Below are 54616 nucleotides of genomic sequence, written 5' to 3' on the forward strand. Positions count from 1 at the left end.
GTTTTTCCCGCTTCGGTAGGAATAACTGGTATAGCACATTGTGAACAAAAACAGCGCAATGCAAACATTTATTAACAAATAGCACGCATTCACCGCAGAGAAGCGCACTCTCATATATCCCATGCCTGCCGCGTATAACCCGCTGCTTCCGGCATCATGGAGTTCGTTTTTATACAGTATAAAAACGTACAAACCCGCACGCAGGCGGGTTTGTTATAATTCTGACCACATATCAGAATTGCGCTAAATATGGCTTAATTTGTTCGGTTTTGCAATACCTAGCTGATAGCGTCGTCAAAAGCCTTATCCTGTTTGAGATACAAAACTGAATCCAACGCACTACAATCCAGGTTGGTAACAGCAGACTTTAAAGCACGCCAGTGCGGGGCATATATTTCACACCAGGTAGAGCGAGAGACTCCTAAATGCCCGGCGAGGGCGGCGCCAGCATATTGCTTGTATGTTTCATTAAGGTTCATTGTGGCCACTTCCTGCACCGCCAGCCATACCAGTGCTATCAATCGCTTTTTTGTTTTTCTCATCAATCCTTCGGGAAGATGTTTTTGGTGTTCATTCCAGATAGCCTCACAAATCAAAGTCTGGTACCGGAAATTCAGGTCGAAGCCATAGCAATATTTCAACCAAGCCTGTTCGTGTTCAGGGAGCATATTAACCGCCCGTCGCCACGGCGCTGCTGAAAAACCGCAATCATTTATCGGCGGCAGAGGTCTGCGGCGACTTCGCGTTTCCAGCACATAAACAGCACTGTTTTCAGCTTTTACGCACTGGACTCCTCCCCTGCCGTTGTCCAACTCGACGACATGAATCGGCTTGCGTGGGCTACGGTCTTTATCCGCAGGAGGGTGCTCACAAAACGCCTGCAGCTGCCCTTTCGTTTTACCTGAGTGATCCATCAGTGCACGGGTAAGCTCAATCCGGGCGTATTCGAGTAATTGAGGTGTCATTTCGCAATCACCTCATTCTGCCAGAGGGGTAATGGCTCTTTAAACCCTGTCCGGCGGATCCTTGACTTCGCGTTGCGCTCAATCTGGATAAGTTTTTCGATATTCTGGCGCCGCTGTTTTTCTTCACGGCGGAGATAATCAACGGTGTCTGCCAGTTGCACCTCTCGCAGAGCAATAGACAGCAGATAATCGAACGGGTCCAGAACGGCATCGCATCGGCGGCAACGAACCCGTCGCTCGGACTCATTAACAAAGACGCCGGGGTGAAAGCACCGGACTTTTTCACCCTCAGGCAAAAATTGCAGATCAATTTTTTCCATCCCTTCTTTCGCCGGGAATGCCACGACGTTCAGGAGTTCGGTTTCTGTTTCAGTGCTCATAACTTACCTTCACTTCTGAGAATTGATTGCGTGCGGAAAACAGCTTCGGCGTGAAATAAGCGAAGCTCATCGCGGGAGTAAGGTGTTTTTATGCGTCCATCGACGGCTGCATGACAGGCATCGCAGCCCCACGCGCCCTGTGCATCATCAGGTTTGCACCCGGTGCCACACGTTCCAGCTAGCCGATAATGAGCAAGTACCGTAGTTTCCGGATAGAAATTACAGATACCAGGGATCCTCATCTGGCATTCGCGGCCACGCGCTTCTTTTCGGAGATTAACGGAACGCCTCATGCAGCCACCCCGACTAACTTCATCGCTGCACGCCGGATTTGAGTCAGGAACATGTGACCTGTGGTTTCAAGTTCTTCGCGGCTGATGTAGCTTACCGCCCGGCCAGTCCATTGTTTATCGAACACGGCAATAGCCATACCGAAGCCTGCTGAAGACTCGGAAGGCTCCCCCTCGGCGGGGATGTACCAATCGGGGAGATCATAGCTGATACGCCCGCGAACGAAGGCGATGTGATCGGCATTCTCCGGCCACCAGCTTTCACTTGTCGCAGACTTAATGAAGAAAACATACCGCCCACCTCGCTCCCGCATGGCGAACGTATGCTCCATGATCGGAACCATGCCGGTGATGTACTGGCCTTCGAATTGAGTAGCGCGGCTGTATGGCGGGTTGGCGTATGCTGCACCGCCGAGATCACTCAGGCGGGAAGCCCAGTTCTGTGTTAATGCATTGCTTTCTGCCGTGTAATAAGCATCACATTTGGCGTTGTGGTCGTCGGCAAACAAGTCAAGAGAGAACGGACCAAACCTGGCGTTGATGCCCCACCAGATTGCATCCGGAGTACACCACTGATCCCCCACTTCTCTAAGCTTGTGGACGTCACGATTTCGAAGTTCTTCGAGTGCCTGACAATATGGGTTAAGCATCACGCTGCATACTCCAGCAGCTGCGCGGCCACATTTTCAACTTCGATAGGTGATGAGAATTTACGGAACAGGATGAAATTCCATAAAACATTCAGGGTGGATTTATAGAACTGCTGGAATTCGATCTCGTCCATTTTGGCAAATGAAATGGACTTTGCACGGCGGTTGCGGCTACCGTCCGGGTAAACGTGCTCGGTGTAATATCCGGCCTGAATGGTCACCCATTCGCGGTATGCTTCGAAGGATTTAAGGAGGGCAATATCGCGCGTACGGGTATGTGCTTCATCGGCAAGATACTGCTCGGCGGCATCGAAAAGCGCAACACTATGCTGCTGACCAGCCTGTCGGCAGAGAAAATCAACGAAGCCGTTAACCAGCTTTTGCTCTTCAGGAAGAATCGTTCCGCCGGTGGGCGTCCAGTACTCAAACCCAAGCTGAAGAAGTTTAAAAAAGCGCTTATGGAACTGGTAATTACGGACACGCTTAAAATCGGCGTGAATCCACTCACCGATTTTAATGCGCTGCAAAAAATCGCTGGCCTCGGGCGTCGCCGGGGTCAGGATTACAGAGCTAATTTTTTGTAGTTGAATCTGTGCCATCGGTTTTCTCCGGTGACACAGTGGTTTCTCAGCAGGTTGTTCAGACCTGTCTAAAGATTATAGTGGATTATCAGCATCATCAACAGCAGGTAATCCTGCCGTTTTTCGCGCTTGCGCCATCTGTTGCAGGCTGGTTACAAATTCTCCTGGTTTCAGCACAAAACCAAAGATAACATCGCCGAATTCGTTCCTGTAAAGCACAACGGGTCTTGTACTGTTCTTCAGGCCACGAATTAAGTGGTCAGGTATGATCATCACTTCGCTCCAGCATGTTCTTGGGGATCCGTTAATTTCCTTCGCGCGTCCCGATTGTTAAGCCGATGCATACGCTTGTCTCAACCAACCTTTCAGGGCTATGTGAGATAAGTGGCATTAATTTACTGTATATAAAACCAGTATAGACCTCCAGTAATCATTGGCTTTTTTTTGACCATATCGATATAAATCAATTATTTGTGTATTTTATGAACAGTAATTTAGCGAAGCGCTGAATTAGCGAATGACATGATGGGATTCAAAATATCTTGAGAGGGGAATGGGTGCCTGAGAACGCCTCAGCTAAGCACGGCGGTGGCGGGGATTACTCCCCGCCGGTTGCCCTTACTGGTTGGATTCGTAAGCCATTACAGCCGCAACCTCCCTGCTACCGTCCCGTATTCGCAGTTCGTAAAGCGAATGGCGGGTTAACAGTGTAAATACCAGTATCGTCAGGCAGACGATAACCAGACACCAGATAACAGAATCTTGCGGCTTCATGGTTGCTTCTCCTTGACCTTGCGGTCTGTAAGAGGCTAACCTGTACGTGACTAGCATACGAGGGGCCTCGGGATGATTGAAAAATCACTCGGGGCTTTTCTCTTTCTGCCGTTTGCAAATGCTTAAGGCAGAAAGCCTCAAGCACCCACAGCGATTATATCTCACTTTATTACTGAAGACACTGCGTTACGACTCCCCGCCAAGTGCTTCAAAGATTTCCTCTGCCAGCTCTTCACCATCTGCATAATCAACATGGCAGTGAGCGATAAACTGATCCCAGTTTTCTTCCAGGAACTGGCGCACTGTCAGCGCCTGAAAATCATCCAGTTCGGACATAGGCTTCCCTCAGTTTTTAATATGACGCATCATAAAGAATGCGAAGACTACAACTACTACAAGAAAAGATAAAACTACGATCCCACGTATCATATCGATACCTCCACGTACTGTGTGATAGGGTCAGATTGCAATTATTCAATACTGAAATAGCCCCGGATATCAGGTTCATTTAAGAGATCACACTCTGTCCATGAAATACTCTACCGCCGCTTTTTTGCGGCTAATCTGACGTGCGATGTTTTCTATCTGTGACAACCAGCGCATTTCGTTTCTGAGTTCGCGGCGGCGTTGGCGCACCCAGGCCATGGTCGGGAATTCCTGTATATCTTCCTGAGCGGACCAGACAACCTTCAAAGGCGTCTGGTTTGCTGTCGGGGCGGCACTGGTACTTTCTGGCTCAGAACTGGTGCTTTCCGGTGCAACACTGGTGCATTCTGGTGTCGCTGTTACTGAAACTGGTAAATTTTCTGGCTTAACTGGTAATATTTCCGGCATAAGTGGTAAAAATTGCGGCATATCTGGTAATGACCCCGGCTCCGCTGGCAGGCACCAGTGCGCACCATCCCTGTTAACAACGCCCTCCTCCTGCAGCTCCCGAAGCATATTCAGGGCATCAGCGGCATCAATTTTCATTATGGCTGTAAGCTCACGCGCAGTGGCTTTGCCGGTTCTTGCCAGAACATCAGTCAGTTTTTCCATGAGATATTTTCCTTCAGATCAGTGTGATCGAGCTGCACGGAGCAGACGGTCGAATTCATAATAACGCGTGATATAAGCCATTTCGGCTTCGCTGAAGCGGGTCGGCAGTCGTGATTTACCCCCGCCGCTGCGGCCGGTTTCCGCCGCCGAACGCTCATAAAATCTCTCGCTGACGCTGCGCCGATGATAGGCACGATGCTTTCCACGCAGTGACGTTTCCAGCCGACAGTTTGGCGAACCCTTCAGAACCTTAAGCGCCACCCACAGGCTTTCAGGGTCATAGCCCGGTTTTACCTCACGTAGCAGTGCGTGCATTTCCGGTACCGTCAGCGTTTTGCCCAGCATGAGTTTTGCTAGGTCCGCGCCGGTGATTTTTGTCGGTCTTCCCACTGTGAAACCTCCTAGTTCTTCAAAATTTATTGCCGATAAGGCTGGCTGTTCCGCACCTGAGATCTGAAACTACCCCAGGTGAAATTTACCCAAATGCCTTTGTCCATCTTCAGACGGTCCACGACGCGTTCGCCCAGCGTGGCGGCCAGCTCGTCATAATTCAGGTTGGTAAGCACACCAACAGGCTTCATCGCGGCCAGGCGGCGATCCACAATCTGATTCAGCAACACTTTCTCGTGCTGAGAACCCTTCTGGATCCCGACTTCATCCAGCACCAGCAGGTCAACACGATCCAACTCGTCGAGTAGAGCAGACTCAGATTGGCCGCCGTCATAACAAGCCCGTACACGCAACATCAGGTCGGCTACAGTGACGATAAGCACCGAGCGATTTTGGGCCAGCAGGTAATTACCTATCGCCGCCGCGAGGTGGTTTTTCCCGGTACCGGGACTACCACTGAATACAAAGCTCGTGAAACCGTTGCCAAAGTTCATCGCATAGCTCTTAGCCAGGCTGAGAGCATGGCGCTGGCCATCGCCTTTCACTTCGTAATTTTTAAAAGTGCAATTCCGGTGCAAATTCTGAATCCCCGATCGACCGAATATTTTTTCTGCCCGAACCTTGTTGTTCAGTTTCTCCACTTCGACAGAACGTTTGCGCCCCTCTTCCTGCTGCCAGGCTAATAATTCTTCAGCAGTTGTGAATCGCGGTTGAACACCGGCAGGCATAAGCCGCTGGAGTCGTCTCAACAAGTCGGATGTATTTTTCATGCCTACCCCCTGAAACCGTCAGGTATTTTGTTCTCAGGTGACGAAATTGTGTTCACGTCTCTGCCTCCAGTCGCCCGGCTACCTTGCCAACCTCGCGGTTTGTCCTGACTGTTCTGCAACCAGGTGGTGATGAAACGTTTAATTCCTCGCGGGGTCTTGCGTTTGGCAGGGTTACTATCCAACCAGCCGCGCATGTTTCGAAGTTCCTGCTCGATATTTACGCCAGGATATAACCCCATCTGCTCACGTAGATAACTTTCGGTCACATCGAAATTACTTTTCCCATCGGTTAACGGGAGAGAAATAAAAACTGGTCCATTGGTCTGGTGCTGAACCTGTTCAGTGCCAGACATAATGTTTTTAGATCTTTTATCTTTTAGATCTTTATTCTTATTAAGATCTTTATTCGTTGAGTTCTCGTTATCGTTATGTTCAAACGGGATTTCAACGCCCGTTGAACGGTCGTTGCTTTCTCGTTCCTCTTCTGTTGATTTATTTGCCTTCCGCTTAGCTGCCGACGCCCTTCCAGCCGCAGACTTCTGCTCAATTGATGCTCTGACTATTTCAAGGTCACGCTCAATGCGAGCATGAACCCATTCAGAACCAATTTCGTTAAAGAACTCCTTCAACGACTCTTCAACGGAAATCCAACGGTCGTTACTCATCCGTGCAATTTTTGCTAATCGGCTTTTTGGTATTGGCTTTCCTGTCTGCCAATAATTGAACATCAGCAGCAAATAAGCCCCATGCTCTTCTGTAGACAGATGCATGGTATCTGCCAGATAATCAGCTATGTACAATTGCATGTAAGGCAATGCAGCCATAAAACACCTTCAGACTATGGAGTCATAATGAACAAATTTATTGCAACACCGCACAGGCCTGAAATTTCCGTCAGATACGATGAGCATGACAATTCGCTTACAATTTCTATCAACCACTGCCCCGGAGTCGACTCGGAAGAGTTGGATATATGCCGAGAAATTGAGATGCACGTCGGAGAAGTTCCTCGCCTGATCGACGCCCTTACTAAGGCATATGAATGTGCTTCTGGAGAGAAGCCATAATCCACATGCTAAGTTATGCATAATTGCCCCGATATATCTCACGAGCTTCACGATGCAGAACCAGTTCAATAGCTGTTCTGGTTGCAATAAACGCCGCGATAGCCTGGTTTATCTCCCTCAATGCAGAGGCTGGTGCAGCACCTAGATTTACAGCGTTGACCGCCTCTATACCTTCTTTTGCTGCCAGTGCCGCCAACAAAATCGGATCGCCAGGTGATTCAATCCGGGCGCGGCGTTCTGTTGGAAGAACCGCCAGAGCTGCTGCTTTCAGACCTTCAGCCTGCGGTGCGTATCTCGGGCCATCAAATCCCCTGAAAATCCGCTTTACCCGCTGAACCGCATTTCGAAGGCCATCACCTGTATCGACTGCTGGGAGGATGTCGCCCCCACCATCGGCATGATATTGATCCGCTATGGCCATCCCGACCGCTTTCCAGCCATCTTCAAGCGCCCAAGCTTCCAGTTCGGATGCAACGACATTAATCGTAGGACTGATTTTCATGATTCAGTTCCCCTTCCCTTTTTGCTTTAGCATGACTGTCGTAGCATCTTGGGTCATAAACTAACGATCCATCGGAAGCTGTCTGAAGGCGCATTGCTCTACCTTCCGGAACAAGTTCACCCCATTTGTAAATTGATGGAAGTTTTACTCCTGCTGCTGATGCCAGCTTACTTTTACTTCCAAAAAACTTGAGCGCATCCCTTGTGTACATACTCCAACCTCATAAATTAGCCATAGCTAATAAGATATACACAAGCCATAACTTGATCAAGGGATATTAGTATTAGCTAACTATGACAATACAAGATATGACTATTGGAGAGCGTATTCGCTCTCGCCGCAAAAGCCTTGGTCTAACACAAAAATCCCTCGCAAAAGCCTTAAAGATCTCCGACGTTTCGGTATCTCAGTGGGAAAGGGATACCAGTGAACCGACAGGGAAAAATCTGCACGCGTTATGCAAAGTGCTAAGGTGCCCTGCTGCTTGGATTCTTTTTGGTGATGAAAGTAAAACCCCAGAGGAACCGAGTGACCAACTAGTCCAACTGGACGAACGCCAGCAGGAGTTGCTTGATCTGTTCAATGCGATAACTGATACAGAGCAAGATGAATTTCTTAACGAGCTTCGAGCCAGAGTCGTAAACAACCAAAATCTACTTGAAGAACTCTTAAAGGCGAAGAAACGCAGCCAAAAAAAATAACGCAATAATTTTCAATGCGTTATGTGTCTTTTTGCCAATTTTTCAAGTTATAACTTAATTTTATGTTGATCTAATTCTTAGCAATGGCTAATCTCATCCCATCGAAACCACACAGTGATTTCTCAGATAACACGTTCCGCCAGCCTGGCGACAAGGGCACAACACTGGAGATGCAGCAATGCAAAAGTATACCAATGCGGAAATGTATGTGGACCGATTCACAGGAAAGCAATACTTGGTGCAGAAAGGTTACAGCGGAAAAGTTCAACAATTCGCTCCGGGCGTAACCGTCTACTTTGACGGATCATGTTGTAAAGGCGGAAAAACCGGCCAGCAGGTTTTTAAAAACCGCAAAGATTTAAATTCCTGGCTCCGCATGATGGGATTTAAAAAATAATTTAGCTGGCTGTGCAGACAGAGAACCGATGCTCTCAGAGTGACCATCCATGATTACTGCTCACGGCCAGCTAAACCAAAAGCGATTTTACATGCCCTCACCAGGGGAACGGTTCTCATTGAGAACGCCGGAAACGTAACCGGCATATTAATTTAAGGAGATTACGATGTACGGCACAGCATTTATGCCACGTCATGCCGTAGTTCCGGGCATGATGATTAAACATAGAGGTAAATATTGGCGTGCCTCTGCAAATCTGAAAAAAGGGTTATATGCATTGACCCCTTCAGAAGTAACCAGAATTAACAGCGATGTTATTGAAGTAATGCTAAATCAACGCGGATTACCGCTCATTAACTAATTTCACATTCAACAGGGAAAACTATGCCGTTAATCCGGCAGGGAATTCCACAATTTTTTCAGGAGCTAATATGAAAACCATCAGCATTATTAATTTTCAATTATGTGCTATCAACAGCGAACTGGCATCGTTCAATTGTGAAGGTTCAATAACCGGCGTAATTCATACTACCCCATCAAACACAACAGTTGTTCTTGATGGTGGCTACGTTCTCGGACGGTACGGTTGTGTTCACAAGGCAGTTGATGAACTGACAGATATACATATGCAGCTACACGACGCCGAGAAAGAAAACGGCACTTATACAGAATATAAGAAAAACATGGTAGGCACCGTATTTCATTAAGGCTCACCCGCCCCGTTAATGCGGGGCATTTATCAGCATAAGCATTTGTTAAGTGCTTAATCTGATAAATGAGGAGTCATAAATTGGATATTACTCTCGCGTTCAAAAAACTATCACTGACGAACGGTGATGAAATCACATTAAGCATTGCTCCAAGTGCAATGCAAAAAATGATTATTGAGTTAATCGCTCAGGGTTATCTCACCACAGAGGAAATGGCGACATACGTAACGAGCCAATTAAAGATTTGCGATAAACGGAACCTTCCATACGTATTACCTGAAAACGTATTGAAAAAATTAAATGAAACTTATCAGACCGTAAATAACGGGGGTGGAAATGTCTAAATATGTTGGCTGTTGGTTTGGCCTTGAGGAAGCCGCTGAAGAAAATGGCGAAATGCGAATCGCCCATGCTTTTGAGGCTGTTAATGATAAACAGGCAAAAGCGAGAGCTGCACTCCTTTTCATGGAAGCTTTCCCTGACGCTGATGATTCTCAATTCGACTTACGGATTTATGCCGCAGCTGAGGGTATTCCCATCCCTGCGGAAGAATGGGACGAAACTTTTTTATTCGATCACGAATGGGACGACGAGCTGGGCCACCCTGTGGCCAACGTCCAGTCCAACCCTGTTGATTTTTACAAGCTACAACCATCAATGCGCGTCGCAGTACTGGTGAAATACAGCACGACTGAAATCACCAGTGACCAGCTCGGTGCAGCTATTGAATTGCAGCAGCGTGAAACGTCGACGTTCGAGAGCCATATCGTAGAGGCTATTACCAAAATGCCATCAATTACGGCTATGTACCCTGAACGTATACTGGAAGCCATCGATTACATTCGTGAAACCTGCGCTCATATTAAAAAGTGGCCGGAAATTAAAGCTGTACTGGCAGGCTGGCTGAAAAATCATGAGCTTAAACGCAAAGATGGAGAAATTAGTGAAGTTAATGCGGTAATTCCCCGCCCCTACGAACACACACATAAAACGCTCGATCTTGAGATAGCAGTTGCTCTATGGGCTGGCGATGTTGACCCAAACGCTCCCCTCGCTTCAGTAACACGCTGGGCAAACAGTATCATCAAGGATGATCGCGAAGACTGGAAACGCTGGTCAATGCAAATGCGAACCCAGCCAAATATTCTCAAATATGACCGCCCATCAATATTTGGCGTCGTCCGTGATGCACCTTCGTCAGATATTTATAAGTCACCGGAATTACACGGTCGTTACATCGCAGAGTACCTGGCCGAACACGGAAAAACAGAGGGACAATCAGATGAAACCGAACAGAACACGGCGGCATCAACTCGCTTACTGGAACATGAACCGTCAGAAATTGCTCCAGTGGAACCGCAACATTCTGATAATGAGTCAGCTGCGGGGACGGTGGAAACTGCGCCATCTGTAGATGATGGCGGCCCGTTCTACTTCCTCATGGCTGACGGTAAAAAAGTCGGACGAGCAAACAAGCCTTCCGGGCTGAAAAAAGCACTCGCTGATGGCGGTACCGAAATCAGCCAGGAAGAATATCAGGCGCGTAAAAATGGTACGTACAAAGCGCCGCAGGAAGTTATCCCACAACCTGCCGGGCAAACTGAGGTTAACAAAATCGCTGACGGTGTTTTCTCGATCGATAACCTTATGGGGAATCAGCAGCCAGCCAGCCCCTCAGACGAAGGCGAAAAAGCGGAAGTCTTACCTCCGGCGGCCACTGCCTCTGGTGCCTTCGTGCTCCGGGCAGACGAACTTGAAAAAGAACTCGGTGACAGCGAGAACCTTTCACTCTGGAAAAGCGTTATGCGCACCAATCCTCGTTACACGAAGGATATGGGTGATCTTGGGTTCGGTGGTACTTCAATCAATGCCGAATATATGGTTATGCGAGCCACAGAGTCATTTGGTCCTGCCGGCACCGGTTGGGGATGGACGATCCTCGAAGACAAAATGGTTGAAGGCGCACCACTCACAGAAAAAATCTTTGAGGGCACCAAATTTGTTGGGAAACGCATTCTTCGTGATAACGACGGCACCCTGCTTTTCGAACTGAACCACTATCTGCGTATCGCGCTTTGGTACATAAAAGACGGCGTAAGGGGAACGGTCGAAAACTTTGGTTCAACACCTTACCGCCAGACAACTAAAAACGGTATTTACTGCGACAGCGAAGTGCATAAAAAGTCGCTCACCGACGCAATAAAGAAATGCCTTTCCATGCTCGGGTTCTCCGCTGATGTATGGCTCGGCCTTTACGACGACGCTGCATATAAAGCTGAAAGTGTCCTTGAATTCGGCATTAAGGATGCTGCGGAAAAAGCAGATGACTCAACCAGGATCCGTGAAGAACTGGATGAACGTTTTAAACAGAACGTCGAAACGATGCGAAAAGCAGTTTCCCAGAATGAAGTTTCAAAAATTGCCAGCAGCCTGACTCGCACAGTTGGTATTCACCTGAAATCAGCCAAAGAAATTAACGATCAGGAATACGTCAAATATCTTGAGGGTCGTTTGCGTCGACTCGAAGAGGTTAAGTCCGAATGCCTCGCCAGATTGCAGGAGAAAGCAGCATGAGCAACCGTACTATCGACCTCGCTTTAGAGATTAATAAACTTGAATCCCTCGCCGCCGAAGGCGGGGATCTCACCCCGGAAATGATTGCCGACACGCTGGAAGGCATTGAGGGAATGCTGGAAGACAAGTTCGACGCCACCATGAGTGTTATCCGCGATTTTGATGCAAAAGCAGAAGCCTGCAAAAAAGAAGCGGCGCGAGTAAGCGAGCGGAAAAAACACTGGGAGCGCCAGTCTTATGCGCTCAAAAGTTACCTGCTGCAATGCCTGCAAGCCAGCAAACGCACCACCTTCAAAACCACGCTCAACACCTTCACGGCCCGCAAAGGTAGCGTAAGCCTGAAGATCGATAACGTGGATTTACTGCCGGATGAGTTTGTCGAGTCTCATACAGAGGTGGTTACCACCACAAAGAACGACGAACTAAAAAAAGCATTGCTGGAGCTGGCTACCAAAATCGAAGCGGCCCGCGCTGCCGGCGAAGAACCAGACCCGGAATTGCTCAGGACTATTCCCGGTGCCCACCTCGAAACGGGATCACCAACTTTACAGGTTCGTTAATCAGCTGCGGCCCGCGTTGCCGCTTACAGGTAATCATTATGACTGTACAACGATTTAATACAGTTGCCGCTGCAGCGATGTTGCCAGCAGCTCAGGGGAAATATGTTCTCGCGTCGGACTATGACGACGTTCTCCAGCAGAACGACCGGATGCGTGAGGCCATAGAGTTTGCCATCGCGCCAGATCTATGGATGTTGATTTGTGCCGATGAGGGCGCATGGCGTTATAAACGCGGCACGCCGAAATACCAGGACGTGCTCCGCCGCGCCCTTGAATCCGATATCGAGGCGACGGGACTGAAGGGGAGGAGCAAATCATGTTCACTGACGAAAGCGTAAAAATGAACACCATTATCATGATTGAGCCCAATGAATGGGTTACGGAACAGTTGCTGATCGCGGTGACCGGGCTTAAGCCGGGAACCATCACCCGCGCCCGTAAAAAGTCATGGCTACTTGGCCGGGAATATAAACACATGTCACCCGAAGGCGATCCAAAGCCCACCAGCGAATGCGTCTACAACCGGAAAGCGGTCGATGCATGGATCGCATCGCAGAAACAACCAATCGGATGACCGTAAGAAATGAACGCGATAAGCTTATCAGGCTCCTGGGCGTCAGGAGGGAATAATGAGTAAAGCATCGTACCCGACAGGCGTCGAGAACCATGGCGGATCACTGCGCATATGGTTTCTGTATCAGGGTCAGCGCGTCAGGGAAAATCTTGGCGTGCCTGACACTGCAAAAAACCGCAAGGTAGCCGGAGAGCTTCGCGCTTCGGTCTGCTTTGCAATAAAGATGGGTAGTTTTAACTATGCGGTCCAGTTCCCGGCTTCGTCTAATCTGAAGCGCTTCGGGCTGGAGAAAAAGGACATTTCTGTCGGCGAACTAGCGGAGAAGTGGCTGGATTTGAAGAAAATGGAAATCAGCGCGAATGCTCACCACCGTTATTGCTCAGTGGTGAAAAACATGATCCCCCGAATCGGTGCCCGGCGAATGGTGTCTTCGGTGACAAAAGAAGAGATGCTGTTTCTCAGGAAAGAGTTATTGACAGGCTATCAGGTGCTGGAAAGGGGCCGAAAAGTACCGGTTAAAGGGCGAACGGTGCCAACCGTCAATTACTACATGGCCACCATTGCCGGCATGTTCCGGTTTGCTGCCGATCACGGCTATCTGAGTAAGAGCCCGCTTAGCAGCATATCGCCGCTGAAAAAAGCCAGAGCTATACCTGACCCGCTCAGCAGGGATGAATTTACCCGATTCGCGCTTGCGTGCCGTAACAGGCAGGCCCGGAATTTATGGACACTGGCGGTCTATACGGGCGTGCGACATGGCGAACTGGTCTCACTGGCATGGGAGGATGTGGATCTGAAAGCGGGCACGCTGACGGTCAGGCGAAATCTCACTACATTGGGTGAGTTTACGTTACCAAAGACCGATGCGGGCACCGACCGGGTGATCCACCTGCTGGAACCGGCACGAGAAGCACTAAGGGATCAGGCAGAGCTTACCCGAATGGGCAAGCAATACCTGATGGAAGTAAAGTTGCGGGAGTATGGCCGGACAAGCTCTCACCCCTGCACTTTTTTATTCACCCCACAGCTTACCCGTTATGGTGTAAAGAGTGGTCACCACTATGCAGTCGGGGCACTGAGTACCATGTGGACATCAATAATGAAACGGGCGGGAATACGATACCGTAAAGCGTACCAAACCCGCCATACTTATGCGTGCTGGATGCTGAGCGCCGGGGCCAACCCATCATTCATTGCAACACAGATGGGTCATTCCAGCGCGCAGATGGTTTACAGTGTTTATGGGAGCTGGATGCCCGAAAGCAGCGCCGGGCAGGTGGCCATGCTAAACGAGAAGTTGACAGGCTGTGTCCCACCCATGCCCCACAGCCTTAGCGTAATTAGATAAAAACTCTACAAATCATGTTGTTATGTGTTTAATATAAGCATAACAACCCGGTGTTTATTATGTTGACGTCATGTTACAGCACCCTATTTATATTAAAGGTAAACAGGCTGTTGAGTTACTTAAACAGACGAGATTTACCGACACATTTCTTGATTAGAATCAATTTCAGCCTGCGAGAATAATTAACTAAAAAATTTACACTTCATTTATGAGGTGATATTTTTTACTTTAAAGACAACTCTTATTAACGGTTGATATTTACTGACCCCAGAATGAGAACAAATTGCTGAATGGTCAGTAAAGCAACGCAGGAATAATCATGTTGAATGAGCGTTGATCAGGGTCTGACGCTTCGATCTCAGTGCGGATATATCCTGGCGCGGGTCAGTCCTCACCCTAAAGCCGATCATGATCCATTGGCGTGCGAAAAGCGTGACGTGCGGCAACCATCAACTGACTGGCTGTCACCGTGGTGGGAAGTCGAAGCAGAATTTTACTCGCCTGCCAGTAACAGAGCACCATGACCTCATCCTCCTCTTTTTCAGCCAGCTCATGCAGCCGGGCGCGCAGTGATAACACGTCAATACTCTGCTGATCATCCAGCATGTCAGAGATTGTCTTGTTAATGACGCGATGGAGAATTTTCCAGGTAAGATCAGTATGCAAAATTAACCTCTTCTAACGCTTATCGGCCCCAGGCAGACGATCAGCAGGCAAACAGCAGAAATGGCTTCATCATTCGGGCGAGCAAATTCTGCAGATAACTATAGCTGCTTGCAGTGGACGATGCAGATCCAGCTGTTGAGCATGCCAAGGCCGATAATTCTAACGATTAATGGCTCTGGCTGTCGCCTGTTACGCACGTCTCAGCTGCTGACTGCTGTTTTTTGTAACAATTACGGCTGATTCTCAACTGGCTGATGTGATGAGGATTTGCCAGGGTAATGACACTTCCCGTTCCGTTTATCGTTAAGGAGTTTTTGATGAGTCAGCATGCTGATATCCTGATCTGGGGCCACGGTCCCGCAATCTTTGAAGTCTTTCTGGAACCTACCTGCCCTTTTTCGGTTCGCGCGTTCAATAAATTCGACGCCTTACTGGCGCATGTGGGTGAAGAGAAGATGACCCTGAAGATTCGTCTGCAATCACAGCCGTGGCACCTCTATTCCGGCGTGATTGTGCGTTACATCCTTGCCGCCGCCAGCGACAGTAAAGAGGCGGCAAAGAAGGTAATGCAGGCAGTCGCCGATCATCGCGAAGAGTTTGAGTTCACCGATCACTGTACCGGCCCGAATCGCGATGCAACGCCGAACCAGATTCTGGCCCGCCTCAGAGAGTACAGCGGCGTAGATGCCAGCGCCGCGTTTGATCAGCCCGATCTGCAGAACGCGATTAAATGGCACTGCAAATATGCCCGCCAGAATGGTATTCATGTTTCACCGACCTTTATGGTGAATGGTCTGGTGCAGCCCGATATCAGTAGCGGTGACGACATTGAACACTGGGCGAGCTTTCTGAGGCGTTAGTTTTTGCGCGCGGCTGTGGCTGGCCGCGCCAGAGTATGCCTCTCCTTTGCGATCCAGCAAACACCCAAACCCAATATCCTGATAATTGAGCCTGTTTTCCCATGAGCAGGCCGGGTAAGCTGTAACGCTCCTGGCAGCATGTCAACCGCTGCTGCTTTATCTTAACGGCGACGCTGACCTGCATTTATCCCGGTCAGGCGCTTATTTCATTAAGGATTTGCGGATGTCGATGACGCAGGAACAACTGCAGGACAAATATCCGGGTGCATCCACAGATGCATTCGGTGATTCCCCGGAATTAGCTAACGAACTGGCAACGCTGATTATTGCCGGCAAGAAAGTCGCCTCCTGCGGTTCGTTACAGAGCTGGCAGGATCAGGAAGTCCTGCCTCAGCCGGGCGGCTACACCCTTGTTCTGAACGGCGAAAAACGGCCCGTCTGCGTGATTCGCACCACCGGACTGTTCCTGACGCGCTTTGACCGCGTCACGCCTGAGATGGCGATGCTGGAGGGTGAAGGCGATCTCAGCCTCGACCACTGGCGGCAGGAACATCAGCGTTACTTTGAACGTGAAGGCTATTTCCATAAGGAAATGGAGCTGATTTTCGAGACGTTCCAGCTGGTCGAAATTGTGTAAACCGGCAGGCTACAGCGTGTTTGCCGCCATCAGCGCCATCCGCGTGATCCCCCGTGCGGCAAGGTTCTCTGCCGCCTGAGCTGCACGCATTCCACTGGCACACACCAGCACCACGCGCCGATCGGACGGCGGCTGCCAGGCCGCTATCTGCTGCGGCAGAATGCGTAGCACCCGTTCGGCCACACTGACCGGCGCTTCTTCGGGACTGCGCAGTTCCACAATGCAATCGTCCTCACTGAGCATCAGCTTATCGATAAACGGGATGCCCGGCGCGTCGGGTTCAGGCGCGTCATCAAAGCGGAATTGCCTGATGTGCCAGTCCGCAAAGTCGCAGTGGATCATGCAGCCGAGCGGCGACGGCGTCAGTTTCAGCAATACGCTCAGCACCATCTGCGCCTGCATCGCGCCCAGCGTTGCTACCGCAGGCCCCATTACGCCAGCCGTGTTGCAGTTACCCGACGCCTTCGGTAACTGAGGAAACAGCGCACGATAGCCAGGCGCACCGCCGCAGAATCCACCGACGTAACCTTTACGACCCAGCACCGAGGCGCAGATCAGCGGCAGATCACGCGGAGAGCAGGCGTCGGAGAGTTGATAGGTGATGGCGAAGTTATCCGCCGCATCCACCACCAGATCGATCCCCTCCAGCGCCTGCGGCAGCTGACTGGCGCTCAACATCTGGGGATGTGCCTCAACGTGGCAGTCAGGATTTCGCTGCGCCAGCGCGCGCTGCGCGCAGATTGCTTTTGGCTGGCCCACATCTCCGACGCCAAACAGCGTCTGCCGGTGGAGGTTGTTCAGCTCAATCCGATCGCCATCGTAAAGCCGAATAAACCCCACGCCCGCGCCAGCCAGTAACGGCAGCAGCGTCGCGCTGAGTCCACCCGCGCCCACCACCAGCACCCTTGTCCCGCTCAGGCGTTGTTGCCCCGCTTCACCAATCTCCGGCAACATGGTCTGTCGCTGATAACGCGTCATCGTTGTTCCTTAACTGAACTTTGCCAGACCAAAAATGGGGGTTGAGGCTGACGCCATGTCGCGCTGCTCCATCAATCCTGCCTGAAACGCCTCATGCCCGCCGTGGATCGCGGCAGCAAAGGCACCCGCCATCCGCACCGGATCGCGCGCTTTTGCCACCGCCGTGTTTAGCAGCACGCCATCAAAACCCATCTCCATCGCCTGCGCCGCCTGGCCCGGCGCACCGATGCCCGCATCAATAATCAGCGGCACATCTTTAAACCACGCCCGCATGGCACGCAGCCCTTCGATATTGCGCAACCCCTGACCGGAACCAATTGGTGCGCCCCAGGGCATCAGCACTTCACAACCCGCTTCCAGCAGTTTCTCGCCAACAATCAGATCTTCGGTGGTGTAGGGAAACACCTGGAAGCCGTCAGCGCAGAGGATCCGCGCGGCTTCCACCAGCGCAAAGGGATCGGGTTGCAGCGTATCGGCATGACCAATCACTTCCAGCTTAATCCACGGCGTGTCGAAAAGTTCACGCGCCATCTGCGCCGTCGTTACCGCCTCTTTCACCGTATGGCAGCCTGCGGTATTCGGCAGAATCCGTTTGTTGAGCTGCTGCAACAGCGTGCGAAACGCACCGCCTTCGCTGCCTTCACGACGAAGGCTGACGGTAATGATCTCCGCACCTGATGCGTCAATAGCCTGATGCAGAACGTCTGGTGACGGATATCCGGCGGTGCCGAGCAGAAAGCGTGATTGCGGGGCAAATTGATAGAACATGGTTAACCTCCCTGCATCGGTGACAGGATTTCCAGCTGGTTGCCCGCCTCAAGCTGCTGGCTGGCATAACGGCTGCGAGGCACAAACTCACCGTTCAGCGCCGTGGCGACGGTACGCGGGTCGATCTGCTGCTCCGCCATAAGTTCAGCCAGCGTCATTGCGCTGGTTTCAATCGTGCGTCCATTAAGTTGAACTCGCATGAGTCATCTCCTGAGTGAGTTGCAGCATGAGTTTTTCAGCCATAATCGGGGCCAGTAAAAAGCCGTGGCGGTAGAGCCCGTTTAACGAGAAACGGCCATTTTCATAGCGGACCTCCGGCAGATTCTGGCAGTAGGCGGGACGCAGACCGGTGCCACTCTCCACGATGCGCGCTTCCGCCAGCGCCGGATGCAGACTGTAAGCCGCGCTCAGCAGCTCCATCATCGCCCTGGCGCTGATCGGGCTGCTGTCGTGACTTTCGACCATGGTGGCTCCGAGCATGAAGTGGTCTCCGGCACGCGGCACCAGATAGCAGGGAAAGCGCGGATGCAGCAGACGGACCGGACGGGAGAGCTGAACGTCATGCGTGTGCAGGATCAGCATTTCGCCCCGCACGGCGCGCAGAGCGGGCTGCTTATCAAGAGCATGGATGCCGCGGCAGTCGATGATTTTGCCGCCAGGTTTACCGCTGTGAAAGGGTACGCCAGCCTCCTGCAGTGTGACGCGCAGTTGCTGCAGTGCGCGGCGCGGATCAAGATGCGCCTCTGCGGCAAAGAACAGGCCGCGGGCAAAGCGATTTTCCAGCGCCGGTTCGATGTCACCGGGCGCGACCCACCGATGCTGCTCCGTCATGCTGGCGAAGCGGGTCAGTTCGCGACTGTCTCGCGGCGGTGCAACCACCAGTGTGCCCTGCTGCTCCACGCCATCAACGCGTTTCGCCCACCAGCTCGCCGCATGCTGGCCCCATTCGATCACCTGTGGCGGCGCGCTTTCTGCTTCGCACCAGGGCGCAAGCATGCCCCCCGCCCAGTGTGAGGCTGCACGACAGTCAGGCTGCGTAATGACTTCAACGGCTTCTCCCCGTTCCAGTAGTAGCGTGGCGACACAGAGTCCGGCAACGCCGCTGCCTAGCACCGACCAGCGGCTCATGGTGCCCACCGGAGAGGAAGAGAGTGATTAAGAATGAGATGTTTCACTTTGGCCTCGTTATCGGTTAACGAAGACCCGTGATACAGAGGGAATAGGCAAAGGCGTCGCGAACGCGCGCCTGCGGCAAGTATCGGATGCGATACCCGTCTTCCTACGCCAGTATCAACTGGGTCAGGTTCTAAGGGTCGCTAAGCCGCGCGCTGCGCTATTAGCCTCTCAGTCTCTCTGGCGAGACTCCCCTGACGGCTTTAGTTGTAAGTTAAGCGGGCAGCTTCGTCAAGCCGCGTGCATGAAGACGAGTCAGAAATTCGGGGGATATGTGCAGACTCTTGCTCTGAGTGCAAACACTCTTCATTCGCAGATGCGGAAAGAGAAAAATGCTAATACTGCAAGTGCCCTAAAGCGCCTGCAGCGATTGTGTCACCACGTCGGTTATTTCACGAATACGCGGTTCAGCGCGGCGATAATAGGTCCACTTCCCGACTTTGCTGGCTTCGACCAGTCCCGCATTGTGCAGGGCTTTCAGACATAACGAGGTAGCGGGCTGTGATAAGCCCGCCTTGTCCTGGATCAGGGTGGCACAGACGCCATACTGAGCGAAGGGATAGAGCTGCGAATAGCCCGCAAACGCTTCGTCAGGATTTTTAAGCCACTTCAGCACTGCCACTCGGGTCGGGTTGGACAGTAACTTCAGGGCATTTTCGGGGGACATGCCGCCTCACATAAGATCAGGATTGAAAAACAGGATAGTCAGTATAGCCTTTCTCAGTGCCACCATACAGGGAGGCGTGATCAACGGGATTCAGCGGATAACCTGCTTTAATGCGTGCCGGCAAATCGGGATTCGCAATAAACGCGCGGCCAAAACCCACCAGGTCACCCCAGCCGTTATCCAGCATACGCTGTGCTTTTTCCGCGGTGTAGCGACCAGAATAGATGATCGGAGAACGAAATGTATCGCGCAGTGCAACGCGGAAACTTTCTGGCATATCCGGGCTATTATCCCAGTCTGCTTCAGCAATCGAGAGATAGCCAACTTCCAGCTCATTCAGCAGCTGCGCGGCACGGATGTAGGTCGCATGGGGATCGCTTTCAACCAGACCGAGATAGACGCGCTCTTCATCAGTACTCGAAAACAGCGGCGCAAACCGGACGCCCACACGATGGCTGCCAAACACCGCGCTGACCGCCTCAACAACTTCACGCAGGAAACGCAGACGATTCTCTGCTGAGCCGCCATATTCATCCGTGCGGAAGTTGGTATGCTCCGAAATAAACTGGTTAATCAGATAACCGTTGGCGGAGTGCAGTTCTACACCGTCAAAACCGGACTCTTTTGCATTTTCCGCCGCACGCCGATAAAGCGCCACGATCTCTTTTACTTCTGCGTTCGTCAGTGTCCGTGGTTCGCTGGGTGCAGTTAATATCCCCGCACCGGGTCCGGTTTCGATAAACACCCGGACGTTATCAGCGGCGATGGCTGAAGGCGCTATCGGTGGCTGCTTACCTGGCTGAAGTTCATTGTGAGAGACGCGGCCAACATGCCAGAGCTGGCAGAAAATTGTGGCACCTTCCTGATGTACCGCCTCTGTGACCTTCTTCCAGCCCGCGATCTGGGCGTCGCTGTGGATCCCCGGCGTCCATGCATAGCCCTGCCCGCGAGGCTCAATCTGGGTGCCTTCAGTGATCATCAGTCCCGCGCTGGCACGCTGACGGTAATACTCCACCATCAACTCGCCGGGAATGTTACCCGGCTGCTCACTGCGGCAACGCGTCAGCGGCGGCAATACCATGCGGTTACGAAGCGTGAGATCGCCCAGGTTCAGGGGGGTAAACAGTGACGGCATGACAAACATTCCTCTGATGTGTAAAAGGCATCATTATATTTACACATTTAAATTTGTAAATGTGTAATAGGTGCTTTTCGTTTTAAGTCGGGTTTATCGGAGTGCCTCATCTGACAAAACAGCCTCATCGTAGCAATCCCGCACACGCGGCTCTCAGGCTGGCTTTATTGCCACGAGAGAGCCGTCAAACGCAGGATTATCACGATTTACGCTAAGTATTTATCAGTGAACGTCTGCCACTGCTGGCGATAAACCTCCAGCTGTTTAAGTGCATCATCGATCGAGGGTTATGCTTTGTTGCCTGGATTCGGCGTGGAATGAATCACATCGGCAAACACGCTGAAAATGACGTTCATGTCACTGCCCGATTTTGTCACTTCGAACATTCTGGCCAGGTTATAAACATGTCGGCTAACTCTGGTACAAACACGATACAGCGACACGTACAGTCTTCATTTACGATTTTCATTTTTAAAAAATACCAGGGTCATGGACCCGGTAAACAGCCCCTGCACGCGTTAGAACAGGACTTATGCAATAAAAACTTTGAACAAATCAGACTTCGTGTTGCCGGTGATAATGCTCGAGCACGTCATATCTATGAGCTCTGCGGTTTTGGGGTTACGGGGATTAATATGAGTAAATGTCTTACTGCACCGCTCTCTTCGCCCTCATCCCCTGATATCACCCCTATTCAGCTACCACAACCTTTTGTAATGACTCCTTAACAATGACGCCACTTTACGTGTTCATGATGAGAAATTCAGCCACAAGTGACGATCGACTTAATTGGTCACAGGAATGAGAATGCGTAAATTTTCCCGTTACCGCTTTAAGGGAACTCATGCGCAGGCATAAATCCGCCATCCTTGCAGTTTACGTGTTGCTGCTGGCCCTGGTGGCCTGCAGTGAACCTTCCAATCAGAACGATCCCCGAACGCAGGCTCCCCTGATGCGGACAGCAACCGTGGTAAGCGCGATGGATCACGCTCACGCCTTTACCGGCGTTATGGTCGCCCGGATTCAAAGCGATCTCAGTTTCAGAGTACAAGGCAAAATTCCTGAACGTCTGGTGGATGTGGATACCGTTCAGAAGGTTAAACGCGGTCAGCCGCTGATGCGTCTGGATCCGACGCGCCTGACAAGGACAGCTCAGTCCGGCTTTCAGGCATCTGAAGCCGGACTGAGCCTGCTCAGGAAAAGATTATTTTCCCAGAATTTCCCGGCGAACAATCCCGGCACCCGCACTCAACGCATGCAGTTTGCCATTGGCAACCTGACGTGGCAGGGGAATCATGCCGCAGTTGGTTGAAGGATAGAGATTTTCAGCATCCACGAACTGCAGCGCTTTGCGCAGCGTGTTTGCGACTGCTTCCGGTGTCTCAATCTCGTGAGTCGCCACGTCGATAGCACCGACCATGACTTTTTTACCGCGAATCAGCTCGATCAAATCCATTGGAACGCGAGAGTTCTGGCACTCAAGTGAGACGATGTCGATAGCCGAACGCTGCAGTTTCGGGAAGATCTCTTCGTACTGACGCCACTCTGTACCCAGCGTTTTCTTCCAGTCGGTATTCGCTTTGATGCCGTAGCCGTAGCAGATGTGAACGGCAGTTTCACACTTCAGCCCTTCAATCGCTCGCTCTAACGCGGCGATACCCCAGTCATTCACTTCATCGAAGAAAACGTTAAATGCAGGTTCGTCGAACTGAATAATATCAACGCCCGCGGCTTCTAACTCTTTCGCTTCCTGATTCAGGATTTTTGCAAATTCCCAGGCCAGCTTTTCGCGACTTTTATAGTGATTGTCATAAAGGGTATCGATCATCGTCATTGGACCAGGCAACGCCCACTTAATAGGACGATCGGTCAGCTTGCGCAGGATTTTTGCATCTTCAACAAACACTGGCTTCTGACGTGAAACTTCACCCACTACGGTCGGTACGCTGGCGTCATAACGATTACGGATGCGTACCACTTCACGCTTCTCAAAATCCACGCCGCTGAGGTGTTCAATAAACGTCGTCACAAAGTGCTGACGGGTCTGCTCACCATCACTGACGATATCAATACCGGCGCGAACCTGGTCGTCCAGACAGAGACGCAGTGCATCTCTTTTACCGTCAACTAACTCGTCATCCTGCAGCTTCCAGGGTGACCACAGCACCTCTGGTTGCGCAATCCAGGATGGTTTAGGCAGGCTGCCCGCAGTGGATGTCGGTAATAAAGTTTTCATAGCAGGTGACCTTTTGTTTTTAATTAATCAAAGAACGGATTCAGCAGACCATTGTGCGAGCAGTGTCTGATTCGGCTTGATGAAATGCGTCTCAGTAAACTTACCCTGCTCTACGGCCAGACGGCTGCGCTCTTCGCGATCGTAAACGATGCGGGTTAATGAATAATCCTGATGCTGCAGCGTTGGCTGATAGCACTGTCCGGCTGCAGAATTCGCGTTATAAATTTCCGGGCGATAGATCTTCTGGAATGTTTCCATGGTGCTGATAGTGCTGATCAGCTCAAGATTGGTGTAATCGCTGAGCAGGTCACCGTGGAAGTAGAAGGCCAGCGGCGCAACACTGCCCTGCGGCATAAAGAAACGCACTTTCAGGCCCATTTTTCCAAAATAAAAATCAGTCAGCGAAGGCGCATCCTGCTGATATTCGATGCCGAGCACCGGATGCACATTACCGGTACGCACATAGGTGTTTTTGCTCGACACACTCAGGCAAATGACCGGAGACTTATTGAAGTTTTCTTTATAAGCCGCAGAGTTCACGAAGCTTTTAAAAATGTTGCCGTGCAGCTGGCCGAAATCATCCGGCAGACTGAATTCAGTCTGGCCTTTATTGTGCTCGATCAGCACCACACTGAAATCATAATCACGTACGTAGGATGAGAAGTTATTGCCGACAATCCCTTCAAAACGCTCACCGGTTTTGTGATCGACGATATGCGTCTTCAGAATCTCAATCGCCGGGAACGATTCGTCGTTGCTGTCAGGACGAAGATTCAGCTCAGCAGAGATAATCTCAAGTTCGACAGAGTAACGATCGCTTTTAGGATTGTCCCAGTGCGCCAGCGCGTTAAACCGGTTGTCGATCATCGCCAGCGCGTTATGCAGGTTTTCCTGCCGTTTTTCGCCACGCGCCAGATTAGCGAAGTTAGTCGTCGCCCGCGTATTTTTCGAAGGGTTATAGTTTTCGTCGAAACGAATGCGCTTAAGGGTAAAGGCTAAGTTGTTCATCGCTATCGGGTATCCTGGTCGCTGATATGATTTGTTGCTTCAGGGTTATGCGACTTTGCTATCCCTTAACAAGCATTCATATGACTCAAAGTTATTAACAATTCTTACTTTATGCCTCAACATCCGGTTGAAAAAAAGTGATTAAATTTCAACGAACATGAAGGAAATTCATGTTGAAGTGGGAAAGCGGGGAATTTTTCATGCGGACAGTGCGCCTTTAAACACCTGAAGTTAAGACAGGATGTTTAAAGGCGCACCGGAAGTGATTAATTGCATTTATTATCAATTAGTTAACCAATGCTTACCCTGTCACGGCATTGAGGCTTTTGAGGGGCTGGTACTCATCCACGCCAGACATCACTTTATTCACCTTAGCGGAAATCAACCGACGCCCACCAGAAAAACCTTGCTGCTCCGGCGAGCATGGCCCTGAAAGGGGATCACCTGTGCCCCAGGTGTCTGCTAAATTTTATAAAAATTATCGCATGTCACTTTGCGCGCGCCTGATTTCACTGAAAGCCGGCTGGCCGCTTCTTTCATCAGTTTTCCCAGTCCGCTTTCACACTTCGCCTGCGTCAGGCGTGACGATGGCCCGGTCAGTGCCAGCGCAGCGAGCAGCCTGTCACCTTCTCCAAACACCGGTACGGAAAATGCCGCAATGTGCGGATCGCGCATTCCCGAGGTAAAGAGAGGCAGTTCAGGTACAGCGTCAAACAGGGGTTCGTTCTTTCCCCAGTAACGAAGCACCTGTCCGATGGCAGAGTTATCCAGCGGCAGAAAGGTGCCGGGCAGACGCGTTTCACGCAGTCCTTCCGAAGGCTCAGCTCTGAACAGACAGAGTCGCTGATCGTTTTCAATCACATACCATGAGGCGCTTTCACCCGTCGCCGTCGCCAGAGCGTGAAGCTCAGGCTGTACAATGCTGGCCAGATGAAAGGATTGTTCATAGAGCTTGCCCAGATAGAGCAGCCTCGGCCCCAGGGTATAGACGCCATTGTCACGGCGAATCACATAATTCATGCGCTCAAGTGAGTTCATCAGGCGATAGACCGTCGTTTTGTGATAACCCGACAGCTGCGCCAGCGCGGTAAGCGTCAGCGACTCCTCGCCAGGTTTAAAACAATCCAGCAGCGCCAGCGCTTTTTCTACGGCAATTACGCCCTCATTCCCCATCAGTACGTCCTCCTGTGTGCGACGGCAGGCAGTTTACCGCGCAATTTGTGATTCACATCGTATTTACATCACAAATGAGTGCTTAACACTGGTGCGATGTGAATTAACATCGATATAGTAGTTTTATATTGTACAACTTTGTTGTACCTAATAAAACGAAAGAGGAATGATCTATGCCACATGCAGAGAATACCTTCATCAATCGCGACATTGTTCGTGTCGCGCCAGAACTTGTTAAACAGGCGGCTCAGTTCCAGGCTGCGATACTGGCGGATGTCGCCGGTCGACGCGGGACGCTGCATGGTCGTGTCAAACCGATAGCCTCCACTATGAAAGTCGCTGGTCCCGCTATCACCGTCGAGGTCCGGCCAGGCGATAATCTGGCGATCCATGCCGCACTGGCTATCGCCCAGCCAGGCGACGTGATTGTGGTTGATGGCAAAGGCGATATCAGCTGTGCCTTGATCGGAGAAATCATGTCGACCCAGGCTGAAGCCTCCGGCATCGCCGGGATTATTATCGATGGCGCGGTGCGAGACGCCGATGCACTGAGTGCGAACGGCTTTCCGGTGTTTGCCGCGGGTCTGAATCCCTGTGGCCCCACCAAGTCTGTTGCGGGACGGGTCAACTACCCTGTTTCTGTCGCGGGCGCAGCCATTCAGCCAGGCGATCTCGTCATCGGTGATATTGATGGCGTGGTGATTCTGCCCCGTGAAGAGATCCCTGCCTTGCTTGAACTGGCACAGAAAAAACTGGATTTCGAGACCGGGCGTATTGCCGCCATTCGTGATGGCGACCTTCGCGCGCCGTGGCTTGAGAAAGCCCTTCTTACCGCTGGCATGCTGACGGATGGGGAGACGCTCTGATGACAACCCAGCTTCCCGTCATTCTGGTCACAGCCAGCGATCTGGCTCCGCAGGCGGTCAGCCTGCTAAACGCGTTCAGCCTGGTTTATGCAGGCAAACAGCCCGACGAAGATACCCTGTTCAGACTCTGCCAGCAGCATAACCCAGTCGCGATAATTGTCCGTTACGGAAAAATTAACGCCCGCATCATGGATGCTGCGCCTGCCCTGCGCGTAATATCCAAACACGGCAGCGGCATTGACGTTATTGATCAACAGGCAGCTGCGGCACGCGATATCCGTGTGCAGTCTGCGCCGGGTGCCAACGCAGCGGCGGTGGCTGAGCATACCTGGGCGATGATTTTAGCCTGCGCCAAATCGGTGATAACGCTGGATCAGCGGATGCGTCAGGGGCACTGGGATAAGTCCACCCATAAATCCGTGGAGCTGGAAGGCAGAACGCTGGGTCTGGTCGGGCTTGGTGCAATTGGCGGTCGCGTTGCCCGCATTGGGCGGGCGTTTGGCATGAAGGTGCTCGCCTTTGATCCTTTTGCAAAATCCTTTCCTGATGAGTGTGAGTCCGCCTCACTTGACGAACTGCTGCAACAGGCAGACATCATTTCGCTGCACTGCCCATTGACCGAACAGACACGCCAGATGATCAATGCAGAGAAACTCGCGTTGTTTAAAAAAGGCACCATTCTGGTAAACACGGCACGCGGTGGTCTTATTGATGACGACGCGCTTTTAGCGGCACTGAACAATGGCACCGTCGCCTGGGCCGCACTGGACAGTTTCCCCACTGAACCTCTGACGGCACCGCACATCTGGCAGCATGTTGAGAATGTCATTCTGTCGCCCCACATTGGCGGCGTCAGTGATAACTCCTACGTGAAGATGGGTACGGTGGCGGCCAGTAATATTCTGAACGTTCTGGAGTCCCTGAAAAACGCAAGCGCGGTGTCCTGAGCCATATCTGTAGCCGACTGGATAAGATTTATCGCTATTCAGTCGGCTTTTTTAAGGGTTTGAGTCTCAGCATCAATTAAAACCGTTAAGAAGCAATCGACTTTGCACGTGGGTTATAAATAATGCGTGTCTGCTTTAAGCAAGCAGCTGAAGTCGCATTAATAGCAAAGGCTTTATCATTGTTCAAATCATCACATCACCTTTCGGCTTCATACGCCTGAAGGCAGGCGTGCGAAATGTTTTTTCATGCTGTCGGTCAGCTTAAAGTATCCTGTTTTATCGTCCCGTAGCGGCTATCAAAAAATCAATCAGGGCCTTCACTCTTTTGGTCTTACCCGCGCTTTTGGGATAATAAAGATATACTGGAGGATAAGTTTTCCAGTAGCTTTCCATCACCGGTATAAATTGCTCCTGGTCGGGTTGTAACTGCCAGATGGGTTCAAACAAGCGCCCAATCCCCAGGCCGTTGCGTATTCCGTCTGCCATAACGTCAATATCATTACTGATTAACTGCCCAGGCATCTCAACGGTTAACTGCTCTCCACAATCGTTCAGAATCAGCGGAAGAATGCGGTTGTTAGTGATAAAACGGTATCCAATCAGTTGGTGATGACTGAGATCTGCCGGCACCTCCGGTGTTCCATGTTCAGCCAGGTATGCTGAGGATGCATACAACCCTTCACGAAACGATTTCATTAATGGCCGTGCTACCACCCCGCCCTCAAGAATATCGCCAAAACGAATTCCCAGGTCAAAATGCTCTTCGATAATATTCACAGTGCCGTCAAAGACCGAAATTTCCAGCTTTATACCCGGATATTGCTGACAGAATTCCGCCATCACGGGCTTAAGGATTAACAGGTATGCAAAACGCGAGAGCGTTATTCGCACCATACCTGAGGGCTCGTGGTTTTGGTCGCGTATACTTTCCAGTGATTTTTCAAGCGACTCAACTGCAGCTGCAGTCTGTTCCAGAAACCGCTGTCCGGTTTCCGTTAACTCAATACGACGGGTTGTCCGCACAAAAAGCGGATGGCCAATATGCTCTTCCAGGAGCTTAAGCGCATTGCTGACGGAGGGAGGCGTGATTTCAAGTTTCCTTGCGGCGGCCGAAATATTGCCCTCACGCGCAATGCTCTGAAAGATGCGTATCTGATTATATAGTACATTATTCATAATGTTTTCCCTCAGCCATCATCGCCTGATTATTAATTACAGCCTAAAGATGCTTAAGTCAACGGCCCTCTAATCATCCTGAAATGCGGCTTTTATACTTTAGCCTCCTTCCGCAACGACCTGAGTTCAGGAGACTATGATGCGAATTTTATGTCTGGATGTTCCCGCCGCGGGTGCATCGCTGGAAAAATATGCACCTCACCTAACGGCTGAAGCGCTCCGCGCATGGGAACTATATAAATCCGGCTTCATCCGCGACATCTACTTCCGCCAGGACAGACCCGGCGTCGCTATTTTTCTTGAATGTGACTCTGTCAATGAAGCAATGAGCGTAATGGCCGAATTTCCGCTGGCAAAAGCAGGCTTATTAAGCTTCGAGTGCATTCCTCTGGGGTCATTTATTAACTGGGAAAGTCTTTTCGCCGCTGAATTCAAAAATCAACAGTAAGGCCTGATATGAAACCTGCAGATAAACCTGTGCTGTGTGTCGTTTCCAGCCATCCGATTAAAGGCGCATCGGGAGTATCGACCGGGTTTTTCCTCGCCGAACTGACGCATGTACTCAAAGTGCTGGAAGACGCCGGACTGAAAACGACGATAGCCAGTATTCGGGGAGGACAACCGCCCGTTGATGGGTTTGACCTCAGCGACCCTGTCAATGCCTGGTTCTGGAACGAAACTGATTTTCAGCAGCGTCTGGCATCAACGCCTGCACTTTCTGAGCTGAATGGTGGCGATTACTGCGCCGTTTTCTTTGCAGGCGGGCATGGCACGATGTGGGATTTTCGTGACAGTCCCGACGCCCAGCGTATTGTCCGCGAAGTGTATGAAAGTTATGGCGTTGTTTCAGCTGTCTGTCACGGTCCCGCGGCACTGGTCGACGCAAAACTCAGCAACGGTGAATACCTTGTGAACGGGAAAAATGTGGCGGCCTTTACTAACAAAGAAGAGGAAGACGTTCACACCACAGATGTGGTTCCCTTCCTGCTGGAGACCGCACTTCGCGAGCATGGTGCGCTCTATCATGAAGCCGCAAACTGGTCTGAGAATGTGATGACCGACGGACGCCTGATCACGGGCCAAAACCCCGCTTCAGCGCACGGTGTGGGTGTGGCGCTGGTAGAGGCGCTCCGACAGACAGCGTAAGCCGTACCTCAGTTATTTCCTATGTTACTTACTCCGGCCGGTTTAGGTAGGCAACGTTCCGGCCTTTCACAGGAGTTGAATATGAAAACACTTCCACCAATAGCACTGGGCACATGGTCCTGGGGTACTGGTTTTGCCGGTGGCGACACGGTCTTTGGCAACCATCTTTCTGATAGTCAGATGGCTGAGGTATTCACCACAGCCATGAGCAAGGGCCTTAATCTTTGGGATACCGCAGCGGTTTATGGCATGGGAAATTCCGAGGCCGCGCTGGGTTCTCTGGTCCGTCAGTTTTCCCGCAATGACATGATTCTATCAACTAAATTTACACCGCAGATTGCCAACGAACAGTCAGCACAGCCCGTCAGCGACATGCTTGAGGCCAGCCTTGAGCGCCTGGGCGTGGAAGAGATTGATATTTACTGGATCCATAATCCTTTCGACGTTGAGAAATGGACTCCCGGGCTAATCCCACTCTTACAAAGCGGTAAAGTAAAACAGGTCGGTGTCTCTAACCACAATCTGGCACAAATCAAACGCGCCAACGAGATCCTTAACGCCTCCGGTTATGCCATCAGTGCAGTACAGAATCACTATAGCCTGCTCTACCGTGCCTCTGAAGAGGGAGGGATCCTGGATTATTGCCAACAACATAACATCACTTTCTTCGCTTACATGGTCCTGGAGCAGGGCGCGCTGAGTGGTCGTTATGACTCCAGTAACCCTATGCCTGCCGGAAGTGGTCGGGCCGGAAGTTATAATGCCATGCTGCCGCAGATTGAAAAAATGACCGCCGCCATGAAAAAAATAGGGGCAGAAAGGAATGCCAGCGTTGCACAAATAGCCATCGCATGGGCTATTGCGAAAGGTACTCTTCCACTTATTGGGGCAACCAAAATCCATCACGTTCTGGATGCTGCCAGCGCTTTAGAAATCAAATTAAGTCATGAGGAAATCATCCTGCTGGAACAGCTTGCCGCAGAGACCGGTGTGGATACGCGTGGGGCCTGGGAAAACCCGATGGTTTAATAAAGCAGATAAAGCAGATAAAGCAGATAAAGCAGATAAAGCGCCATTTTTGCCACTACTAAGCAGAAATAATATAAAGGAATTGAAATGTCGGATAAAAAAACATGGTTTATTACAGGATCTTCCAGCGGACTGGGATTAATTATTGTTAAGCAACTTCTCGCAACAGGACAAAACGTCGTAGCTACAACCAGAAATATAGATTCTCTTGATAAAACCATCGGTAAAACAAGCAACTTTCTTCCTGTCAGCATGGATGTAAATGATGAGTCGAGCGTAAAAGCAGCTGTGGGTATTGCACTCAGCCACTTTGGTGCAATTGATGTTGTGGTTAACAATGCCGGCTTTGGTCAGACGGGAACGCTTGAAGAACTACAGGATTCAGAGGTACGCAGAAGTTTTGATGTGAATGTATTTGGTATGCTTAATGTGATCCGCGAAGTTATGCCACACCTTCGGGCTCGAGGAAATGGCCATATTATTAATATTTCATCCATGGCAGGTATTCAGGGATACATTCCTGGCTGGGGTATCTATTGTGCAGCAAAATTTGCTGTGGCCGGTCTTAGTGAAGCGCTTGCCGCAGAAGTTAAACCGTTTGGTATTAAGGTGACCCTTGTCTATCCCGGACATATGAGGACTGGATTTCTTTCAAAAGGATCCCTCATGCTGCCCTCGCATCCCGTTTCAGACTATGTCCTGGTGAGAGAAAATGAAAAAGAGGCAGCAGAGGATATGAACGGACAGCAAATGGGGGATCCTCAAAAAGCAGCAGCTAAATTAATTAAAATAAGCCAGCTCGAAAATCCTCCACTGCATTATTTTTTAGGTGAAGATGTTTATGACGCTGCCCGAAAAAAAATCCAGACCTTAAGTGATGCACTGGAAACATGGAAGGATGATTCCCTTTCCATTGGCTTCTGATATATGGAAAGGAAAGCCTTTCCTGGACTAAGCCCCGACCAGGTGGCTTAGTTCTACTCGCAAAATGTCGCTCATTAATGGTGAGAGTATGAAAATCATTTGCCTCGAAGAACATTATCTCGACAGTGATTCAGGACCAGCCTCCATACCTGTCGCGCTTGAGCAGGCACCCTACCTTAGCGACTGGGGGAAAACAGTCACCGATGGTCACAATGCTGACCGAAGCCGTCCACAGATAGAAAAAAACGCACTTATTAACCCGAAAGGGGCCGATACGGGAAGCAGGCGACTCGGCGATATGGATGAAGCCGGAATTACCATGCAAATTCTCTCTGTGGGCGGATTCCCTCATCTGGCACCCGAAAATAAAGCGGTGGCGTTAAACACGGCAGCAAACAATTACCTTGCCGGGGCAGTAAGCCATCATCCGGATCGCTTCGCGGCGTTTGCCACACTTCCCTGGACACAGCCGGAAGAAGCCGAAAAAGAGCTTATCCGCGCGATTGATGAATTGGGATTTAAGGGGGCACTTCTGAATGGCAGACCCTCTTCGTGTTTTCTTGATCATCCTGACTATGACGCCCTGCTCTCTCGTTTTAATAAACTGGGTGTGCCACTCTATCTTCATCCCGGATTACCGTTTAAAAGCGTGCAACAGGCTTACTTCACCGGTTTCAGCGCTGAGGTAACAGCAAGACTTTCTATGTTTGGCTGGGGCTGGCATCACGAAGCCGGGATCCAGTTGTTACGGCTGATGCTGTCAGGCGCCTTTGACAAATATCCCCACCTGCAGGTAATAAGCGGCCACTGGGGGGAGATGCTCCCCTTCTGGCTTCAGCGTCTTGATGACAGCCTGCCACTGGCTGCAACGGGCCTGTCGCGCACGCTGACCAGGACTTTCCAGGAGCACGTTTATGTTACCCCGTCAGGTATGCTGACCCTGCCACACTTCCGATTTATCTATGAGTTGATGGGCGCGGAAAGGATCCTGTTCTCAGTTGATTATCCCTATCAGACGCTGGACGGTGTAAAAACATTTATTGAAAGTCTGCCCGTCAGCAAGGCCGAAAAAGAAGCCATCGCGTTTCGCAATGCAGAACATCTGCTTAACATCCCGGGTTAATTCTCAGTGTTTATGATGAATGATTACGATGAGATTCAGTCACCCATTATTAGTTTTTATCTAAAAGTGATTGAGTCTTTGCTGCTCTAAAAAAAATAATGTTGCCCACCTATACTGGGTTGAACATTCATCAACACTGTCTAACTTATTGAAATGAAGAATATCCTTATTATTTCCGGGCATCCGGATCTTACTCACTCTATTGCTAATGCCACCATCATTGACGAGGTAGCGACCGCCCTGCCCGACGCGGAAATTCGTCGTCTGGACTGGCTCTATCCGGACGGAAAATTCAATATCAGCGCGGAGCAGGAAAGTCTGCTCAGGGCCGATGTGATTGTCTGGCAGTTTCCTTTTTCCTGGTATGGGTTGCCGGGGTTAATGAAAAAATGGCTCGACGAGGTCTTTGTTCACGGCTTTGCACATGGCTCAACGGCGAAGCTGGGCGGAAAAAAGCTGATCCTCTCTTTCACCACCGGAGCACCAGAAGCGCTCTATGCCGCTGACGGTTTCTTTGGCCACACCATTGAGACGTACCTCATTCCGTTCGGGACCACGGCAAGGCTGTGCAATCTTGAGATGCTGGCACCCGTTTATACCTGTGGTATCAGCTACGTGGACCGCGATGCCGACAAAATCGCCGGACAAAAAATGCTTGCCCGGGAGCACGCCTCAAGGCTGGTCGATCTGCTCAACACCATACGCAATTAATCCAGAGGGAGAATAACGATGCAGTATACCCGGCTCGGTAAAAGTGACTTACTTGTCTCTCGCATCTGCATGGGATGCATGGGATTTGGCAATCCGTTAACGGGCCAGCATCGCTGGACACTGGACGAAACAGAAAGCCGGAATATCATTCGCCACGGACTTGAACAGGGCATTAATTTTTACGATACCGCCATCGCCTACCAGAACGGATCAAGCGAACGTTACGTTGGGCGAGCATTACGTGATATGGCGAAACGCGAAGAGGTGGTGCTGGCCACCAAGTTTCTGCCGCGAACGCCCGCGCAAATTGCCGAAGGGATCAGCGGAAAAGCGGCGATAACCCGCTCGCTTGATCAGAGTCTGCAAAATCTTGGGATGGATTACATCGACCTCTACGTCTGCCACATCTGGGATTACAACACGCCCATTATCGACGTACTTGAAGCACTGCATGACGCCGTTACCGCTGGTAAGGTACGCGCGACTGGCATCTCAAACTGTTACGCCTGGCAGCTGGCTAAGGCAAACGCGCTTGCCAGGCACGAAGGGCTGACACCCTTTGTTTCGATGCAGAGCCACTACAACCTGATTATGCGTGAAGATGAACGAGAGCTCTTCGGACTGTGCGCTGAAGAGGATATCGCACTGACCCCCTATAGCGCCCTGGCCAGCGGCCGTCTTTCCCGAAAAGAAGGTCACACGCGGCGAGCCATTGAGGATGACTACGCCCGCGGGAAGTATGACAGTACGGCAGAACAGGATCGGATCATTATCGAGCGCATAGCCGAGCTTGCCGAGCGGCATCAGATATCTATGACAGAAATCTCACTCGCCTGGCTGCTGACTAAAGTCACGTCCCCTGTCGTTGGCGCCACAAAAAAAGAACATGTCGACGGCGCGGTAAATGCGGTGAACCTTCGACTGGACCCGGAAGAGATCCGGTTTCTGGAAGAAACCTATCAGCCGCACGTTCTGACAGGGATCATGGCGCAAAACACGCCGCAAACGAAAGACGCTAAGCAGGTCTGGACGCGGTAGCCTTATCTGGTTTCATGAAATCAATATCAGGAGGAAAGATGGTATACAAAGCAGCTGTAGCTTTTTTGTTGGCGTTATCCGGGCTCGCTTCGGCAGTGGCGGCAACGCCTGCTTATTACGTCGCGGAGTTTCAGGCAACCGATCGTGAAGCTATAAAACCGTACAGCGCTCAGGTTGAGTCAACCTTCAGGCCCTTTGGTGGACATTTCATCGTCAGAGGAGGTGAACCCGATGTTAAGGAAGGGTCTGGAGCACAAGGACGACTGGTCATTATCCAGTTTGAGAGTATCAAAAAAGCTCAGGACTGGTACAACTCAGCAGCCTACCAGAAGATTATTCCCATCCGTCACCGTGCAGGTATTTCGCGCACCTACATTGTAGAAGGATTACCGGAACAGGCTCACTAGCGTGCCTGCACTCGTTATTTCCGGGAAGCCTTATTAAAACAACGGAGGTTTTATAATGTGGTTATGTCAGTACAGAGCAGCAGCATTTTTTTTATTTATATTCAATTTTCTCATGCCAGTCAGTTATGCGCAAAGTCGCGAAATGACCGACATTAAAACGCTCGTTATCGTCTCTCATCCTTATCCGGAACGTTCAGTCCTTACAAAGGGGTTACAGAAAGCTGCGGAAAGTCTGGATGGAGTGACGGTTCGCAACCTTGAGACTCTGTACGGCTATGACACCCGCCGCATCGATGGTGACACAGAGCGAAAAATGATGCGTGAACATACCAGAGTCGTTTTTATCTTCCCGACTCACTGGTTCAATATTACACCGATGATCAAAGCCTGGCTGAATGAAACCTGGGGCAGTGTCGGACCCGGCCTGTGGCAGGGAAAGGAAATGCTGCTTGTCAGTACCGCTGCGGGTGGAAGCTCCACTTACGGGACAGACGGCAGGATCGGGGTGGCCCTTGAGGATGTGTTTTTACCGATGAAAGCCAGCGCCCTTCATGCAGGAATGACGTGGCTTCCTCCACTGGTTTTTGAAAGCGCCCGTAACGATCAGCTGCTCTTATATCAGCATCAGTTGATCGAGCGCCTCAAACATTAATTCGTCGACAGTTAAACATATATTTCAGTGAAGGGACAACCGTGAAAAATAGTCTCGTGCTTTTAATTTGCATGCTGTTAAGCAGCCCTGTCTTTGCTAAAAATCCGGATATTCAGGACAAAACTGTGATGAATATTTTTAATATAGGCATCAGACCCGATCAGGACAGGCATTTTGACGAAATTGCCAGACAAACGATTTCTGCCTCAGTTGATCATGAAGCAGGCACGCTGGCGATGTACGCCCTGAAACGTCGTGACAATATTCATCAGGCTTACATGGTCGAACTCTATGAAAACGAGAGTGCCTGGCGCAAGCATCTGGGGTCAGAACCCTATAAGGCTTTTGCTGCCCGCGCGCCGGAAATTATTGAGCAGAAGCAGAAGATCACCCTTATGCCACAGTTTCTCGGCGACAAGCACATCGTACAGAATAAGCGAACTATCAATAACCTGGTGGTTGTCGAGGTAAAGCCTGAATTTCAGACCGCGTTCAAAAATATTGTTCTTCCCGAAATGGCGGAATCACTTCGTGTTGAGAAGGGAGTGCTTGCAATGTATGCCGCGACAGATGTGAACAATATCAATCGCTGGTATTTCTATGAGATTTACACCAGTGAAGAAGATTATCAATTGCACAGACAAACACCGCATTTCAAAAATTATATCGCGCAGACATCAGATATGAGCGCCAGCAAGAAAGCTATTCCTGTTGAACCAGTATTTCTGCAGAACAAAGGTGGAATCAGTTCAGGAAAATAGGTCGCAGCAACCCTGACCGTTGACCAGCGAGGATTGATATGAAAGGCGTGATTACAGCGGCGGCCCTGTCGCTCGTACTTTGCGATTTTGCTACCGCAAACGAGATAAAAGGTGAAGCAATAATGAAACAAATTGAGCCATCAGCCCTTCCGGAGGCTGATATCCGGTCTGTCTCACCCGCACTGGCACGCTTTGGCCACGAAGCAATGACTGACGATCTCTGGAATCGCAGTGCCCTGTCTCAGCGGGACCGCAGTATAGTGACCATCGCCATGCTCATTGCCCGGAACCAGTCTGGCGAGCTGAAACACTATATTGAAGTCGCACTTAATAGTGGTGTTACACCAGCAGAGGTATCAGAGATCATCACCCATCTGGCGTTCTACTCAGGATGGCCCAACGCCATGTCAGCAGTCCGTGTCACCAAAGCGATATTTGAGAACCGTGGCGTTACGCTGGATGCGCTTCCCCCAGTTGACCCATCCCTGCTTCCGCTTAACCAGGAGGCAGAAAAGCGACGCGCTGAAACAGTTGAAAAAAATGTCGGATCTGTTTCACCCGGACTGGTTAAGTTCACTGCTGACCCACTATTCCTGGATCTCTGGCAAAGACCAGCGCTTAAGCCTCGCGACAGAAGTCTGATTACGGTCAGCGCGTTAATCGCATCCGGACAGAGCGTACAGATTGGCTATCACCTTAACAGGGCTATGGACAATGGACTTTCAGCAGAAGAAGCAGGTGAAATTGTGACCCAGGCGGCATTCTACAGTGGCTGGCCAGCTGCATTCACCGCTGCCCCGGTTGTGGGTGAGGTTTTACGTAATCGGTCGCCAGCTAAAACTTAAAATTTTATAAGCAGACGCCCCATTCTTTGAAAGCGCATAAAAAACCGCCTCACGGCGGTTCACGCTATTCTGTTATGACGTTGCGCTTGCGAGGCGCGCACAAATCCTATGAAGAACATTCCTGCCAGCGCGTTTCCGATGGCAGATAGCCTTCGGTTGCCTTTTTACGCCGGTTCTCTTGTTTTCAAGGAGGTTATTCTAACGTACCTCAGAATAATGAAAACACATCACGGCTACTTTCATTGCGACAAATGTCTGATATTGGCTCATATTGGATAGCTGCTGGTCAGCGTCCGAAATGAGCAAGGAGTGGACGGCTGAAAAAAATGACGGTGGATGGATTGTGTTGAACTTAATTATTAGCACCTTCCCTTTCCAACAAAAATAATGGCTGTTAAATATGCTCGCCTGACATTTTCTCTCGAAGCAATATTGCTTAATTTTGTTCCCTGCTTACAACGAGTGTAACGCGCCCGAGCATTTTTTAGTAAGAGCAACAGCTATTCTCTGTTGAGATAGTATCAATATGATTATGCTGGCTCTTGTAAGCAATAAAAATTATCTCAGAGAATTTAATATTTTCAAAATTCTGACATGCGCAATTAGAGTTCAGTTGCACTAACGAGGTTCCATTTGTCAATTTACTGACACGGCCGTTAAACATTCAGGGGATAATTACAGATAAAGTGTTGTGCAACATCAACATTTGAATGTTGTTTATGATACTACGGGCAGGCTAACCGCTGAAGTACTTCCAGGCAGACTCCCTGCTTTGGCTATCAAATGAACAGTAATGTTGCTCATTCAATGGTTAATTTTACATTCATTGATTGACTGGATTCACTGAACAGGAAATCTTGCCCCTTAAAACAACAAGGGGCAATAAATTAATGATGGTTATTTGACTTTTTTCGTATTCTGGTATTTTTATTATTTGAATGCTTTTTGCACTCTGTACGCGAGACTTTGAATATCACATAATCTCGTGTGCTTTTCCCTGGTGTTGCATTGGTCTTTGACCGCCTGGCCGCCGGGCAATGAAAGTGCTCAGTGGTCAGGTACTTTTTTAGTATAAGGCCTGTACGATATAATAAAAGCTGTCCTAAAGGGCAGGGGCAATAGTTTCATCATGTGATTATTGAGGGCGAGTTAATGAGTTCTGCTGTTGATTTTTTTTTGCGTGATTATGATCAATTGTCGGTTGAACAAGCGAATGAGTTATACCGGCTCAGAAGAAAAACATTTCGGGATCGACTCGACTGGGAAGTCGAATGCATTGACGGTATGGAAAAGGACCTTTTTGATAACAAAAACACAACTTACTTACTGGGTATGCACAACGGGCAGCTGCTATGCGGTGCGAGATTCATAGACTCGACGCAGCCGACGATGATGAGCGAAATTTTCCATAAATACTTTTCAGGAGTATGTCGTCTCCCTACCGATATTCCCTCCTGTGAAATTACTCGCCTGTTTTTAGACAAAGAAAGACGTGACGCTGCAAAACTTGAAGGTTTACCCGCCAGTAAAGCTTTGTTTCTTGCAATGATTATGTTTTGCATGAAGAAGAAATATTCAGGGATGTACGCAGTGGTCAGTCGTGGCATGTATGCCATATTTCGCCACGCCAACTGGAAAACAGAGGTAATTCAAAAAGGGCTCTCTGAAAAGGGAGAGGTTATCTACTACATTTTTATGCCTGCTAACAGTAGCGTCATTGAGGATATCATCATTAAGGACAAGCACTCTGACTGGCTTCGTGAGAAGCTACAGCACTTACGCCATCTTTAAATAACTATCTGGCTCAGTTTTCCAGTAAGCGGAGTTCTGCGCCAAGTTTTATTGCATGTCTTGCATTATTAACACCGAGTTTTTTCATTACATTACCCATGTGGAATTTTACCGTGCGCTCTGCAATAGACAAAATAATAGCAATCTCGGCATAGGTTTTGCCGTCGCTGACCCACTTAAGAATCTGACGCTCACGCGGTGATAAAAAGGCATTCTTTTTTTGCTGATGCTGACTATACAGATTAAGCGTCTTCTGGTGCAGATGAATAAGGAAACTCATGAATTTTGAACGATGTTTATCAATATCAAAATCGAAATCCTTTGTTCCAATAACAGATAACACAACCAGATTGTTCAGGTAGTCATGCAGAGGAAATGTCTGCCCCCGATAAATGTTATATTGAAAACTTTCGTTGAAAATCCTGGTGAGGTTATACCCTTCTGACAAAATAACTTCATTCTCCCAAAAGTAGTCTTCAACGCAGCGCAAACCACGGATAATGACGGGATCGATAAACTGATATTTTCTTTCAAGGTAAACATCAAACCACGCCGGGTTGTTATTGATAATCTGCATCTGCGAAGGGTCTTTTTTATTCATAATAGCGTATGCATAGACAACACCCGGGTAATCCTCAAAGAACGCATCCAGTTCATCCTGGATCAACGAATTTATCCTTTGGTCGTTGTAGTAGGTATCCTTCACGTCAGTTGTTACCTTCAGGTTGCGTGGTTTAGAAGTATAAACCGGTTCATGAAACGCTGTGAATCGTATTTTCATTCAGCTCACCTATCAGAAGGACGATATCATACAGCAATATTTCACTCATTTCTGCCTCAGGAAGCGAGGGCAGGATGGGTTCATGAGATTGCTGATGGGTATCGGGACGTTGACATAACACCATGGTCAAGGGGAATAGCCGGATAAGTATTGAGGGTTCAGGGTAATGCAGGCCTGCCTGAAGCGACAACAGCAACGTTGCCTTGCGAATCCCTGGTAAGTAAACGCAGCAGGATAGCGTATGGGTATGGCTCTGTCTTCAACAGGCGGGGATTGTGATCGTGAATTTTTCATCAGGTATTGATGCCAGACACACTCCTTTTAAGCGAAATGCTTCTTAGATTGCGTTCTGTATTTCTGATCCTAAGCTATCGCTAAATTTCTCTTAGCTAACACTTCCCAATGTTGGTTAACCAGCATTTTAAAAAATTACCCACGAAATATATACCTGCTGATGGTTGTAATATTAATGCTTCAACCCACCGGGGATTTTCTCTTCGCTTGTGCCCTGACGCACGCTTTGAGCCATTGGTTTTACAGGGTGCGAGGCTTAAAATTCATTTGTATGATTAGGTAACAGAAAGCCTGATCTCGTCTCTGCTCAATAAATCCAGTGACGTCTTAATATCCAAAGATAAATAACCAAAGGATATTCAAAACAGTGCTCTTGTGGCAGTAAAAGCGGAAGAGGCTCACCTGCAGACGCAGTGCTCAGCATCTGCAGGTGATGTTACGTTATTTACTGACTGGTGAAGCATGCGTGTCAACTTCGATGTTTAATGCTTTTTTGCGACCCATAACCAGCACCGCAATCCCGCCGATGCCACACAGGATAGCCAGTGGCATCATTGCCAGCGTATGGCTGCCGGTCGCCTGATTAATGATGCCGTAAACGTTGACCATTAACCCTCCGCCAATCAGGTTTGCCATCGCACCGATAGCGGCCAGACCTGCAGCAGCGGTAGTGGATGACATCCATCCTGACGCCAGCGCCCAGAAAGGCCCTTTCATTGAGTAGGCACCGATCAATACCAGAGACAGGATGACAACACTGCCGGTCAGGCTGTTGGTGATAAAGGCGGAGAGCAGACCACCTGCAATCAGGAACAGCGTTAACGCGGTATGCCAGCGACGCTCGCCGCTCCGGTCAGAACTTCTGCCCCAAATAATCATCAGAATGGATGCCAGACCGTAAGGGATCGCATTGACCAGACCGGTGGTGAAATTATCCAGACCGAACGATTTCAGCAGTTGTGGAGACCAGACGCTCAGCGTTGATCCCGCCGCAGAAGCACCCGCATAAATCAGCGCCATCACCCAGATATGCTTGTGACGCAATAACTGCCATAGTGAGATATGACCAATCGCTTTTTTCTTCTCGTTTTCTGCCTGAATAGTCGTGCTCAGCCATGCTTTTTGTTCCTGATTTAACCAGCTGGCATCGGTCGGACGATTACTGAGTAAGAAGAAAGCGGCAATCCCCAGAATCACCGCCGGAATACCCTCCAGGATGAACAACCAGTGCCAGCCACGCATGCCTAACCAGCCGTCGAGCGACAAAATCAGACCGGAGATGGGCGATCCTATAAAGTTTGCCGCCGGGATTGCCACCATGAACGTTGCAATCACTCGCGCACGATACTTGCCTGGGATCCAGTAAGTCAGATAAAGAATCACGCCAGGGAAAAATCCTGCCTCGGCTGCACCCAGTAAAAAGCGCAGTACGTAGAGCGTATTGGCACTTTCAACAAAAGCAGTACAGACCGAAATAATGCCCCACGACACCATGATGCGAGAGATCCAGATCTTTGCCCCAATTTTCTGCATGGCGAGGTTACTGGGAACTTCAAACAGGAAGTAACCCACGAAAAACAGGCTGCTTGCAAAACCAAATACGGCTTTCGACAACCCTAAATCTTCGTTCATCTGTAATGAAGCCATTCCGATGTTGCCGCGATCGATGATGGCAATCAGATAACAGACAATCAGAAAGGGCAAAATGCGCCAGACCACCTTCTTAACGGTCTGCTGCTCAATGTCGGCAGAGATTGTCGTGATGTGCTGTTTTTCAGACATGATGATCCTCACAATTTTGTCATCGGCTTACGGGCAGTGGAGAAACCGGATTGTTGTACCCTGTAAAACAGTAATGTACTTAGTAAAACCATTATCACGATAAAATCTTACCCTTGCCTGAGGACGTAATGAGGTTGTGTTATTTGTCACAAAAAAGTGCACAAAGGTTTTATTTTATGTGACGAGCATGCCGTTAACAGGGTGAAGTTCAGCCACTTTTTAACAACTATGGAGAGCCACGATGGGCAGAAAAGTTAAAACACATCGACATCCTGTCGCAGATAGAGATGCATTCACATCCGAATGATGTTGTTATGACAGATATTGTAAATGCTGGCTAAGGGGGGGTTCAGTGGCTTTAACGCTGTCCTGAAGGCATAGACCAGCCGCAAGAACCTTTTTTTGCTTATCCGGGTGGAAGGGTAAATACCTATTAGCTATGCGCTATTAAAGCATCTGCCCCAGCATCCGGCACTGAGTGCGGATGAGGTCTTGAGATTTTACGATCTGCATTGATTGCGTATTAAAGCTCCCGAGCCAGTCATGCAATAAAGACTGATGAACACATCCAATGCCATTCCTAAAAAGTCTCGTTCCCTGAGCTCCCAGACCGATAACGGCGAGTTTCCCGAAATGATATCCGATAACGTCATTCTTCACTGCTGAAAACGACAGGCGATATCATGAATTACAAAATTTCAGGCCTGGATGCCGGGCCTTTTATTCATCTTTTTGGACAGAGCGAAAGCTATTTGAAAAAACACAACGCAATACGTCAAAAGGTGGAGTGCTATCCTGTTTATCCCGCAGAATCTCATTGTGTGATATCCCCGCGGGGGAAAACCGCTCTTCTGATTAACACAAATCCCGATACCGACCGCAACACCAACCAACCCCTCACTTCGCATCTATAATTCAGTGTCTCAGGCCCATGCGCACGATCCGGCCAGCCGCTCAGTCACCGGGTGGGTATCTGAAAATCGTGGTGTCAGCGATACATTGATATTCAATCCCCTGATGATGCCCGCCGGGTTTAACAAGCTCATCATTTAAAGAATTAAGGAAGCCTCATGATCTTATCACTCGAAAATCAGGTTGCGCTGGTTACCGGCGCCAGCTCAGGTCTCGGCTATGCCTGCGCTGAAGCACTCGCCAAAGCAGGTGCCGGTGTGGTGGTTAACTACCACAGCCAGGCGGAACCTGCCGAAGAATTGGTTGATAGAATCCGTGCAGACGGTGGACGCGCCATTGCGGTAAAGGGTGATGTCTCAAAGGAAACTGACGTAGAAAATCTCTTTGCTCAGACGATTGCTGAATTTGGCCGACTGGATATTCTGGTGGCGAACTCAGGGCTGCAGAAGGATGCACCTTCCATTGAGATGTCGCTTGCAGACTGGAATACCGTCCTGGATGTGAACCTGACCGGGCAGTTCCTTTGCGCTCGGGCTGCGCTGCGTCAGTTTCGTGATCAGGCGCACCGCCCGGAGATCAGTCGGGCTGTAGGTAAGATCATTCATATGAGCTCGGTGCATCAGCTCATTCCCTGGGCCGGACATGTTAACTACGCTGCGTCAAAAGGCGGGGTTGATTTGCTGATGAAAAGCCTGGCACAGGAAGTGGGTGAAGACCGTATACGCGTCAACTCAGTAGCACCCGGCGCTATCGCGACTGCCATCAACGAAGAAACCACCCAGGGTGAAGCGGGTAAAGCGCTGTTAAAACTCATCCCTTATGGACGTATTGGTGCGGCGGAAGATGTGGCGAATGCGGTGGTCTGGCTGGCCAGTGACCTTTCCGACTATGTTCATGGCACCACACTGTTTATCGATGGTGGAATGAGTCTTTATCCCGGCTTTCGCGATAATGGTTGAGTGATGCGTCTGGAATGATATTAATTACATGGCGGTAAGAGTCCTGCTCTTCCCGCCATGTGCAATCAGTAATTGCTCGCGCCGCAGATGCTGAACCAGACACGCAATCCCTTGATCTCACGCCGTTATGCGCACTGTGCTAATGTTGACGGACAACAGGTTCCGCACTGAGGATTGAACCATGTCTCCCTTTTATCAACTCTCTGCCACCAGCCTGAATGGCCAGCCAATCCCGATGGCCGACTATGCTGGCAAAGTGGTTCTGGTGGTGAATACCGCCAGTCATTGTGGATTCACACCACAATACGCAGGGCTGGAAACACTCTACAAAAAGTATGCCGCTCAGGGCCTGGTGATACTGGGGTTTCCCTGTAACCAGTTCGGTAAACAGGAACCGGGTAGTGCCGATGACATCGCACAGACATGTCACATCAACTATGGTGTGAGTTTTCCTGTGTCTGTAAAAGTAGACGTTAACGGTACCGCAACGCACCCGATTTTCCGTTACCTGAAAGCAGAATTACCCGGCGTACTGGGTGGCCATATTAAATGGAACTTCACTAAGTTCCTGATTGGGCGCGATGGTAAACCCATTAAACGATTTGCACCGACCACTAAGCCGGAGAAAATGGAAGCTGCCATTCTGGCTGCACTTTAAGAAGGTGAGAGTGGGGATGAGCCATTAACCTGGAAGATGAAATTAACGTTGTTCAGAGACCGACATTTATTATTGTTCGTGCTCTTATCGATTTGGATCTTATCTGCCGATATCAGCGAATAACTCGCTTCGCAACCTGATACCTGCAAAAGCCTCAATGGGCAAAGTGGTTCTGCTGGTGGTCAGAATGGCGTCACAGGCACGATAGCCCGTAACGCTCTTCAGGGTATTTTATGCAATCATCCCGCCATCAATGACCAGCTCGGTGCCACTGATATAGCTGCTTTCATCTGAAGCCAGAAACAGTGCCGCGGCCGCCACTTCATCAGGATTTCCCAGCCGCTTTGCCGGGATCCGGGCGGTCAGCGTCTGCCTGACCTCATCGCTGGCCTGATCAAACATCGGCGTGTCGGTAGGACCAGGACTCAGCGTGTTAACCCTGATGCCGCGCGGTGCCAGCTCGCTATTCCAGGTGCGTGCATAAGACCGTACCGCAGCCTTGCTGGCGGAATAGCTGCCATAACCGGGATTCGCTATCGCGCCCGCAACGGAACCCACCAGCACGATACTGCCGCCCTCACCCATCAATCGCACCGCATGCTGCACTGTCAGCACCATGGCTCGCACATTCAGATTAAAAGCGCGATCGATGTGTTCTTCCGTAGTCTCTTCCAGGCTGGCCGGTTCAGACACACCTGAAGCGTTGACGAGGATATCGAGGCGACCCGCTCGGGTGCCAAGGGTTCTGAACAGACGCGTAAGGTCGTCTGTGCGGGTGATATCGCCCTGAATGGCCTCGACCTGACCGCCGATCAGTGCGACTGCCTCAGCCAGCTGTGCTTCCCGCCGGCCGGTGATAAACACGCGTGCACCTTCCTCTGCAAAACGGCGAGCGACAGCAAGGCCGATACCGCTATTACCCCCGGTGACAAGGGCGACTTTTCCACTCAGTTTCATCATTGCGACTCCGGTTAAAGACTAGAAACCTGATGGTATATTTATTATATTTAGTGTCAATTACGCACCTGATGTACACCAGATATCATCAAGGAAACCTCATGGCAACTGACATCACCCAGCTACTGGCCGAAATCAACAGCACCCGCCCTGTCCTGGAACAGGTAGCGAATAAGTGGTCGGTTTTAATCCTGACCGTATTGTGCTCTCAGCCCTCGCGTTTTAATGCCATCAAGCGCAGGCTCGACCCCATCACCCATAAATCTCTCACAGAGGCATTACGCCGGCTGGAACGCAATGGACTGGTGAGTCGTCGTGTGATTGCTTCTTCGCCTGTGGCGGTCGAATATGCGATCACGCCGCTGGGCCGGACATTGCAGGACCCTTTTGTCACGCTGGTAAACTGGGCAAAGCAACATGGAGGAACCATGGAGCAGGCGCAGGCGGGTTATGATGAAGAGCGGAAAAACGAAGAATCTGCATGAACTTAGTCTGAGCACCGTTCCTGCATATGGATAGCGCAGGTTGATGCGCAGATAAGTTCAGGATATGCCTGACAGGAGTGAAAGCGGAGACGCGCCATCATATACAACGGCTACTCCGCTGCTGGCTCAAAAAACTGATAAGAACCATCACGTCGTGCTTTAGCCTGGTACATCGCCTTATCTGCGTTTTCGAATAACATTTTGGCCGTTGCTGTCCCGAAGCGGGCAAGGCTGATACCAATCGCCGCGCCGATGCGTACATCCATGTTATCGATGGCGAAAGGTGCCTGCAGACTGTCAATAATTCGCAGGGCAATAGCGGATGCGGCCTCGTGATTGCTGCATTTAGCAGCTACGACAAACTCATCGCCACCCAGACGCGCAACGGAGTCGCCCGGACGCATACAGTGCTGCAGCCGTTCACTGACCTGTTGCAACAGGGCATCGCCTGTTGCGTGACCCATCAGATCGTTCACCGCCTTGAAGCCATTAAGATCAATAAACATCACCGTGGTGTAGGCCTGATCGTCTGCCTGCGCCAGCATAAATCCCACCTTCTCGTTAATCCAGGCACGATTGTGCAGCCCGGTCAGCGTGTCCAGGGTTGCCAGCTTCTCAAGATTACGCATCCGTTCTTTATCCCGCGTGATATCGCGCGATACCAGCACGGCACCAATATTTTTTCCTGAATTGGGATTGATGACGCCACAGGCTTTAGTGCCCAGTGAGATGTAATGGCCGTCGCGATGCAGTTTGCGCACCTCAACAACATCCGGCAGTACCCCGCCACTAAAGATGCATCCCAGCGCGTCGCTGGCTAATTCGCGGTCATCGGGATGCAGGAAATCCACGACCAGTTGCCCCACAACCTCCTCGGTGGTCCAGCCTATGATTTCGCTGTAAGAGGGAGAGATTGATACGTATCTGCCTTCCGCGTCACAATGGGCAATCAGATCGGTACTGTTTTCAATCAGAAGACGATATTCCGCCGCCGTGCGAAACGCATCTTCCAGCGCTTTACGCTGCCCGGTCACATCCAGAATAAAGCCGTTGTACTGCAGATGGGAGGTGCCAGGCTGGCAATCCGGCAGGCCGGATACAAGGACCCGGCGCGTCTTGCCATCCAGACAATGGATTGGCACTTCAATATGGAAAGGGGTCAGCAATTCCAGGGCCGCAGTCAGTTGTAGCGCGATCTTTGCATCGTCGTCAGCCTGCGCCAGTCTCAGCCATGAACACAGCGTCACGCCCTTGAGTTCAGGCATCAGACCCGCAGGACTTTCCTGACTGGCGATGCAGATCCCCTGGGCATCCGTAGACCAAACAGCGGTAAAAGAAGGTTTGATCACTGGGTTCATGGTGGCCGACTCCGACGTTGCTGACGATGTTAAATAAGTTCAATACACGTCGCTACAGACCTGATTATAACCGTTAATGCCTGCCTGTAGCGTGGAGAGGCTATGGATAAGGGTTCAGTATCGCGGGCCGTGATAAATGCGGGTGGAAACTGAGGCCTTACCGGCAGCAGTATCTGAGGTCCGCTCTCCTGTGGCATTACGCAAAGCTGTCAGGTTGCAGTGTCAGAAGTATGAGCCTGTGTATATCGGCTCATCGGGCCATAATCTTTAAGGTTCACCGTCGTGGCAACGACCACCGTCGGCACAACGGTGGCGGACTTTGCCGATCGCTCACTGAACATGGGTTATCCGGGCGGCAAGTCGCTTTACCTCTCTTTCACGCACCGCGTTGTTCTGGGCAGCCTTTATCCTGAGCCGACCACTGGGTGCCGTTGTCGGTGACTTCCTGGACAAACCCCTTGCTGCGGGCGGACTCGCGCTGAGTCGCTATAGTGCCTCGCTGACGCTGGCACTGATCATCATCGCTTTTCTGGTGATGCTGCCTCAGCGCCCGGCAATGAAGACCGCCCCCGCAAATTAAAAAGCCTCACTGGCAGATTTACCGGCCACGCTTACATAAAAATCATCAGGGCCGCCAGCAATGGCGGCTATTCTTGTCCGGGTGAATGCAGGTTTATCACGCCGGGTTGTATCGATAAAAAGGCGGGCTACTCCAGCCTGCTGGCAATCAGCCGCAATTGTTCTGCAATCTGCTTTAAATCTCGCTGCTGTTGTCCGGCGATACCGGTCGAGCTGCGCACCACCAGCTTTGCTGGCAGAATCGAGGAGGAACGCTGCTCGTCCTGCTCACTGGCCAGCAACAGACGGGCAACCGCCTCTTTGCCCTGCAAATCGAGATCCAGCGACACCGTGGTCAGCGCCGGATGGAAAAAGGCACTTTCATAGGTGTCATCGTAGCCAATCACCGAAATCTGCCCTGGCACGGCCACACCGCGCTGATGCAGCGCACTCAGCACACCCAGCGCCATCTGATCGTTGCCGACCAGTAGCGCACTGAACTCCGGTGCTTCACGCAGCAGTTGCAGCACGCCATTGTAACCACTCTGCGCATCCCAGTTACCGTGACTGATGCTGACCGGCTTCAGACGGTAGCTTTCCAGCGTGTCGAGCCAGCTCTTTAACCGCAGATTGGCGGAGACCGACTGCTCTGGCCCGGCCAGCAGCGCGAATTCGCGATGCCCCTGCTCGTAGAGATATTTAACACTGGCACGAGTACCATCAGCCGGGTTAAACGAAACATTAAACACTGCGCTGTAGGGATCAACATCCAGGAACAGACAGAGAATATCGTCGTTCTCCTGGACGACCTGCTCAGCAGCGCTGCTCTCCAGCGGGACATTAATGATCACTTTATCCACCCGCTGAGACTTCAGCTCATTGATGCAATCCTGCAGACTTTGATTGACGTTCTCATCAATCATGGCGATCAGCACCTGATAGTCCGCTGCATTCGCATAACGTTTAACCGCAGCGGCCACCTGCGAGGGCGCATGCAACGCCAGCGAAGTCGTTACCAGACCCAGGGTTGTGCTCTGCTTGCCCACCAGCTGCTGTGCCAGTCGGTTTGGCACGTAGCGCAGCGTCTCAATTGCGTGTTCCACCTTGCGCCGCGTTGATTCCGAGACGTTTGCCGACTTATTCAAAACCCTTGATACCGTCTGATACGACACGCCAGCATGACGGGCGACATCCTCTAAGGTGGCATTTTTTGATTTCATAATTCGCATCCCTGATTACCGATGGCGGAATGTTATCACAGCCCTGATGTCAGACAGACTACCGCAGTCACATTGCGCGAATAAAAAGTAAAAGTAATACCTTCACATCTATCAATTTGGTGATCTGATTCACCAATCGTTACATATTGCGGCATTTTATTTGCAGTACATCACACATTATCGCGATTTTATTTGTCACTCATCTGACAAAAGGCGTTTACTGCCGCTGTCATGTGAACGTATTACAAATAAAATCGAGGATAACATGGAAACAAGGTTACGTACTGCTGCTGTGGCGCTTGCTGCGGCCCTGACCTCCCCGTCGCTCTATGCCGCCATCGACAACATCGATTTCCATGGCTATCTGCGTGGTGGCGTTGGCGTCTCGCAGGATGGCGGTATTGAAGAGTATCAAAAGAATAAGGTTGGCCGTCTCGGCAACGAAGCCGACACGTATGGCGAGGTTGAACTGGGCAGCGAAGTCTACAAAAAGGATGACGTCAGTTTCTACGTCGACACCATGGTCAGTATGTTCTCCGACGGCTCAAACGATAACGAAACCACCTTCGGCGACGATGCGCAGTTTGGCCTGCGTCAGCTCAACCTGCAGATCAAAGGACTGGTGCCGGGTGACAAAGATGCGGTGATTTGGGGCGGTAAACGCTACTACCAGCGTCACGATCTGCACATCATTGATACCAAGTACTGGAACATCTCGGGTTCTGGTGCCGGTATCGAAAACTATACGCTGGGTCCGGGCGCTATCTCCTTTGCCTGGATCCGTGGCGATGCGAATGACGTGGATTACCGCGTCGATGGCGACAACGACGTCAACATTAATTACCTCGATCTTCGCTATGCCGGCTGGAAACCCTGGAACGGTGCCTGGACCGAATTTGGTATTGATTACGCCATGCCAAACACCACCAACAAACAGAAAGAATATGGTGGCCTTTATGACGCAGATAACGGCGTCATGCTCACCAGTGAAATCAGTCAGGACATGTGGGGCGGCTACCAGAAGCTGGTGTTCCAGTACGCCAACAAAGGTCTGGCGCAGAACATGATTTCACAGGGCGGCGGCTGGTATGACATGTGGAATGATACTCAAAACGCCACAGGCTACCGCGTGATTAACACCGGTCTGCTCCCAATCACCGATAAATTCTCCCTGAACCAGGTCTTTACCTGGGGCTCGGCGGACGATATCACCGCGCAGACCAGCAAAAGTACCCTGCTGTCGCTGGTGGGTCGTGGTCAGTATCAGTTTACGCAGTATGTTCGCGGCATCGGTGAAGTCGGTAGTTTCTGGCAGAAAGATGAAAACAAAGTGGGCAGTGACTATAAAGCGGCGGGACAGAAATATACGCTGGCGCTGGGTCTGGCAGCCGGTCCCGAATTTATGTCTCGTCCGGAACTTCGACTGTTTGCCTCTTACCTGAATGACTCAGAGGATGGACACAGCTTCAAAGACAACACCAGTAATAATACCTGGAACTTCGGCGTACAGGTCGAAGCCTGGTGGTAACCGCGCTATCTCCTCATTGTGATCATTTTTAGGCTCTTATGCAGGGGCTTATCTGGATAACCGGCGACGGTTATCCATTTTTTTATTCGTATTTCCCGGGCGGCTGTTACTCCGGTTTAAAGAAACGTTCTTCCAGCAACTGACGCAGCTGGTCGGACTGTTTACCAAAGATCGCATGAACCTCATGTCCCAGGATCACTACACCAATCGCTCCCGCTTTCTGCAATCCCGCCGTATCCACCGCTTTAAGCGATGTCACCTTCACCCGCAGCCGGGTTAAACAGGCGTCCACCTGCTGAATATTGTCACGTCCGCCAAAACAGTTCACCAGACGCTCCAGTAGCGCGCTGTCTACCTCAAGCTCTTCCACCGTCAGCGGCTGCCGGCTGAAATATTGCTTAAACGATTTGAGACTCAACATGTGGTTCTCCTTCAGAGGATAAAAAGGCGGGCAACTGCCCGCCACTCACGACTGATAAATGAAAACGAGGGATACATGCCCGGGGCTGCTCACAAAATATACACGACTCCTGCGATCAGCCTCTAAAAAACCTGCCCTACATCAACAGTAAAACCCAGCTCTTCCTACAGACAATGGCCAAACCCAAAGCGATGGGGGCATATGCTTCCCTTACTACAGCGGCCCACTCAGAACCCGACATCCCCACGGCCCAAGCGTCAGCGATTCCCCCACACCCGAGCCATCAATCAAATCACGCAGCCCTGCTGGCAACGACACCTGCTGCGTCTGACCGGTAAAGTTCTGCACAAACAGAAACGCCTGTTCACCATCAGTTCGCCGCTGAACGACTACACCAGGCGGAAGATCAGTCGACAGCGCACGCGGTAACCCAAGTTGCTTAATCAGCGCACCATAAAAATCCCGATGGAACGGCAGATCATTACGCGACGCGATATACCAGGCTTTACCCTGACCGAACCGATTCACCGTCACCGCCGGGGTTCCGGCATAAAAATCACTCTCGTAACTGGCCAGCGCCGTGGCCCCTTCCAGATGAATATGCTCGCAAAGCTCCCGCGCCTGATAGGGCCCGCTCAGACCCAGCTCATTACCGCGCACCCCGCGCACCCCGTTAAACTCCTCATCCGTCAGACTATCGATCTCTTCTGACCAGATGCCGAGCAGCGGTCGCAGCGGCCCCGGAAATCCTCCCAGATAACAGAGATCGCTCTCATTCACGATACCGCTCCAGTAGCTGGCGACGAAATGCCCGCCCCGCTCAACATGCTGCTCAACCCGCGCCGCAAAACCGTCGCGCACCATATAGAGCATCGGCGCTATCACCAGATCGTAACCGCTGAGATCGCTATCGCCGTTTATCACCTCTACCGCAACACCCTGCTCCCAGAACGCGCGGTAATGCTCGTTTACCGTACGCTCATAATGCAGACCAAGATTGCGTGGACCCTGTGCGTTATCCATCGCCCAGCGACTTTCCCAGTCGAAAATAATCGCGACGCGCGCCTCAACCCGACTGCCCATCACCGGCGTCATCGCCGCCAGCATCCGGCCCAGCTCACTCACTTCACGCCCGGTTCGCGTATCTATATGACCGACATGATCGACCACCGCGCCGTGAAACTTTTCGACCGACCCCCGACTTTTGCGCCACTGGAAATACTGCACCGCGTCCGCACCATGCGCCACTGCCTGCAGTGAAGAGAGAATATGCATTCCCGGCTTCTTCAGCTTACTGGTCGGCTGCCAGTTCGTTGAGCCAGGCGTCGACTCCATTAATACAAACGGCTTGCCCTGTTTCAGGGTGCGCATCAAATCGTGATACATCGCGGTGTAACAGGCGAGCGTGGTCTCATCCTTCTCGTTGTGCCACATCGGGTAGCTGTCCCAGGAAATAAAATCGAGCGCCGATGCCAGCTTCCAGTAATCGTAGTCGTAGAAATACTCCATAAAATTGGTGGTCGCGGGCAGATCGGGATTCGCCTGTTTCAGAGGCTTAATCTCCTCACGACAGAAGTCAGTCACCTGATCGGTCATAAATCGCCGCCAGTCCAGATTCAGACCATGAATCGACATCTCGCCCTGCGGAGCAGGCGACACAATCTGTGACCAGTCTGTATAGGTGTGGCTCCAGAAATCACTCCACCAGGCGAGATTCAGCTTCTCCAGCGTCTCATAGCGACGCTGCAGCCAGCCGCGAAAAGCCTGCTGACAGCGATCGCAATGACACTCCCCGCCATACTCATTAGAGATATGCCAGCCGACCACCGCCGGATGATGCGCGTAACGCGCGGCCAGTCTGGTGTTTATCGCCTGTACTTTCTGGCGATAAACTGGCGAGCTCATACAGTGATTATGGCGACCACCATGCAGGGCGGGCACGCGATCGCGCCCCACGCGCAACACCTCCGGATACGCCTGCGACATCCAGGCAGGTCTGGCCCCGCTCGGTGTGGCGAGAAACACGGAAATCCCCTGCAGCCAGAGCGTATCGATCACCTCATCCAGCCAGCCAAACTCATAGCGTCCCTCTTCCGGCTCCAGCTTCGCCCAGCTGAAAATACCTACCGACATCACGTTGCAGTTCGCCTGCTTCATCATCGCGACGTCGTCATCAATAATGCCCGGCTGGTGCGCCCACTGTTCCGGATTGTAGTCAGCACCATGCAGCAGCCGGTTAACCCGGGCGCTCAGCGGGGGAAATTTATTCATACCTGTTCCTCAGAGGAAAAGATCAGCGTGAGTGCTGATAGTTAATGAAAAACCTGCAGCGAAGGCAGCGCCTTGCCGTGACAGTCAAACAGCGCCTGATTCTCGCGGGCGTTACCCTGTTTCCATTCGTCGTGGATATATTTCATGCCGACGGGCGTAGCCCAGGTATTACCGGGCGCGGGGATCCACGCCGGTTCCCAGTAGACTACGCCCTTGCCGCGATGGTCCGGCACCGCCAGCACCGCTTTAATCAGGTCATGCAGATAGGCCGCCTGCCCCGCGACCGTGCCGGGATAGCCGCCTGCCTGCTCCTCTTTGGCCTGGAAACTGTTCTCAGCACTGTCACAGTTTTCCAGCGTGTAGCCATAGGCGGCTTCCACCACCATCACGTCTTTGTCATAGCGCCGGGAGATATCATCCATGTTGGCTTTCAGGGCGCTGATGGGGCCGTTCCAGTAGGTGTACATCGACAGACCGATCACATCGAACGGCACATCACGCTTAATGATTTCATCGAACCACCAGCGGAACGTATCGTTTTTAGTCCCCTCAGCCAGATGCAGCATGATCTTCACCTGATGCGGATCGCTAAGGTTCTCGCGCAACCCGCTGATGCCCGCCTTCAGCAGGCCCGCCAGCCGATCAAACTCGCCGCCGTTCTGGCCCCAGCTCTTGCCTTCAGGCCAGAGCATGCCGCCGTTAAGTTCGTTGCCAATCTGCACGATATCCGGCATAACGCCCTCCGCTTTAAAGCGGCTGATGGTGTCTCGGGTATAGTCATGCACACGCGTTTCCAGCTGCGGAAAGGCCAGTGACTGCCATGCTTTGGGCTTGAACTGCTTGCCAGGATCGGTCCAGAAGTCGCTGTAGTGAATATCCAGCAGCAGCTTAAGTCCCGCCGCTTTCACGCGCTTCGCCAGCGCCAGTGTGGTCGCCAGGTCATTGCCGCCACCGCCGTAGGTCTGGCCGCTACCGTCAGTGGGATCGACCCATAGCCGCAGCCGGATAGTGTTAATGCCGCTGGCTTTCAGAATGGCGATAGCATCCTGCTGCTGGTTATCCGCGTTGTAGAATTTCGCGCCCTGCTTCTCGAGTTCTGCCAGTGAAGAGATGTCCGCACCTTTGATAAAATCGGCGGGCCACGGCCCGGCAGAGGCGATAACAGGCTGATCGGCGGCGAGCAGCGGCGTCGCCCAGGCCAGCGCCAGGGCGAGAATCAATGTTTTGGGCGTCATGATTTATCCTTTAGTACTGCCTGAAGCCAGGCCAGAGACGAAGTATTTCTGCAAAGCCAGATAAAACACGGCTACCGGGACAGCGATCAGCACAGCTCCCGCCGCATAGGTGGTGTAACTGGCACCCATTTTTTGCGACACCAGGTTGTAGAGGCCAATCGGCAGCGTGAACTGTTCCGGCGTGCGCAGAATGGTGCTGGAGAGAATGA

At 51.0% G+C, this 54616-nt stretch carries 67 protein-coding genes, 2 pseudogenes and 1 riboswitch (1 of these 70 cut by a window edge); of the genes and pseudogenes, 35 read left to right on the top strand and 34 right to left on the bottom strand.

Features of this window, described 5'->3' with window-relative positions; translation table 11 throughout:
- Positions 1–278 precede the first annotated feature (278 nt).
- From F3I20_RS16080 to F3I20_RS16130, 12 genes are all read right to left on the bottom strand, one after another.
- A complete protein-coding gene (locus F3I20_RS16080; protein WP_150037997.1) occupies positions 279–965 on the bottom strand; it encodes a bacteriophage antitermination protein Q in 687 nt (228 codons plus the stop codon).
- Positions 962–1345: a hypothetical protein gene (locus tag F3I20_RS16085; RefSeq protein ID WP_150037996.1), complete on the bottom strand. Its 384-nt coding sequence runs from the start codon at positions 1343–1345 to the stop codon at positions 962–964. The genes F3I20_RS16080 and F3I20_RS16085 overlap by 4 nt, the downstream gene beginning before the upstream one ends.
- Positions 1342–1638: a DUF1364 domain-containing protein gene (locus tag F3I20_RS16090; RefSeq protein WP_150037995.1), complete on the bottom strand. Its 297-nt coding sequence runs from the start codon at positions 1636–1638 to the stop codon at positions 1342–1344. Before F3I20_RS16090 ends, F3I20_RS16085 begins: the two co-directional genes overlap by 4 nt.
- Positions 1635–2285, bottom strand: a complete 651-nt coding sequence (locus F3I20_RS16095; protein ID WP_150038001.1) for a phage N-6-adenine-methyltransferase — start codon at positions 2283–2285, stop codon at positions 1635–1637. The genes F3I20_RS16090 and F3I20_RS16095 overlap by 4 nt, the downstream gene beginning before the upstream one ends.
- Positions 2285–2884: a DUF1367 family protein gene (locus F3I20_RS16100; RefSeq protein WP_150037994.1), complete on the bottom strand. Its 600-nt coding sequence runs from the start codon at positions 2882–2884 to the stop codon at positions 2285–2287. The genes F3I20_RS16095 and F3I20_RS16100 overlap by 1 nt, the downstream gene beginning before the upstream one ends.
- Before the next feature lie 57 nt (positions 2885–2941).
- Positions 2942–3139: a hypothetical protein gene (locus tag F3I20_RS16105; RefSeq protein WP_150037993.1), complete on the bottom strand. Its 198-nt coding sequence runs from the start codon at positions 3137–3139 to the stop codon at positions 2942–2944.
- Between the two features lie 345 nt (positions 3140–3484).
- Positions 3485–3640: a type I toxin-antitoxin system Hok/Gef family toxin gene (locus F3I20_RS16110; protein ID WP_150037992.1), complete on the bottom strand. Its 156-nt coding sequence runs from the start codon at positions 3638–3640 to the stop codon at positions 3485–3487.
- 186 nt (positions 3641–3826) lie between these two features.
- The gene (locus F3I20_RS23975; RefSeq protein ID WP_190286168.1) at positions 3827–3976 is read right to left on the bottom strand and encodes a hypothetical protein; all 150 of its coding nucleotides are present in this window, start codon (positions 3974–3976) and stop codon (positions 3827–3829) included.
- A 180-nt stretch (positions 3977–4156) separates the two neighbouring features.
- Positions 4157–4678 carry a hypothetical protein gene (locus F3I20_RS16115; protein ID WP_150037991.1) on the bottom strand — a complete coding sequence of 174 codons (522 nt, stop codon included), beginning with the start codon at positions 4676–4678 and terminating at the stop codon, positions 4157–4159.
- An 18-nt stretch (positions 4679–4696) separates the two neighbouring features.
- Positions 4697–5023, bottom strand: a complete 327-nt coding sequence (locus tag F3I20_RS16120) for a hypothetical protein (protein WP_150037990.1) — start codon at positions 5021–5023, stop codon at positions 4697–4699.
- Positions 5024–5094: 71 nt separating this feature from the next.
- Entirely contained in the window at positions 5095–5838 is a 744-nt protein-coding gene (locus tag F3I20_RS16125) for an ATP-binding protein (RefSeq protein ID WP_150037989.1), read from the bottom strand.
- 2 nt (positions 5839–5840) lie between these two features.
- Complete coding sequence (locus F3I20_RS16130; protein ID WP_150037988.1) at positions 5841–6662, bottom strand: DUF1376 domain-containing protein; 822 nt, start codon at positions 6660–6662, stop codon at positions 5841–5843.
- Between the two features lie 27 nt (positions 6663–6689).
- On the opposite strand from F3I20_RS16130, the gene F3I20_RS16135 reads away from it, so the two are divergent.
- Complete coding sequence (locus F3I20_RS16135; protein WP_150037987.1) at positions 6690–6905, top strand: hypothetical protein; 216 nt, start codon at positions 6690–6692, stop codon at positions 6903–6905.
- Between the two features lie 13 nt (positions 6906–6918).
- Here F3I20_RS16135 and F3I20_RS16140 read toward each other — a convergent pair whose 3' ends face one another.
- Entirely contained in the window at positions 6919–7407 is a 489-nt protein-coding gene (locus tag F3I20_RS16140; protein ID WP_150037986.1) for a toxin YdaT family protein, read from the bottom strand.
- Entirely contained in the window at positions 7385–7618 is a 234-nt protein-coding gene (locus tag F3I20_RS16145) for a Cro/CI family transcriptional regulator (RefSeq protein ID WP_150037985.1), read from the bottom strand. The genes F3I20_RS16140 and F3I20_RS16145 overlap by 23 nt, the downstream gene beginning before the upstream one ends.
- Positions 7619–7706: 88 nt before the next feature.
- Between F3I20_RS16145 and F3I20_RS16150 the strand changes: the two genes are divergently transcribed.
- The 10 genes from F3I20_RS16150 (at position 7707) to F3I20_RS16195 (ending at position 14271) form a co-directional block, all read left to right on the top strand.
- Positions 7707–8108 (top strand): helix-turn-helix domain-containing protein, encoded by a 402-nt coding sequence (locus F3I20_RS16150; RefSeq protein WP_304623020.1) that lies wholly within the window; start codon positions 7707–7709, stop codon positions 8106–8108.
- 178 nt (positions 8109–8286) lie between these two features.
- Positions 8287–8505, top strand: a complete 219-nt coding sequence (locus tag F3I20_RS16155; protein ID WP_150037983.1) for a hypothetical protein — start codon at positions 8287–8289, stop codon at positions 8503–8505.
- A 166-nt stretch (positions 8506–8671) separates the two neighbouring features.
- Positions 8672–8866 carry a cell division protein FtsZ gene (locus tag F3I20_RS16160; protein ID WP_150037982.1) on the top strand — a complete coding sequence of 65 codons (195 nt, stop codon included), beginning with the start codon at positions 8672–8674 and terminating at the stop codon, positions 8864–8866.
- A 70-nt stretch (positions 8867–8936) separates the two neighbouring features.
- Positions 8937–9212, top strand: coding sequence for a DNA breaking-rejoining protein (locus tag F3I20_RS16165; protein WP_150037981.1), 276 nt, complete (start codon positions 8937–8939; stop codon positions 9210–9212).
- Positions 9213–9295: 83 nt separating this feature from the next.
- Entirely contained in the window at positions 9296–9559 is a 264-nt protein-coding gene (locus F3I20_RS16170; protein WP_150037980.1) for a hypothetical protein, read from the top strand.
- On the top strand, positions 9552–11789 hold the full coding sequence (locus F3I20_RS16175) for a phage-associated endonuclease (protein WP_150037979.1): 2238 nt from the start codon (positions 9552–9554) through the stop codon (positions 11787–11789). Before F3I20_RS16170 ends, F3I20_RS16175 begins: the two co-directional genes overlap by 8 nt.
- On the top strand, positions 11786–12349 hold the full coding sequence (locus F3I20_RS16180; RefSeq protein WP_150037978.1) for a siphovirus Gp157 family protein: 564 nt from the start codon (positions 11786–11788) through the stop codon (positions 12347–12349). Before F3I20_RS16175 ends, F3I20_RS16180 begins: the two co-directional genes overlap by 4 nt.
- A 38-nt stretch (positions 12350–12387) precedes the next feature.
- Positions 12388–12687: a hypothetical protein gene (locus tag F3I20_RS16185; protein WP_150037977.1), complete on the top strand. Its 300-nt coding sequence runs from the start codon at positions 12388–12390 to the stop codon at positions 12685–12687.
- Between the two features lie 2 nt (positions 12688–12689).
- Entirely contained in the window at positions 12690–12923 is a 234-nt protein-coding gene (locus F3I20_RS16190; protein WP_137229915.1) for an excisionase family protein, read from the top strand.
- Positions 12924–12978: 55 nt separating this feature from the next.
- Positions 12979–14271, top strand: coding sequence for a tyrosine-type recombinase/integrase (locus F3I20_RS16195; RefSeq protein ID WP_150059925.1), 1293 nt, complete (start codon positions 12979–12981; stop codon positions 14269–14271).
- A gap of 396 nt (positions 14272–14667) precedes the next feature.
- On the opposite strand, the gene F3I20_RS16200 is transcribed toward F3I20_RS16195, so the two are convergent.
- Positions 14668–14937, bottom strand: coding sequence for a hypothetical protein (locus tag F3I20_RS16200; RefSeq protein ID WP_150015387.1), 270 nt, complete (start codon positions 14935–14937; stop codon positions 14668–14670).
- Between the two features lie 317 nt (positions 14938–15254).
- Here F3I20_RS16200 and F3I20_RS16205 point away from each other — a divergent pair, with 317 nt between their 5' ends.
- Together F3I20_RS16205 and F3I20_RS16210 are read left to right on the top strand one after the other, a co-directional pair.
- Positions 15255–15797, top strand: coding sequence for a DsbA family protein (locus F3I20_RS16205; protein ID WP_150015388.1), 543 nt, complete (start codon positions 15255–15257; stop codon positions 15795–15797).
- A gap of 223 nt (positions 15798–16020) precedes the next feature.
- Positions 16021–16434, top strand: a complete 414-nt coding sequence (locus F3I20_RS16210) for an ASCH domain-containing protein (RefSeq protein ID WP_150015389.1) — start codon at positions 16021–16023, stop codon at positions 16432–16434.
- Between the two features lie 9 nt (positions 16435–16443).
- Here the strand turns inward: F3I20_RS16210 and F3I20_RS16215 are convergent, their stop codons facing one another.
- From F3I20_RS16215 to F3I20_RS16240, 6 genes are all read right to left on the bottom strand, one after another.
- Positions 16444–17412 (bottom strand): HesA/MoeB/ThiF family protein, encoded by a 969-nt coding sequence (locus F3I20_RS16215; RefSeq protein WP_150037975.1) that lies wholly within the window; start codon positions 17410–17412, stop codon positions 16444–16446.
- 9 nt (positions 17413–17421) lie between these two features.
- On the bottom strand, positions 17422–18180 hold the full coding sequence (locus tag F3I20_RS16220) for a thiazole synthase (RefSeq protein ID WP_150037974.1): 759 nt from the start codon (positions 18178–18180) through the stop codon (positions 17422–17424).
- A 2-nt stretch (positions 18181–18182) separates the two neighbouring features.
- Positions 18183–18380, bottom strand: coding sequence for a sulfur carrier protein ThiS (gene thiS / locus F3I20_RS16225; protein WP_150015392.1), 198 nt, complete (start codon positions 18378–18380; stop codon positions 18183–18185).
- A complete protein-coding gene (locus F3I20_RS16230; RefSeq protein WP_150037973.1) occupies positions 18364–19308 on the bottom strand; it encodes an FAD-dependent oxidoreductase in 945 nt (314 codons plus the stop codon). Before F3I20_RS16230 ends, thiS begins: the two co-directional genes overlap by 17 nt.
- 131 nt (positions 19309–19439) lie before the next feature.
- Positions 19440–19559: riboswitch (TPP riboswitch) on the bottom strand.
- Between the two features lie 146 nt (positions 19560–19705).
- Positions 19706–20020 (bottom strand): ArsR/SmtB family transcription factor, encoded by a 315-nt coding sequence (locus tag F3I20_RS16235; RefSeq protein WP_013196130.1) that lies wholly within the window; start codon positions 20018–20020, stop codon positions 19706–19708.
- Positions 20021–20036: 16 nt separating this feature from the next.
- Positions 20037–21155 carry an alkene reductase gene (locus F3I20_RS16240; RefSeq protein WP_150037972.1) on the bottom strand — a complete coding sequence of 373 codons (1119 nt, stop codon included), beginning with the start codon at positions 21153–21155 and terminating at the stop codon, positions 20037–20039.
- A 404-nt stretch (positions 21156–21559) separates the two neighbouring features.
- Between F3I20_RS16240 and F3I20_RS16245 the strand changes: the two genes are divergently transcribed.
- On the top strand, positions 21560–21883 hold the full coding sequence (locus F3I20_RS16245; protein WP_369414037.1) for a GNAT family N-acetyltransferase: 324 nt from the start codon (positions 21560–21562) through the stop codon (positions 21881–21883).
- Between the two features lie 116 nt (positions 21884–21999).
- Positions 22000–22335, top strand: a pseudogene (locus F3I20_RS16250) (efflux RND transporter periplasmic adaptor subunit); the annotation flags it as partial.
- Positions 22336–22359: 24 nt separating this feature from the next.
- Here F3I20_RS16250 and F3I20_RS16255 read toward each other — a convergent pair.
- The 3 genes from F3I20_RS16255 to F3I20_RS16265 all read right to left on the bottom strand — a co-directional run bounded on the left by F3I20_RS16255 (position 22360) and on the right by F3I20_RS16265 (position 25572).
- Positions 22360–23391 carry a methionine synthase gene (locus F3I20_RS16255; RefSeq protein WP_150037971.1) on the bottom strand — a complete coding sequence of 344 codons (1032 nt, stop codon included), beginning with the start codon at positions 23389–23391 and terminating at the stop codon, positions 22360–22362.
- A 27-nt stretch (positions 23392–23418) separates the two neighbouring features.
- The gene (locus F3I20_RS16260) at positions 23419–24399 is read right to left on the bottom strand and encodes a DUF1852 domain-containing protein (RefSeq protein WP_150037970.1); all 981 of its coding nucleotides are present in this window, start codon (positions 24397–24399) and stop codon (positions 23419–23421) included.
- Between the two features lie 462 nt (positions 24400–24861).
- Positions 24862–25572, bottom strand: a complete 711-nt coding sequence (locus tag F3I20_RS16265; protein WP_150037969.1) for an IclR family transcriptional regulator — start codon at positions 25570–25572, stop codon at positions 24862–24864.
- 173 nt (positions 25573–25745) lie between these two features.
- Here F3I20_RS16265 and F3I20_RS16270 point away from each other — a divergent pair, with 173 nt between their 5' ends.
- Together F3I20_RS16270 and F3I20_RS16275 are read left to right on the top strand one after the other, a co-directional pair.
- Positions 25746–26438: an RraA family protein gene (locus F3I20_RS16270; RefSeq protein ID WP_150037968.1), complete on the top strand. Its 693-nt coding sequence runs from the start codon at positions 25746–25748 to the stop codon at positions 26436–26438.
- Positions 26438–27385: a hydroxyacid dehydrogenase gene (locus F3I20_RS16275; RefSeq protein ID WP_150037967.1), complete on the top strand. Its 948-nt coding sequence runs from the start codon at positions 26438–26440 to the stop codon at positions 27383–27385. The genes F3I20_RS16270 and F3I20_RS16275 overlap by 1 nt, the downstream gene beginning before the upstream one ends.
- Positions 27386–27661: 276 nt before the next feature.
- On the opposite strand, the gene F3I20_RS16280 is transcribed toward F3I20_RS16275, so the two are convergent.
- Entirely contained in the window at positions 27662–28561 is a 900-nt protein-coding gene (locus F3I20_RS16280) for a LysR family transcriptional regulator (protein WP_150015400.1), read from the bottom strand.
- Positions 28562–28700: 139 nt separating this feature from the next.
- On the opposite strand from F3I20_RS16280, the gene F3I20_RS16285 reads away from it, so the two are divergent.
- The 12 genes from F3I20_RS16285 to F3I20_RS16345 all read left to right on the top strand — a co-directional run bounded on the left by F3I20_RS16285 (position 28701) and on the right by F3I20_RS16345 (position 38988).
- Positions 28701–29009 (top strand): superoxide dismutase, encoded by a 309-nt coding sequence (locus F3I20_RS16285; protein ID WP_150015435.1) that lies wholly within the window; start codon positions 28701–28703, stop codon positions 29007–29009.
- A gap of 8 nt (positions 29010–29017) precedes the next feature.
- The gene (locus F3I20_RS16290; RefSeq protein WP_150037966.1) at positions 29018–29707 is read left to right on the top strand and encodes a type 1 glutamine amidotransferase domain-containing protein; all 690 of its coding nucleotides are present in this window, start codon (positions 29018–29020) and stop codon (positions 29705–29707) included.
- A gap of 81 nt (positions 29708–29788) precedes the next feature.
- The gene (locus tag F3I20_RS16295; protein WP_150037965.1) at positions 29789–30736 is read left to right on the top strand and encodes an aldo/keto reductase; all 948 of its coding nucleotides are present in this window, start codon (positions 29789–29791) and stop codon (positions 30734–30736) included.
- Between the two features lie 87 nt (positions 30737–30823).
- A complete protein-coding gene (locus F3I20_RS16300; protein WP_150015403.1) occupies positions 30824–31660 on the top strand; it encodes an SDR family NAD(P)-dependent oxidoreductase in 837 nt (278 codons plus the stop codon).
- Positions 31661–31748: 88 nt separating this feature from the next.
- Positions 31749–32783, top strand: a complete 1035-nt coding sequence (locus F3I20_RS16305; protein WP_150015436.1) for an amidohydrolase family protein — start codon at positions 31749–31751, stop codon at positions 32781–32783.
- Positions 32784–32936: 153 nt separating this feature from the next.
- Positions 32937–33494, top strand: a complete 558-nt coding sequence (locus F3I20_RS16310; RefSeq protein WP_150015404.1) for an NAD(P)H-dependent oxidoreductase — start codon at positions 32937–32939, stop codon at positions 33492–33494.
- A gap of 18 nt (positions 33495–33512) precedes the next feature.
- Positions 33513–34532 (top strand): aldo/keto reductase, encoded by a 1020-nt coding sequence (locus tag F3I20_RS16315; RefSeq protein ID WP_150015405.1) that lies wholly within the window; start codon positions 33513–33515, stop codon positions 34530–34532.
- Positions 34533–34570: 38 nt separating this feature from the next.
- On the top strand, positions 34571–34939 hold the full coding sequence (locus F3I20_RS16320; RefSeq protein WP_150015406.1) for a DUF1330 domain-containing protein: 369 nt from the start codon (positions 34571–34573) through the stop codon (positions 34937–34939).
- Positions 34940–35051: 112 nt separating this feature from the next.
- The gene (locus tag F3I20_RS16325) at positions 35052–35591 is read left to right on the top strand and encodes an NAD(P)H-dependent oxidoreductase (protein ID WP_223811708.1); all 540 of its coding nucleotides are present in this window, start codon (positions 35052–35054) and stop codon (positions 35589–35591) included.
- 71 nt (positions 35592–35662) lie between these two features.
- A complete protein-coding gene (locus F3I20_RS16330; RefSeq protein WP_190285979.1) occupies positions 35663–36352 on the top strand; it encodes an antibiotic biosynthesis monooxygenase in 690 nt (229 codons plus the stop codon).
- Positions 36353–36390: 38 nt separating this feature from the next.
- Positions 36391–37197, top strand: coding sequence for a carboxymuconolactone decarboxylase family protein (locus tag F3I20_RS16335; RefSeq protein WP_150015408.1), 807 nt, complete (start codon positions 36391–36393; stop codon positions 37195–37197).
- 1152 nt (positions 37198–38349) lie between these two features.
- Entirely contained in the window at positions 38350–38988 is a 639-nt protein-coding gene (locus tag F3I20_RS16345) for an acyl-homoserine-lactone synthase (protein WP_150015409.1), read from the top strand.
- A 13-nt stretch (positions 38989–39001) separates the two neighbouring features.
- Here F3I20_RS16345 and F3I20_RS16350 read toward each other — a convergent pair whose 3' ends face one another.
- Positions 39002–39694 carry a helix-turn-helix transcriptional regulator gene (locus F3I20_RS16350; protein ID WP_150015438.1) on the bottom strand — a complete coding sequence of 231 codons (693 nt, stop codon included), beginning with the start codon at positions 39692–39694 and terminating at the stop codon, positions 39002–39004.
- A gap of 810 nt (positions 39695–40504) precedes the next feature.
- Complete coding sequence (locus F3I20_RS16355) at positions 40505–41845, bottom strand: MFS transporter (protein WP_150037964.1); 1341 nt, start codon at positions 41843–41845, stop codon at positions 40505–40507.
- 683 nt (positions 41846–42528) lie between these two features.
- On the opposite strand from F3I20_RS16355, the gene F3I20_RS16360 reads away from it, so the two are divergent.
- The 3 genes from F3I20_RS16360 to F3I20_RS16375 all read left to right on the top strand — a co-directional run bounded on the left by F3I20_RS16360 (position 42529) and on the right by F3I20_RS16375 (position 44374).
- Positions 42529–42759 (top strand): hypothetical protein, encoded by a 231-nt coding sequence (locus F3I20_RS16360; protein ID WP_223813107.1) that lies wholly within the window; start codon positions 42529–42531, stop codon positions 42757–42759.
- Between the two features lie 156 nt (positions 42760–42915).
- Positions 42916–43716 (top strand): SDR family oxidoreductase, encoded by an 801-nt coding sequence (locus F3I20_RS16370; RefSeq protein ID WP_150015411.1) that lies wholly within the window; start codon positions 42916–42918, stop codon positions 43714–43716.
- A gap of 181 nt (positions 43717–43897) precedes the next feature.
- The gene (locus tag F3I20_RS16375; protein ID WP_150015412.1) at positions 43898–44374 is read left to right on the top strand and encodes a glutathione peroxidase; all 477 of its coding nucleotides are present in this window, start codon (positions 43898–43900) and stop codon (positions 44372–44374) included.
- A gap of 231 nt (positions 44375–44605) precedes the next feature.
- Here F3I20_RS16375 and F3I20_RS16380 read toward each other — a convergent pair whose 3' ends face one another.
- On the bottom strand, positions 44606–45334 hold the full coding sequence (locus tag F3I20_RS16380) for an SDR family NAD(P)-dependent oxidoreductase (RefSeq protein ID WP_150015413.1): 729 nt from the start codon (positions 45332–45334) through the stop codon (positions 44606–44608).
- A 98-nt stretch (positions 45335–45432) separates the two neighbouring features.
- Between F3I20_RS16380 and F3I20_RS16385 the strand changes: the two genes are divergently transcribed.
- Positions 45433–45816 (top strand): winged helix-turn-helix transcriptional regulator, encoded by a 384-nt coding sequence (locus tag F3I20_RS16385; RefSeq protein WP_150015414.1) that lies wholly within the window; start codon positions 45433–45435, stop codon positions 45814–45816.
- Between the two features lie 110 nt (positions 45817–45926).
- Here the strand turns inward: F3I20_RS16385 and F3I20_RS16390 are convergent, their stop codons facing one another.
- Complete coding sequence (locus tag F3I20_RS16390) at positions 45927–47174, bottom strand: sensor domain-containing diguanylate cyclase (RefSeq protein WP_150037963.1); 1248 nt, start codon at positions 47172–47174, stop codon at positions 45927–45929.
- Positions 47175–47447: 273 nt separating this feature from the next.
- Here F3I20_RS16390 and F3I20_RS24445 point away from each other — a divergent pair.
- Positions 47448–47754 (top strand): annotated as a pseudogene (locus F3I20_RS24445) (hypothetical protein); the annotation flags it as partial.
- A gap of 127 nt (positions 47755–47881) precedes the next feature.
- Here F3I20_RS24445 and F3I20_RS16400 read toward each other — a convergent pair.
- The gene (locus tag F3I20_RS16400; RefSeq protein ID WP_150037962.1) at positions 47882–48952 is read right to left on the bottom strand and encodes a LacI family DNA-binding transcriptional regulator; all 1071 of its coding nucleotides are present in this window, start codon (positions 48950–48952) and stop codon (positions 47882–47884) included.
- 265 nt (positions 48953–49217) lie between these two features.
- Between F3I20_RS16400 and F3I20_RS16405 the strand changes: the two genes are divergently transcribed.
- Positions 49218–50480, top strand: coding sequence for a maltoporin (locus tag F3I20_RS16405; protein ID WP_150037961.1), 1263 nt, complete (start codon positions 49218–49220; stop codon positions 50478–50480).
- A 106-nt stretch (positions 50481–50586) separates the two neighbouring features.
- On the opposite strand, the gene F3I20_RS16410 is transcribed toward F3I20_RS16405, so the two are convergent.
- The 4 genes from F3I20_RS16410 to F3I20_RS16425 all read right to left on the bottom strand — a co-directional run.
- A complete protein-coding gene (locus tag F3I20_RS16410) occupies positions 50587–50901 on the bottom strand; it encodes a PTS sugar transporter subunit IIB (RefSeq protein ID WP_150015418.1) in 315 nt (104 codons plus the stop codon).
- A 213-nt stretch (positions 50902–51114) separates the two neighbouring features.
- Positions 51115–53172 carry a beta-galactosidase gene (locus tag F3I20_RS16415; RefSeq protein WP_150037960.1) on the bottom strand — a complete coding sequence of 686 codons (2058 nt, stop codon included), beginning with the start codon at positions 53170–53172 and terminating at the stop codon, positions 51115–51117.
- A gap of 41 nt (positions 53173–53213) precedes the next feature.
- The gene (locus F3I20_RS16420; protein WP_150037959.1) at positions 53214–54407 is read right to left on the bottom strand and encodes a glycoside hydrolase family 53 protein; all 1194 of its coding nucleotides are present in this window, start codon (positions 54405–54407) and stop codon (positions 53214–53216) included.
- A gap of 3 nt (positions 54408–54410) precedes the next feature.
- A protein-coding gene (locus F3I20_RS16425; protein ID WP_013196085.1) for a sugar ABC transporter permease crosses the window boundary here: on the bottom strand, positions 54411–54616 show its end. It continues 646 nt past the right edge of the window; 206 of the gene's 852 nt are visible here — the last part of the coding sequence; its start codon lies beyond the right edge, outside the window; its stop codon occupies positions 54411–54413.

It is taken from the genome of Candidatus Pantoea gossypiicola (assembly GCF_008632075.1).
GTDB classification, from domain to species: Bacteria; Pseudomonadota; Gammaproteobacteria; order Enterobacterales; family Enterobacteriaceae; genus Pantoea; species Pantoea gossypiicola.

Coding starts and splice junctions, on each gene's coding strand:
- F3I20_RS16080 (WP_150037997.1), bottom strand. CDS start 965: ATGACACCTCAATTACTCGAATACGCCCGGATTGAGCTTACCCGTGCA.
- F3I20_RS16085 (WP_150037996.1), bottom strand. CDS start 1,345: ATGAGCACTGAAACAGAAACCGAACTCCTGAACGTCGTGGCATTCCCG.
- F3I20_RS16090 (WP_150037995.1), bottom strand. CDS start 1,638: ATGAGGCGTTCCGTTAATCTCCGAAAAGAAGCGCGTGGCCGCGAATGC.
- F3I20_RS16095 (WP_150038001.1), bottom strand. CDS start 2,285: ATGCTTAACCCATATTGTCAGGCACTCGAAGAACTTCGAAATCGTGAC.
- F3I20_RS16100 (WP_150037994.1), bottom strand. CDS start 2,884: ATGGCACAGATTCAACTACAAAAAATTAGCTCTGTAATCCTGACCCCG.
- F3I20_RS16105 (WP_150037993.1), bottom strand. CDS start 3,139: ATGATCATACCTGACCACTTAATTCGTGGCCTGAAGAACAGTACAAGA.
- F3I20_RS16110 (WP_150037992.1), bottom strand. CDS start 3,640: ATGAAGCCGCAAGATTCTGTTATCTGGTGTCTGGTTATCGTCTGCCTG.
- F3I20_RS23975 (WP_190286168.1), bottom strand. CDS start 3,976: ATGTCCGAACTGGATGATTTTCAGGCGCTGACAGTGCGCCAGTTCCTG.
- F3I20_RS16115 (WP_150037991.1), bottom strand. CDS start 4,678: ATGGAAAAACTGACTGATGTTCTGGCAAGAACCGGCAAAGCCACTGCG.
- F3I20_RS16120 (WP_150037990.1), bottom strand. CDS start 5,023: ATGCTGGGCAAAACGCTGACGGTACCGGAAATGCACGCACTGCTACGT.
- F3I20_RS16125 (WP_150037989.1), bottom strand. CDS start 5,838: ATGAAAAATACATCCGACTTGTTGAGACGACTCCAGCGGCTTATGCCT.
- F3I20_RS16130 (WP_150037988.1), bottom strand. CDS start 6,662: ATGGCTGCATTGCCTTACATGCAATTGTACATAGCTGATTATCTGGCA.
- F3I20_RS16135 (WP_150037987.1), top strand. CDS start 6,690: ATGAACAAATTTATTGCAACACCGCACAGGCCTGAAATTTCCGTCAGA.
- F3I20_RS16140 (WP_150037986.1), bottom strand. CDS start 7,407: ATGAAAATCAGTCCTACGATTAATGTCGTTGCATCCGAACTGGAAGCT.
- F3I20_RS16145 (WP_150037985.1), bottom strand. CDS start 7,618: ATGTACACAAGGGATGCGCTCAAGTTTTTTGGAAGTAAAAGTAAGCTG.
- F3I20_RS16155 (WP_150037983.1), top strand. CDS start 8,287: ATGCAAAAGTATACCAATGCGGAAATGTATGTGGACCGATTCACAGGA.
- F3I20_RS16160 (WP_150037982.1), top strand. CDS start 8,672: ATGTACGGCACAGCATTTATGCCACGTCATGCCGTAGTTCCGGGCATG.
- F3I20_RS16165 (WP_150037981.1), top strand. CDS start 8,937: ATGAAAACCATCAGCATTATTAATTTTCAATTATGTGCTATCAACAGC.
- F3I20_RS16175 (WP_150037979.1), top strand. CDS start 9,552: ATGTCTAAATATGTTGGCTGTTGGTTTGGCCTTGAGGAAGCCGCTGAA.
- F3I20_RS16180 (WP_150037978.1), top strand. CDS start 11,786: ATGAGCAACCGTACTATCGACCTCGCTTTAGAGATTAATAAACTTGAA.
- F3I20_RS16185 (WP_150037977.1), top strand. CDS start 12,388: ATGACTGTACAACGATTTAATACAGTTGCCGCTGCAGCGATGTTGCCA.
- F3I20_RS16190 (WP_137229915.1), top strand. CDS start 12,690: ATGAACACCATTATCATGATTGAGCCCAATGAATGGGTTACGGAACAG.
- F3I20_RS16195 (WP_150059925.1), top strand. CDS start 12,979: ATGAGTAAAGCATCGTACCCGACAGGCGTCGAGAACCATGGCGGATCA.
- F3I20_RS16205 (WP_150015388.1), top strand. CDS start 15,255: ATGAGTCAGCATGCTGATATCCTGATCTGGGGCCACGGTCCCGCAATC.
- F3I20_RS16210 (WP_150015389.1), top strand. CDS start 16,021: ATGTCGATGACGCAGGAACAACTGCAGGACAAATATCCGGGTGCATCC.
- F3I20_RS16215 (WP_150037975.1), bottom strand. CDS start 17,412: ATGACGCGTTATCAGCGACAGACCATGTTGCCGGAGATTGGTGAAGCG.
- F3I20_RS16220 (WP_150037974.1), bottom strand. CDS start 18,180: ATGTTCTATCAATTTGCCCCGCAATCACGCTTTCTGCTCGGCACCGCC.
- thiS (WP_150015392.1), bottom strand. CDS start 18,380: ATGCGAGTTCAACTTAATGGACGCACGATTGAAACCAGCGCAATGACG.
- F3I20_RS16230 (WP_150037973.1), bottom strand. CDS start 19,308: ATGAGCCGCTGGTCGGTGCTAGGCAGCGGCGTTGCCGGACTCTGTGTC.
- F3I20_RS16235 (WP_013196130.1), bottom strand. CDS start 20,020: ATGTCCCCCGAAAATGCCCTGAAGTTACTGTCCAACCCGACCCGAGTG.
- F3I20_RS16240 (WP_150037972.1), bottom strand. CDS start 21,155: ATGCCGTCACTGTTTACCCCCCTGAACCTGGGCGATCTCACGCTTCGT.
- F3I20_RS16245 (WP_369414037.1), top strand. CDS start 21,560: ATGTCGGCTAACTCTGGTACAAACACGATACAGCGACACGTACAGTCT.
- F3I20_RS16255 (WP_150037971.1), bottom strand. CDS start 23,391: ATGAAAACTTTATTACCGACATCCACTGCGGGCAGCCTGCCTAAACCA.
- F3I20_RS16260 (WP_150037970.1), bottom strand. CDS start 24,399: ATGAACAACTTAGCCTTTACCCTTAAGCGCATTCGTTTCGACGAAAAC.
- F3I20_RS16265 (WP_150037969.1), bottom strand. CDS start 25,572: ATGGGGAATGAGGGCGTAATTGCCGTAGAAAAAGCGCTGGCGCTGCTG.
- F3I20_RS16270 (WP_150037968.1), top strand. CDS start 25,746: ATGCCACATGCAGAGAATACCTTCATCAATCGCGACATTGTTCGTGTC.
- F3I20_RS16275 (WP_150037967.1), top strand. CDS start 26,438: ATGACAACCCAGCTTCCCGTCATTCTGGTCACAGCCAGCGATCTGGCT.
- F3I20_RS16280 (WP_150015400.1), bottom strand. CDS start 28,561: ATGAATAATGTACTATATAATCAGATACGCATCTTTCAGAGCATTGCG.
- F3I20_RS16285 (WP_150015435.1), top strand. CDS start 28,701: ATGCGAATTTTATGTCTGGATGTTCCCGCCGCGGGTGCATCGCTGGAA.
- F3I20_RS16290 (WP_150037966.1), top strand. CDS start 29,018: ATGAAACCTGCAGATAAACCTGTGCTGTGTGTCGTTTCCAGCCATCCG.
- F3I20_RS16295 (WP_150037965.1), top strand. CDS start 29,789: ATGAAAACACTTCCACCAATAGCACTGGGCACATGGTCCTGGGGTACT.
- F3I20_RS16300 (WP_150015403.1), top strand. CDS start 30,824: ATGTCGGATAAAAAAACATGGTTTATTACAGGATCTTCCAGCGGACTG.
- F3I20_RS16305 (WP_150015436.1), top strand. CDS start 31,749: ATGAAAATCATTTGCCTCGAAGAACATTATCTCGACAGTGATTCAGGA.
- F3I20_RS16310 (WP_150015404.1), top strand. CDS start 32,937: ATGAAGAATATCCTTATTATTTCCGGGCATCCGGATCTTACTCACTCT.
- F3I20_RS16315 (WP_150015405.1), top strand. CDS start 33,513: ATGCAGTATACCCGGCTCGGTAAAAGTGACTTACTTGTCTCTCGCATC.
- F3I20_RS16320 (WP_150015406.1), top strand. CDS start 34,571: ATGGTATACAAAGCAGCTGTAGCTTTTTTGTTGGCGTTATCCGGGCTC.
- F3I20_RS16325 (WP_223811708.1), top strand. CDS start 35,052: ATGCCAGTCAGTTATGCGCAAAGTCGCGAAATGACCGACATTAAAACG.
- F3I20_RS16330 (WP_190285979.1), top strand. CDS start 35,663: ATGCTGTTAAGCAGCCCTGTCTTTGCTAAAAATCCGGATATTCAGGAC.
- F3I20_RS16335 (WP_150015408.1), top strand. CDS start 36,391: ATGAAAGGCGTGATTACAGCGGCGGCCCTGTCGCTCGTACTTTGCGAT.
- F3I20_RS16345 (WP_150015409.1), top strand. CDS start 38,350: ATGAGTTCTGCTGTTGATTTTTTTTTGCGTGATTATGATCAATTGTCG.
- F3I20_RS16355 (WP_150037964.1), bottom strand. CDS start 41,845: ATGTCTGAAAAACAGCACATCACGACAATCTCTGCCGACATTGAGCAG.
- F3I20_RS16360 (WP_223813107.1), top strand. CDS start 42,529: ATGAATTACAAAATTTCAGGCCTGGATGCCGGGCCTTTTATTCATCTT.
- F3I20_RS16370 (WP_150015411.1), top strand. CDS start 42,916: ATGATCTTATCACTCGAAAATCAGGTTGCGCTGGTTACCGGCGCCAGC.
- F3I20_RS16375 (WP_150015412.1), top strand. CDS start 43,898: ATGTCTCCCTTTTATCAACTCTCTGCCACCAGCCTGAATGGCCAGCCA.
- F3I20_RS16380 (WP_150015413.1), bottom strand. CDS start 45,334: ATGATGAAACTGAGTGGAAAAGTCGCCCTTGTCACCGGGGGTAATAGC.
- F3I20_RS16385 (WP_150015414.1), top strand. CDS start 45,433: ATGGCAACTGACATCACCCAGCTACTGGCCGAAATCAACAGCACCCGC.
- F3I20_RS16390 (WP_150037963.1), bottom strand. CDS start 47,174: ATGAACCCAGTGATCAAACCTTCTTTTACCGCTGTTTGGTCTACGGAT.
- F3I20_RS16400 (WP_150037962.1), bottom strand. CDS start 48,952: ATGAAATCAAAAAATGCCACCTTAGAGGATGTCGCCCGTCATGCTGGC.
- F3I20_RS16405 (WP_150037961.1), top strand. CDS start 49,218: ATGGAAACAAGGTTACGTACTGCTGCTGTGGCGCTTGCTGCGGCCCTG.
- F3I20_RS16410 (WP_150015418.1), bottom strand. CDS start 50,901: ATGTTGAGTCTCAAATCGTTTAAGCAATATTTCAGCCGGCAGCCGCTG.
- F3I20_RS16415 (WP_150037960.1), bottom strand. CDS start 53,172: ATGAATAAATTTCCCCCGCTGAGCGCCCGGGTTAACCGGCTGCTGCAT.
- F3I20_RS16420 (WP_150037959.1), bottom strand. CDS start 54,407: ATGACGCCCAAAACATTGATTCTCGCCCTGGCGCTGGCCTGGGCGACG.